A 57,267-nucleotide genomic window follows, 5' to 3' on the forward strand; every position below is an offset into this window, starting at 1 on the left:
CGTCGCCCCCGGCCCAAGCAACGACCCCAACCCAAGCCACGGCCCCCGCCCCCTACGACCCGGCGCACGACTGGCACGCGCTCAACGCGATGCTCAACCTCTACGACGCCGACGGCCGCATCCAGTTCGACAAGGACAAGGCCGCCGAACGCGAATACGTGACCGGCCACGTGGCCGAGCACACGCTCACCTTCCCGAGCACCCGGGCCCGGCTCGACTATCTCATCGGGCACCAGTACTACGACCCGGCCGTGTTCGCGCGCTACACCCCCGAGTTCCTCGACCGCTTCTACGCGCATGTGGAGGCGAGCGGCTTCGAGTTCGGGACCTTCCTCGGCGCGTTCAAGTTCTTCCAGTCGTACGCGCTCAAAACCTTCGACGGCACCCAGTACCTCGAGGACTTCCCGCAGCGCGCGGCGGCCGTGGCGCTCGACCTGGCCGCCGGCGACGAGGCGATGGCGCTGCGGGTGGCGGACGAGATCATCGCCGGCCGCTTCCAGCCGGCCACCCCGACCTTCCTCAACTTGGGCAAGGCGCAGCGCGGCGAGCCGGTGAGCTGCTTCCTGGTGCGCATCGAGGACAACATGGAGTCGATCTCGCGCGGCATCAACGCTGCGCTGCAGCTGAGCAAACGCGGCGGCGGCGTGGCGCTGCTGCTGAGCAACCTGCGCGAGCTCGGCGCGCCGATTAAGCACATCGAGAACCAGTCCAGCGGCGTGATCCCGGTGATGAAGCTGCTCGAGGACTCGTTCTCCTACGCCAACCAGCTGGGCGCGCGCCAGGGCGCGGGCGCCGTGTATCTCAACGCGCACCACCCGGACATCCTGCGCTTCCTGGACACCAAACGCGAGAACGCAGACGAGAAGATCCGCATCAAGTCGCTCTCCCTGGGCGTGGTGGTGCCGGACGTGACCTTCGAGCTGGCCAAGCGCAAGGAGCGCATGGCGCTGTTCAGCCCCTACGACGTGGAGCGCGTATACGGGGTGCCGTTCGCGGACATCTCCGTGACCGAGCGGTACGACGAAATGGTGGCCGACGATCGCATCCGCAAGACGTGGATCGACGCCCGCCAGTTCTTCATGACCGTGGCCGAGCTGCAGTTCGAATCCGGCTACCCGTACCTCATGTTCGAGGACACGGTGAACCGCGCGAACCCGATCGAGGGCCGGGTCACCATGAGCAACCTGTGCTCGGAAATCCTGCAAGTGCAGGAGGCGAGCACCTACGCCGAGGACCTCTCCTACACGCATGTGGGCCGCGACGTCTCCTGCAATCTGGGATCCCTCAACATCGCGCGCGCGATGGACGCCGGGCTGGCCGGCAGCGTGGAGACCGCGGTGCGCGCGCTGACCGCCGTCAGCGAGCACACGAGCATGGACTGCGTGCCCTCAATCCGCCGCGTCAACGAGGAGGGCCATGCGATCGGCCTGGGGCAGATGAACCTGCACGGCTTCCTCGCCCGTGAGCGCATCCACTACGGCAGCGAGGAGGCGCTCGACTTCACCGACATCTACTTCATGACGATCGCCTACCACGCCTACCACGCCTCGCACGCGCTGGCCGTGGAGCGGGGGCGCGCGTTCGCCTCGTTCCGCACGTCCGCGTACGCCAAGCCGGCCGGGCAGGGCAACTACTTCGACAAATACACCGACGGCAGCCGCCCGCTGGAGCCGCGCACGGCGACGGTGCGCCGCCTGTTCGCCGACCGCGGCATCGCGGTGCCGACGGCGGCCGATTGGGCCGCGCTACGCGACGCGATCCTGCGCGACGGCATCTACAACCAGAACCTGCAGGCCGTGCCGCCCACCGGGTCGATCTCCTACATCAACCACGCCACGAGCTCGATCCATCCGATCGCCGCGAAGGTGGAGATCCGCAAGGAGGGGCGCACCGGCCGCGTCTACTACCCGGCCGCGTACATGACCAACGACAACCTCGACTACTACGAGGACGCCTACGAGATTGGTTGGAAGAAGATCATCGACACCTACGCCGCCGCCACGCCGCATGTGGACCAGGGGCTCAGCCTGACGCTGTTCTTCCCGGACACGGCCACCACGCGCGACCTCAACAAGGCGCAGATCTACGCGTGGCGCAAGGGCATCAAGACGCTGTACTACATCCGCATCCGCCAGCAGGCGCTCGAAGGCACCGAGGTGCGCGACTGCGTCAGCTGCGCGCTGTGACGTCCGTCCCCGCCGGCGGCCGCCGGAGCTCCCGCTGGCGGGAGCTGGCACGCAACAGCGTGACTGAGGGGGGCTCCCCGATCAGCGCACCTCACCATCGTCGTCCCCCTATCCACATCCCCCCACGAAAGGAATCCCATCATGGCACCGATCTCCGTGCCCCGCCGTCCGCTCAAGCTCATCGACCGCGTCACTGCCATCAACTGGAACCGTCTCGAGGACGAGAAGGACCTCGAGGTGTGGGACCGCCTCACCGGCAACTTCTGGCTGCCGGAGAAGGTCCCCGTCTCCAACGACATCCCCGTCTGGCAGTCGATGAGCGCGGAGGAGCACACGCTCACGATGCGCGTGTTCACCGGCCTGACGCTGCTCGACACGATCCAGGGCACCGTGGGCGCGGTCTCCCTGATCCCGGACGCGCTCACCCCGCACGAGGAGGCGGTGTACACGAACATCGCGTTCATGGAGTCGGTGCATGCCAAGTCGTACTCCTCGATCTTCTCCACGCTGTGCTCCACGCAGGAGATCGACGCGGCGTTCTCCTGGAGCGAGGAGAACGAGTACCTGCAGCGCAAGGCGCAGATCGTGCTCGACTACTACGAGGGCGACAGCCCGCTCAAGCGCCAGGTCGCCTCCACGCTGCTCGAATCCTTCCTGTTCTACTCGGGCTTCTACCTGCCGATGTACTATTCGGCGCACGCCAAGCTCACGAACACGGCCGATGTGATCCGCCTCATCATCCGCGACGAGGCCGTGCACGGCTACTACATCGGCTACAAGTACCAGAAGGGCCTGGAGCGCGTGGGCGAGGCGAAGCGCGAGGAGATGCGCGACTACACGTACAGTCTGCTGGGCGAGTTGTACGACAACGAGGTGGACTATACCGCCTCGCTGTACAGCGGCGTGGGCCTGGCGGACGACGTGGAGAAGTTCCTGCGCTACAACGGCAACAAGGCGCTGATGAACCTGGGCTATCCGGCGCTGTTCCCGGCCGACGCCTGCGACGTGAACCCCGCCATCCTGGCCGCCCTGTCCCCCAACGCCGACGAGAACCACGACTTCTTCTCCGGCTCGGGCAGCTCGTACGTCATGGGCAAGGCCGTGGAGACCGACGACGACGATTGGGACTTCTGAGCCGCCGGCCGGTCCCCAGCCGCAGGCCGCCGGCTCGGAGGCCCGCCGGAGCAGACAGAGGAAGCAGACGACGTGGTCAGTGGACGTATCCCTTCACCATGCCGACCACGTCGTCGTTGACCTCCATGATGCGCGGGGTCCTTTCCATGCCGGCTATGGTCTCCCAGCGGCAATCGGCCACTGCACGGCCGCCGGCCACGAAGCAGAGAACGCCGCCATCGGCCATCCGGCTCCGGCGATGATGTCCGCCACCCCGGCCGCCCACGAACCATGGCCGATATCCCAGGAATGTTCGGACAGCAACGCCGCCAGCTCATTCTCATCTATTCTGAGTGTCATCGCCCCCCATCATAACGCCAAGGCGAAGCCCGCCGCCGGAATGGTCCGGCGGCGGGCTTCGCCGTCACGAGCGCGACGATGCGGCGAGCATCGCCTCATGCCGTGATGATTACAGCGTGACGGACAGACGGTATTCGCCGCCGTCCAGCTTCCGTTCCTCGTCGCCAAGCAGACGCACGACGGCGGTGGTGCCGTGGGGCACCGTGATGTCCACGGTCATGACGCCGTCCTCAACCGTCCACGCGCAGGAGGCTTCGCCGTACGGGGTCTCATGCTTGGAGGAGGCGTGGGTCAGCCCACCACCCGGATGCGGCGCCACGAGAATCGTGCGCCACGCCGGTTCCAACGGCGCCAGGCCGCCGATCACTGCGTGCGCCCAGTCATTGACCGAGCCCAGCGCGTAATGGTTGAACGAGGTCATGGAACCGGGGTTCATTCTGCCGTCCGGAAGCATGGAATCCCAACGCTCCCACGTGGTCGTGGCGCCCATCGTCACCGCGTACAGCCAGCTCGGGCACTTGGTGGACATGAACAGGCCATAGGCCTCGTCATAGTGGCCGGTGGCGGTGAGAGCAGGCAGGATGTACGGCGTGCCGGCGAAACCGGTGCCGATTTTGCCGTCGGCCTGGCGCACCAGCTGCACCAGGCGCTCGCCGAAGCGGTCACGGGTCGAGGCATCGACCAAATCGAACATGATCGCCAGCATGTAGGCGCACTGGGTGTCGGAGCTCATCAGGCCGTCGGCGCCGATGAAGCGCGCGCGGAAGCCCTCGGCCACATGCTCGGCCCGATGCAGGTACTCGGTTTCGTCATCGGCATGTCCGAGGATGCCGGCCATCTTCGCCACGAGGCGCAGGCTATGCACATGGAACGCGGTGACGACGAGTTCCTTGGCGGTCATGGCCTGGTCCGGGGAATCCGGCGGCGCCATGGGGTCGAGCCAGTCACCGAGCTGCCCGATCGGGTAATCAGGCCGGCGGTCCCACACGCCGTCAGGGGACAGATAGCCGTTCACCTCGTCGACCCACCGGGTGGCGAGCTGGTAGTTCGCCTCCAGGACGCCACGGTCACCGGTGGCCATGTACACGGCCCACGGCACCAGCACGGCCGCGTCGCCCCACACGCCGATGGCGGCGGGATCGGCCCAGATGCCGAGCTTGACGTAAGGGATGTAGAACGGCACGGTGCCATTCTTCTCCTGTTCGAAGGAGACATCCTCCAGCCAGTTCGCCAGGAAAGTGGAAACGTCGTACAAGTACAGGGCGGTGGGCGAGAACACGGCGATGTCCGCGGTCCAGCCCACACGTTCGTCACGCTGCGGGCAATCGGTGGGAATCGACATGAAATTGGAACGCATGGACCACAGCGTGTTCTCATGCAACCGGTTCACCAACGCGTTCGAGGTCTCGAACCAGCCGGTGCGGCGCATCACCGAGTGATACACGGTGCAGACGATGTCGTCGGCGGTCAGGTCGGCGATGCCAGTGATCTTGGCATAGCGGAAGCCGTGCATCACGAAACGGGGCTCCCACCAGGCGTCCGTGCCGTCGGAAAGGTATTCGTCGACCTGGCGGCCGCGCTTGAGCGGGCGGGTGCCCAGGTCCTCATGGGAGTCGTCCAGCACCTCGGCGTGGCCGATGGTCACGCGGTCCGCGGCCTTGAGCCCACGCATCCAACACGCCATCGACGACCTAGGCTACACACGCCGCCGCGCCCCCTATGCGACGGGCCGTACCCGCCAAGCCGACACCGTGGCCTTGGTCATGACCGACATCGAGCATTCGCTGTTCACCTCCATCTTCGAAGGTGCGCAGGAAGTATGCGAGGACCATGGCCTGCAGCTCATCGCCATGAACGCCATGTCGACCCAAGAGCGGCAGAGCGAGCAGGTGCGGCATCTGTGCCGCATGCGCGTCTCCGGCATTCTACTCAGCTCGGTGTTCGACTCAGGCAAGGACATCGCGACGGCCACCAAGGCCGGCGTGCCGTTGGTCATGATCGACCATGAGAATCCCGTCGGCACCACAACCGCCTGCACGATTGTGGAGAACAACGTGGCCGCGGGCCAGATGGCCGCCGCAGAGCTGCTCGCCTGCGGCCGCCGCAAACTGATGTTTCTGGGGCACAGCGAGCATGACTTCCAGGCCATCAGGGATCGTTGGGAGGGCGCCTCGCGCTACATAGCGCAGCAATCCGTCGATCGCACGGGCGGCATACCGGAGATCACGAACGTCGATTCGCAAGGCATCATGATCGAGGATGGCTATGCGATGGGCCGCGTCATTGCCGCGATGCCAGCTAACGCACGCCCCGACGGCGTGATTGCCGCCACTGATTTCCTCGCCGTGGGACTGGTCAATGCGCTGATGGATGATGCCCGGGTGTCCGTGCCTGATGACATCGCCGTCATCGGCATGGAAGGCGACCGGCTTGACGCGGTGGGGTCGATGCCCCTGACCGTGGTGCAGGCTCCTGGCGACGACATGGGCAGGCAGGCCATGCACCGGCTTTTGGAAGAGATGGAGGCTCCGCGGTCGCACGCGCATGCCACCATCTCGATTATGCCTAAGCTGGTGCGGCGTGCCACCACCCCGAGCGGTGGTGGCACGGACGCGGGCCAACTCACCTGATGCCGCAGGCGGCGTTGAGCATGGCGAGCTCCTCGGGCGCGAGGACGAGGTCGCCGGCCTTGAGGGAGTCGCAGATGGTCTGCGGGCGGTGGGCGCCGGGGATCACGAACACATGGTCGCCCAGGGCCAGCTCCCAGGCCAGCACCACCTGCTGGTAGCTGACGCTGTGGGTCTCGGCGACCGAGCGGAACGGGTCAAACTTCGTCTCGTCCTTCGGCTTGCGGTAGCCGCCCAGCGGGCTCCAGCACACGAACGCCAGGCCAGTTTCGGCGCAATGGCGCAGCGTATCGATCGTCTCCGTGTAGATCGGCGAGAACTGGTTCTGCACGGCCACCAGGCTGTCCCCCAGCACGCTGCGGGCGATGTCGATCTGCGCGATCGACGCGTTGGAGACGCCGGCCGTGCGGGCCACGCCCTCGTCCACGAGCTGCTTGATCGCCTCGACGGACTCGGCGTACGGCACCTTCGGGTCCGGGCGGTGGAAGTACAGCAGGTCGATGGTGTCCACGCCCAGCGCCTGCGCGCTTTCCTTGCCGCGGCGGATCAGGTTCTCCGGCCGGCCGTCCACATCCCAGGTGGGCTTGCCGTCGGTGAAGTTGCGGAAGTGGCCGACCTTGGTGGCCACCAGCACCTCCTCGCGCGGACCCTTCCAGCTGTCCATCGCCTCGCGCACCAGTTTCTCGCCGGTCTGCTCCTCGCCGCCGGAGCAGTAGTACGCCCACGCGGTGTCGATGTGGCGGCAGCCGGCGTCGAGCGCGGCGTGGATAGTCTCGATGCCTGTGTCCCAGCCGAGGTTGTTCTCGATGGTCAGAGGCATCTCCCCCTGACCGATGGCGGTCGTGTCGAACGGCCCCATGTTCCTGTGCATCACCATGGCAGTCCTCCTTGGTTCATGATGACTGGTTCCACCTCCACAGCCTAGCGCCCGGCCGGCCAATCCCCGTCCAGCCACGCGGCGGTCCCGGCCGGCCGCTCCGCCGGCCGTACACCACCACCATGTCGAACCGGTCGCGACGACACAGCTGTTCCAGCGTCTCCAGCTCATGCCTACTGAATGATGGAACGGTTTCCAATGGGATTGCGTGTGGTAAGAAGAAGGGAGGCGTTGACTGCGACGGCAGCACAGGCGGTTGGTGCGTTGGGGAGTGTTCCCTCGTAGAGGGTGATGAGCACTGTGGAGGAATCTTCGTCGACAGTAGCTCGCACACCATAGCACCTGGGAAGTCCCATGGAGAAGAAAATACGCACAGCAGTGTCCGAGACCACTTCGTATCGGTTCCATGAGGATTGATGCTCGTTAACGAGGTCGGTTCGCTGCTGTACGTCGTTGGCGGATTGCTCTGGTGCCCTTGCCGAGGAATCGTATCCTGCATCCGCACCCGATGAGCTGGCACTGGGTTCGCTCCCGTCGGTCGCACATCCCGTTAGCGCGATAACGGTCAGAGTACACACCATAAGCGCGGCGAAGAAACGGCCGCAGGCGCGAATCCAAACAGTCATGATGCCCCCAGAAGTGCTCCACTATAGGTGGCAGCAACGGCAACGCCTGAATTGAATCCTTGGCCGAATTCGCCATAGTTGATCCAGTCATTGAGCGTGCGCATTGAGCGTGCGGAGCATGGCAGCCCGGCAAGTGCCATATGTGGCACCGTTGCTGTAACCCGGCGCCAATATCCGATTGGTGCGCCAATCTTCTCCTGGGCCACCATGGACACAGTGGCCGAGATCAAGAAAACAGTGACTGACACGAAGGTTGTAGGGGCTGCGTCTGTATCGCGGAATCGAGTCATGTCGATCTCTCCGAAGGTCGATCCGTATAGCAACTGGATAAATATGTCCGTTGGCGCTCAGTGTCTATGGACATACGCGAGTACAACATTCACAACTCGTGACCAGGCCCACATCACATACCCGAATCACAAGAGAATTATAACCGCATGACGGGTCATGCTCGTCGCTCCCACCCGGAACCGGACCTGCAGATTAGGATAGGGGCATGAGCACCGCACCAAGGGTGGAGGAGGCCAAGCGCCGCGACTGGGGTCATGACGAATCCGGCTGCACCACCCTGCACATCGACATGGACGCGTTCTACGCGTCGCTGGAGGTGGCACGGCACCCCGAGCTCAAGGGCCGTCCGGTCATCATCGGCACCGGTCCGCGCTCGGTGGTCTCCGCCGCCAGCTATGAGGCGCGCCGCTACGGCATCAACTCGGCGATGCCGGCCGCCCGCGCCCGCCAGCTGTGCCCGGACGGCGTGTTCCTGCCGGTAGACATGGCCTACTACCGTGCGGTCTCCCACGCGATCATGACCGAGGTGTTCCACGCCGTCACCGACCGGGTGGAGCAGGTCTCGGTGGACGAGGGCTATATGGATGTCTCCGGCGCGCTGCTGCGCTGGGGCAGCCCCACCGCGATCGGCGCGTGGATCCGCGCCGAGGTGGAGCGCCGCTTCCATGTGACCTGTTCGGTGGGCGTGGCGGCGAACAAGTTGGTCGCCAAGATGGCCTCGACCAACGCGAAGCCCAACGGCATGCTGCTCATCCCCAAGGCCCGGTCGGCCGAATTCGTGCAGATGATGCCCCTGCGCGGCATCCCCGGCATCGGCCCGAGCATGGAGCGCCGCCTCAACGACTGGGGCGTGGGCTCGGTGGCCGACCTGGCGCAGCTGGACGAGACGACGCTGGCCCGGGCCACCGGCTCGAAGGCCGCCGCCCACGGCCTGTGGCTCGCCTCGCGCGGGCTGGACCCGCGCGAGGTGACGCCGGTCACGCCGGAGAAGTCGGTCGGTTCCGAGGAGACGCTGCTCGAGGACACCACCGACCAGCGCACGGTGCTGCGCCTGCTGCGCGAGGCCAGCGACGAGGTGGCCGCCTCGCTGCGCCGCCGCGGGCTGGTGGCGCGCACGGTGACGGTGAAGCTGCGCTTCGCCGACCTGAGCTACCGCACCCGCGCGCACACCATGGAACGCCCGACCGATTCCGCCGGCACGCTGTACCCCGAATGCGCGCGCCTGCTGCACGCGATGCTGGGCATGCCGGCCGGCTCCCCCGCGGACGCGCCGCTGCCCCGGCTGGTCCGCCTGGCCGGGATGAGCGCCAGCGGCCTGACGGAGGCGAGGACGACGGCCGTGCAGCCGACGCTGGGCGATGTGATCGAGGAGGAGTCGACGCCGACGGGCACGACCCGGTCGGACCGCCTGCGCGACGCCGAGGCCGCGTTGGACGCGGTGCGCCGCCGCTTCGGCAAGTCCTCCGCCCAGTTCGGGGCGTGAGCGGCCGGCCGGCGGCGGTGTCGAGGTCGGCCGGCGGCGGGGCGGCCGGCGCCCGCGCCCCGGCCGCTCAGCCCTTGAGCCGGGCGACGGCCTGGTCGATGGCCTCGTCGGTGGCGGTGGCGGAGAAGCGCAGGAATTCCGGGGCGCCGTAGAACTCGCCGGGGCTGGGGACGATGCCGATGCGGGCGAGGTCGGCCATATCGGTCCAGCAGTCGCCGGAGCGGGCCGGCACCCACACGTACAGCGCGCCGGCGGGCATCTGCGCATCGTAGCCGTGGGCGCGCAGGCCTCCGACCAGCGCCTCGAGGCGGCGGCGGTAACGGTCGCGCTGCTCGGCCACGGAATCGTGGTTGCGCAGCGCGGCGGCCATCGCGGCCTGCACTGGCCCGGGGATGATCTGCCCGATCTGCTTGCGGTATTCGGTCATGCGTGTGACCAGGCTGCGGTCGCCGGCGATGAAGGCGGTGCGGTAGCCGGCCATGTTGCTCTGCTTGCTCAGCGAGTACAGCGTGAGCACGCCCTGGGCCGAGCCCTCGCACACGTCGGATTCGAGCGCGCACGCGGCGGGCGCGCCGCCCCACGTCATCAGCGCATAGCATTCGTCGGACAGCGTGACCGCGCCGATCTGGCGGGCGGCGGCCACGATGTCGGCCAGCCAGTGATCGGCGAGCACCTGGCCGGTGGGATTGCACGGCGAGTTCACCCACACGGCCTTGACGCCGGGCACCGAGCGCCACGAATCGACATCGGCCACGTCGTCCACCTTGAGCACGGTGGCGCCGGCGAGCTGGGTGCCGATCTCATACGTCGGGTAGGAGACCCGCGGCTGGACGACCACGTCGCCGGGGCCTAGGTGCAGCAGGGAGGCCATGAGCGCGACGGCCTCCTTGGAGCCGACGGTGGGCACGACGGCCGCGTTCACCGCCTTGGGGTCCACGCCGCGGCAGTCGCGGAACCAGTCGTCGATGGCCGCGCGCAGGTCGGCGGTGCCGGCCGTGGCGGGGTAGCCGTAGGCGTTCGGCGCGTCGGAGGCGGCGGCGAGCGCCCGCCGCGCCGCCTCGGGCACCGGGTCGACGGGCGAGCCGACCGACAGGTCGACCATGCCGCCGTCCGCGGCCTTGGCCGTCGCCTTGTAGCCGGCGATGCGCGACCAGTCGTAGGGCGATTCGTACGCGTGGAATCCCATCGTTGCCTCCCTTGTGCGGGGCCGGCCCAGCCGCGGCCGGCCTCCGGTGCATGTTTCCCTCAGCATACGACGATGGCCGCCGCGCGTGAGCCGGCCGCCCGGGGGCCGGGAGCCACTGCCCGGGGACCGGCGTCCGGGGGCCGGCCGCAGGCGCGCGAGCCTGTGGTGCGGCAAACCGTACGCTTACGGACACTCAGCGTACGGTTCGCCGCAGTCATACGGAATCAGTGCGACAAAACGTACGCTCACGCCCGCTCAGCGTACGGTTCGCCGGTATGGATCAGTCGTCTTGACCGCTGCGGTTGTGGGCGGCATGGCGGTAGATGTCGGAGGGGCGGTGGCGGTTTCCGAATGCCAGCACCTGGATGCCGTCGGAGGACCTTCTGTAGATGATGCGCATATCAGCCCGTTGCCCACGCACACGCCGGTATTGGTAATGGTAGGAACACCATCCGCCCATGTCCCCGACGAGGGGCGCGCCCTCGACCGCTCCCGCGACGAGCTGCCGCAGGGCGCGCACCGTGCTGTCCACGGCCTGAAGCATCCCGGCTTCCCCGTCGTCCTGCCCCTCCCAGGCCTGTACCAGTCTGATGACGTCCTCGGCGAGGTCCGCGGAATCCATCGCCATGCCCTCGACCTGGCTCAGGGCCTCGACGGCCTGTGCCAGCAACCGTCTGGAGGTCATCGCCCCATCCGTTCGTCGATAAGCCTCATGGCGCTGTCGGCGAGCTCGCCGCCCGACAGCCAGACCTTGCCCTTATGGTCGCGCTCGCGGACCATGCGCGCGGTCTCGTAGCGCTCGATCTCATCCTCCAGCTCCTCCAGCCGGCCCACGAGTTCGGCCATGCCTTCGGCGCTGACGATGTAGGCATAGGGATCGGAGCGGTCGGTCACCTCGACCACCCCATGTTCCTTGAGCCGTTCCTTCCACAGGGAGGTTCGCGCCACATCCGTCAGCGAGATGCGGTTGCGCAGCCGCGCCGCGTCCACGGTCGCCGTGATGCGATCCAGCGCCACGCCCTTCTCCACCATGACAGCCTCCATCCACACACTCCATACACCGCAAAGGAATACAGTGATTCTACCGCATTGTTTTCTGCATGAGAGAACAAACCGTACGCTTACGGCCGCTCAGCGTACGGTTCGCCGCATACGACGATGGCCGCCGCGCGGGGCCGGCCGCGGCCTCAGGGTGGGCCGGACAGCCGCTGAGGAAAGTCAGGTCATCGTTTCCCGAACAGCTCGTCATGGCTGCCGGTGCGCATGAACACGGCGACTCCGTCTTCGCGCACCCAAATCGCGAGCCAGTCGCCGGCGTTACCGACGTGGCATTCCATCACGCCTGCCAAGTCGCCGGTCAGCATATGCGCCCGATGCCGACGCCACAACGTCTCCCTGGCCTCGCCCGTATCTTCGAGCACCAGGCGTATGACCTCTTTGAGATCCGTAAAATCCGCATGACGACGTTTGAGCCGCTTCACATCCCGCTCAAACGCCTTCGTGTATTCCGCCCTGAGCATGTCAGATTCCCAAGGCTGCGAACATGTCGTCGGCCGTGTCGAACCGGGCGGCGCCCGACGCCGCGATGCTCCGGGCCTCGGCCAGGGCATCCGCGGTCTCCGCCGGCAACGGCGAGCACGACAGATCGAGCGGAATGCGCCGCTCGCGCACGATCTGCCGATAGAAGGCTCTGGTCACGCTCGACAGGTCAAGCCCCAGATCCTCGGCGATCGCGGACGCCTGGCGCTTCGTGTCCTCGTCCACACGGACCGTCACCGATGCCATAACCATCGTCCACCTCCATCACCAGATGCAATACGATATATCACTATCGTAATACGCCGGTATATCAACGTATTACAATTTAAAGCTGATGCACACTGACGCGAATCAGTCATTATAGCCGCCACGGTTGCGGGCGGCATAACGGTAGATGTCAGAGGGCTATGACGGCAAACCGTACGCTTACGCCCGCTCAGCGTACGGTTCGCCGCATGCGCGCGATGTCTGTGCGACAAACCGTACTCTCACGGACACTCAGCGTACGGTTCGCCGCAGTCATACGGAATCAGTGCGACAAAACGTACGCTCACGGACACTCAGCGTACGGTTCGCCGCATATGCGCCGCATGCGCGCGGCCCGGCATACGACGATGGCCGCCGCCCGGAGGCGACGGCCATCGGCACCGCAACATGCGACAGTCACTGGTTCTGCGGCGGCAGCGCGGCCACCTGCTCGGGATCCTTGCCGATCGGCCCGGCGGCGGAGGCGCCGCCCAGGTCGCCGACCTCGGCGAAGAAGCTCACGGCCGCGTCCTTGTACCAGGCCCACTCCTCCGGCAGGTCGTCCTCGTAGAAGATCGCCTCGGTGGGGCACACGGGCTCGCAGGCGCCACAGTCGACGCACTCGTTCGGGTTGATGTACAGCGAGCGCTTGCCCTCGTAGATGCAGTCGACGGGGCACTCGTCCACGCAGGCCTTGTCCTTGACGTCCACGCAGGGCTGGGCGATGACGTATGGCATGGTTAACCTCCCAACGGTCGCTCGGCGGCTCTCCGCCGATGGATGCCAGCTTACGCCTCAGGCCGGAAGTCCCCGCGCCCGAGCAGGGCGTGGCGGTAGCCGTACCCGAAGTAGATGGCGAAGCCGATGACCAACCAGACCACGAAGCGCAGCCAGGTGACCACCGACAGGTTCACCATGAGCCACAGGTTGGCCACGGCGATGAGGATCGGCACCCACGGGTTGCCCGGCACGCGGAAGGTGCGCGGCAGGTCGGGGCGGCGCCGGCGCATGATCGGCACGGAGATGGCCACCAGGGTGAACGCGGAGAGCGTGCCGATGTTGACCATGTCGGACAGCATCGAGACGTCGAAGCAGGCGGCGACGATGGCCATGAGCACGCCCATGAGGATCTGCAGGCGCGCCGGGGTGCCGTGCCTGCCGGTGTGGCTCAGGCCGCGCGGCAGCAGGCCGTCGCGGCTCATCGCGAAGATGACGCGCGTGACGCCGAGCAGCAGCACCATGATCACGGTGGCCAGGCCCAGCACGATGCCGAAGCTGATGATCTTGGCGGCCCAGGTGGCGCCGACCAGCTCGAAGGCGGTGGACAGCGACGGGTCCTGCTGGGCGGCCAGATCCTTGTAGGAGACCATGCCGGTGGTCACGATGGCGACGAGCATGTACAGCACGATGACCAGCCCCAGGCCCACGCCAATGCCCAGCGGCACGTTGCGCCGCGGGTTCTTCGCCTCCTCCGAGGCGGTGGCGACCACGTCGAAGCCCAGGAACGCGAAGAACACGAGCGCCGCGCCGGACAGGATGCCGGGCACGCCGTAGATCGACGGCGTCATGCCGGTGGCCCACTGCCACAGCGGCTGGTTCAGCGTCGCGTCGGACGAGGTGGCCGGCTCGCTCGGCGGGATGAACGGCGTGAAGTTCTCCGCCTTGACGTAGAAGAAGCCGACCACCACGACGAACAGCACGATCGCGATCTTGAGCACCGTCATCGCCCCGTCGACGCGGGCGCCGATCTTGGTGCCGAACACGAGCAGCACGGTGAAGAAGGCGACCACCACGACGGGCGCCAGGTCGATGGCGACCGGCCCCAGGTGGACGTTCGTGCCGATATGCCAGCCCATGAGCCCGAAGAAGTCGTTGAGGTACACGCCCCAGTACTTGGAGATCACCGAGCCGGCCATGAGCATCTCCAGGATCAGGTCCCAGCCGATGATCCAGGCGACGATCTCGCCGACCGTGGTGTACGTGAAGGTGTAGGCGGAGCCGGCCACCGGGATCATCGAGGCGAACTCGGCGTAGCACATCACGGCCGCGCCGCAGACCAAGCCGGCGATGACGAAGCTCACGATCACGGCGGGGCCGGCGTGGAAGGCGGCGGCCTGGGCCCCCACCGAGAAAATGCCGGCGCCCACGGCGACGGCCACGCCCATGATGGCCAGATCCCACCAGGTCAGGTCGCGTTTGAGCGCGTGCCCCTCCTCGCCGGTCTCGGCGATGGTCTGTTCGACCGATTTCGTACGGAACAGCTGCATGGGAACCCTCCCTTGGCCCTGGAATCCTCTCCGGGGCCAGTATAGGAGGCTCAGCGCAGGTCCATGCCGATGACCACCGGTTCGGGCACCAGGCGCACGCCGTACGCGTCCTCGACGCCGTCCTGGATGACCCGGGCGAGCGCGGCCACGTCCGCGGCGGTGGCGCCGCCGCGGTTGGTCAGGGCCAGCGTGTGCCGGCTGGACAGGCCGGCCTTCGCGCCGTCGCCGGTGCTGAAGCCCTTGTGGAAGCCGGCGTGGTCGATGAGCCAGGCGGCGGAGGTCTTCACACCGGGCGTGCCGTCGGGCAGGACGGCGGCGAAGCGCGGGGCGTCCGCGGGCAGGCCCGCGGCCCGCTCGGCGGGCAGGATCGGGTTCATGAAGAAGCTGCCGCAGCTGTGGCGGTCGGGGTCGGCGGCGGGGGCGGCGCCGGGAGCGCCCTGCTGGAGCGCGGCCAAGGAGGCGAGGTCGGCCCGCACGTTCTCCTCGCGCTTGGCGCCGGCCATCGCGGCCGTGGCGTAGCGCGTCGGATCCTCGAGCATGCCTTTGGCGGCGCGCACGCGCAGCACCGCCTCGCGGATCGCGCCGATGGCCATATGGTCGCCGACCTCGACGCCGAGCGCCTTGGCGAGCTGGCCGTAGCCGACCGCGCCGGTCGCGCTGTGCCGCAGCGCCAGGGTGACGGACAGCACCACGTAGCGCGGCGTCGGGAAGAAGCGGTCGGCCGGCTGCGCGGGGGCCACGTACATGCTGGCCTTGAGCACGGAGGACCGGTAGCCGAAGGCCAGGTCGGCGGGCGCGAGCGTGCGCACGCGCTTGTCCAAGCGGTCCCACACCTCCACGGATTCGACCGACGAGGCGACCTCCTGGCCGTAGGCGCCGATGTTCTGCACGACGGAGGCGCCGACGGTGCCGGGGATGCCGGAGAGGCCCTCGATGCCCGCCAGCCCCAGGCCGACGGTGAAGGCCACGAGGTCGTCCCAGTTGACGCCGGCCTCGGCCGAGACGCGCACGGTACGGTCCGCCCCTTCGACCGGGGCGGCCTCGTCGGGCACGGCGATGCCGCGGCGGGCGTCGCGCACGACGACGCCGTCGAACGGCGCGTCGGCGGCGAGCAGGTTGGAGCCGCCGCCGATGACGCACAGCGGCAGCCCGCGCGAGTCGGCGTCCTCGACGGCTTCGATGAGGCCGACGCGGGTGGTCGGTTCGACGAAGCGGGCGATCGCGCCGCCCACGCCGATGGTCGTCAGGTCTGCAAAGGACGTCATCATGCCTCCCTGGGATTGGTGGTGGGTCCGGCCGGTGGGTTCCGTCCCGTGGGTTCCGGCCGCCATTCTACCGGGGCCGGGGTCGCGCGCCGGGGACGGCCGAGCGGGCCGGGGACCGCCGGAACGGGCCGGAAACGGGCCGGATATGAAAAAACCCGGCCGTCGGGGGCCGGGTGGAAGTCTGTGACGCTCAGCGGGTCTCGCGGTGCACGGTCTGCTTGCGGCAGCGCGGGCAGAACTTCTTGAGCTCGAGACGATCGGGCGTGTTACGACGGTTCTTCGTCGTGATGTAGTTACGCTCCTTGCACTCGGTGCAGGCCAGCGTGATGCCCGGACGGATGTCGGCGCTCTTAGCCATGTTCATTCACCTCTGTGTTCTCAAATCTTAAAGTGTGCGCCCGCCGGGTGGCGGGCGCGTTTGTAGCGAGGAAGAGGCTCGAACTCTTGACCTTACGATTATGAGTCGTACGCTCTAGCCAGCTGAGCTACCCCGCCAGAGAGCCCCGAGTGAGAATTGGACTCACGACCTCTTCCTTACCAAGGAAGTGCTCTACCACTGAGCTATCGGGGCGTGGCGGATAGTGGATTCGAACCACTGAAGCACGAAGCGCCTGATTTACAGTCAGGTCCCTTTGACCGCTTGGGAAATCCGCCGGTGTTTCCTCTGAGGTTTTGGGAACCTCGCTTGGCAACTTGGCTATCATGACACGAATCGACGATGAGCGCAAATCGGCGTGTCGCAGCACTCGGCCGCGGTGGACAATCCCGCCGAATCCCCATCATACCAACGGTTCGCGCCCTCCCCTGGGTCTGCGGCGGCGCGCGGCGCGCAGGGTCCGGGCCGCCTCGGCAAGGCGCGGGCCGAGGTCGGCCGGCACCGGTTCCGGCGCGCCGCCGAAGGTCGCGGCGGCCGCGTTGCGGGCGACCATGCGGATGGTCGAGGTCGGGTCGGCGGCCTGGCCACGGTCAGCCAAGTCGGTGGATCGCCTTGTCCCGGCGGCCCGGTCCACCCCGGCGGCTCGTTCCACCCCGGCGGCTCGTTCCACCCCCGCGGCCCGGCGCTCCAGCTCCCGGGCGAGCGCGAGGTCGGTTGTGCCGGGGTGGCCGCGGGCGCGGCGGGCGGGCGGCCCGGCGAGCATCGTCCAGGCAAGGCCCCAGGCCCGCGCCCGGGCGTCGGCGTCGTCCCGGGCTGGCCGCGGCCCGGGCGAGCGCGGCGAGGCGGCGGCGCCGGCGCCACCGCAGGCACAGCGGCGGCACCGCGGCCAGCACGGCCACGGCGAGCGCGGCCGCGACGCCGATCCACACGCCGCGCGCCCACCCGGGCAGTCCGGCCCACCGGTCGGGCAGCGCCGCCCACCATGCGGCGGCATCACGCCGTCCGGTGGCGCCATCGGTCTCCGACGACTTGCCGTCTTGGACGGTGGCGGTGGCGTCGTCGGCCCCGTCCTGCGGACTGACGGCCGTCGGCGCATCGCCGGCGTCCGTGGCCGTGCCGGCGTCCGTGGCGGCCGCACCGGCCCCGTCGGAGGCGGCCGGAGTGACGTCGAGAGGCACCCAGCCCACGCCATCGACCCAGGCCTCGGTCCAGGAGTGCAATTGCGAGGCGCGCACCTCGTGGCGCCCCTGTCGGTCCGTCCCGTCCCCGCCCTTCGCATAGCCGAGCACGATGCGCGTGGGCAGGCCGAGGGCGCGGCCGAGCACGGCGAGCGCGCTGGCGTAATGCTGGCAGTAGCCGGCGTGGCCGGTGGCGGGGTCGAGGAAGTCGTCGAGCACCTGCAGGTTGTCGCGGCCGTCGCCGTCGGGGGCGTCGAGCGAGTAGACGAAGCCGTTGGCGGGGTCGGCGAAGTAGTCGAGCATCCAGCGCAGCGCGGCCTTCTGCTCGGCGTAGCCGCCGCCGGTGGCGTCGGCGCCCGCCGCCTTGGCTTGCTCGACGACGGCGCGCACGTGGACGGGCAGACGGTCGGGCAGCGCGGTGTTCTCCGCGGCGTGGGCGGCGCGTGCGCACCGGTCGAGCTGGCTGCGGGCCCAGGTGGCCAGATTGCGACGGCCGGTCTCCCACGAGACCTGGGCGACGGCGCCGGACCAGTCGCTGCCGGCCGCGTCCTGCAGGCTGTCCATGAGGCGGTCCGTGTTCACATCGCCGCCCAACGGCACCGTGACGCCGCCCACGGCGATTCCCGTGGCGCGGTCCGTCGCCGCGGGTTCCGCGGTCGCCTGGTCCAGCGGCAGGCCCAGCGTCAGCTCGAGACCGCCGGCGGGGGCTTTGCGGCAGACGTAGGCGAGGGTTTCCTGGAGGTCGTGGCGGGTGACGTCGGCGAAATCCTGGCTCAGGCGGATGCCTCGGAGGCGGCCGGCGCCGAAGACGCCGCCGCGCGAGACCAGGGGGAACAGGTCGGCATCCAACGTGCCGAGCCGGGTGCCGTCCTCGGCGAGCACGGCCGTGCCACCCGGGGCCACCGTGGCGCTGACGAGCAGCCATCCGTCGGCGATGCGCGCGCCGGGCAGCGTGGCGGCGACGGCTTCGCGCGCCTGTTTGCGGCCGGACCAATCCGGTTCGGCGCGCAGCTCGTCGATGCGCCCGTCGAGGGCGTGGATGGCGTCGAGCCCGCCGAGCCCGCCGCTGGAGGCGATGGGGTCGAGGCCCAGGCCGCTGGCCGTGTACTGTGTCACGCCGGCGGTGCCGGAACGGCGGTTGTAGATGGTGCCGTCGGCGGAGGAGGTCCAGTCGGAGGATACGCCCATCACGGCGGCGCCGGCGGTGGGCACGGGCAGGAAGCGGGAGGACAGCGTGCCCATCGTCACAGTGACGCCCATGTCCAGGCCGTTCAGCGTGGCGGCGTCGGCGGAGTCGAGCATGCCGATGGAGAGCACGATGTCGTACAGGTCCAGCGGCGTCAGGCTGCCGCGGTGGAAGCGCCGATGCTCGGTGCCCGCGTCGATGCCGAGCTGGATGCCGGCGCCATACAGCCCGGCCTCGTGGGCGAGCTGCGGGTCGTAGCCCCAGGTGTCGCCGTTGAAGTCGGAGAGGACGGCCAGGCGCATCACCAGCGGCTGGCCCGACTCGTAGGAGAAGACGATGCTGGACGAGTTCGTGGTCAGGTTGCGCTTCAGGTCGATAAGCGGGTTGACGGTGACCGAGGAGAACAGGCCGCCGCCGTCGCCGAGGCTGAGCGGCACGCGGTAGGCGAGGTCGGCGGCGGCCGGCGTGGCGGCGAGCGTCAGTGCGGCGGCCAGCAGCGCGGCCGGCAGGGCCTGGGTTAGGGCGCGCGGTCCGGGGCCGGGGCCGGGTCTGGGGCTGTTCAGTCGGAGGCCGGGCAGGTTCAGTCGGGGGCCGGCCGGGTTCAGTCGGGGACCGCCCTGATGGTTGGCGGCTGACGGGCGGATGGCCTGGCTGACGGCTGGCCGAATGCCGGCCGGCAGGCGGACCGTGGCCCACAGGCTCAGCGGGAAGGCGAGGGCGAGCAGCGCGACCGCCCACCAGGGCGCGGTGTGGCCGAGGAACGCGGAGTCGGCGGCGAGCGCGGCGACGGGCAGCACCGCCATCCATGGGGCGGCGGCGCGGGCGGCGAGCAGGCAGCGGATGAGGATGGCCGCCACGGCGACGACGGCGACCAGGAACAGGTCGCTGTCGTCGGCCACGGCGAGCGGCGGCAGCTGCCGGTTGAGGCGGAGGAAGCCGCTCTCGAGCTGTTCGCCGAGGGCGGTCCAGGCGTTGAACGGCATGCAGTCGGCGGATTCGGTGCCGGCGCAGCCCGACGGCCAGTCGAAGGGCCAGCGGCCGGTCAGCTCATGCAGGCGCAGGACGGCGATGACGGCCGCGGCGAGCAGCGTGGCCGCCGCGAAGCCGGCGGGTCGGGCGGCGGCGCGCATGATGGCCCGTCCGGCGCGGCCCCGTCCGGCATCACCCCGTCCAGCGGTTCGGCGGAGGGGCCGGGCGGGGATGGAGGATCCGATGGCGGCGAGCGCCAGGTCCACGGCGAGGGCGGTGCAGACGGCGCAGACGGCGGCCATCAGCGCGCGGTCGTCGAGGAGCAGTCCGGCATAGCAACCGAGGTCGCCGAGGGCGAGCATCGGCAGCAGGCGGAACGCCGGGCGCAGCATGCCATGGGCGTGGGCGCGGTCCGGGCGCAGCAGGCCGCGGACGCGGGCGGGTCTGGACCGGCCTGGCTTCAGCCATGGCACACGGCGCGGCCTGGCGATGGCGCCACGCCCCGGAACCGTGCCTTCGTCCGCGGCGGTCATGCCCGAGGCACCCGCACGGTGGAACGAAGGCCGGCGATGATGCGGCGGGCGTCGTCGAGGCCGGCGGCACCGTCGTCGAGCACGAGGCGATGGGCGAGCACCGGCGCGGCGACGGCCTGCACGTCGTCGGGAAGCACATGGCCGCGGCCGTCGAGCAGCGCATGGGCGCGGGCCATCGCGGCCAGGTGGAGGCTGGCGCGCGGGGAGGCGCCGTAGCGCACGCCGTCGTGGGAGCGGGTGGCGCCCGTCAGCGCGACGATGTAGTCGGCGACCGACGGGGCGAGTGTCACGCCGGCGGCGGCGTGGCGCAGCGCGGCCGCGTCCTCGGGCGAGCACACCGGCTTCAGGTCGGCGAGGGGGTCGTGGTCGGAGGGGGCGAGCAGCATCGCGGCCTCGGCGGCCGAGTCGGGGTAGCCGAAGCTCGCGCAGGCCATGAAGCGGTCGAGCTGCGCCTCGGGCAGCGGATAGGTGCCCTCCAGCTCAATCGGGTTCTGCGTGGCGACGACGAAGTATGGGTCGGGCAGCGGATGGGTGGCGCCGTCGATGCTGACGCTGCGCTCCCCCATCGCCTCGAGCATCGCGGACTGGGTTTTGGGGTTGGCGCGGTTGATTTCGTCGGCGATGACGACGTTGGCGAACAGCGGGCCGGGGTGGAAGGAGAAACGGCCGGCGTGGGCGTCCCAGATATCGACGCCAGTCAGATCGCCGGGCAGTAGGTCGGGGGTGAACTGGATGCGGCGGGCCTCGCCGCCGATCGCGAGGGCGAGGGCGCGGGCGAGCGTGGTCTTGCCCACGCCGGGCACATCCTCGAGCAGTAGATGGCCGCCGGCGGCGAAGGTGGCGACGGCGAGGTCGACCACGGAGCGCGGGCAGGAGAGCACGTCGGCGAGCGCGTCGGCGATGCGGACTGCGGTGGCGGAGGCGGCGACGATAGCTGCGGGGACGGCGGTGGCTGTAGCGCCAGATGTGGCAGCGGAGGCGGTGGTGACGGACATGGCGGACCTCGTTTCGTCGTCGAACCCGGTCTTGTTCTTCCTCCGTCGCCAGTATATGCGGCACGGGCGGCGGCGCCAAAGCTGCGTATCTCCGTTCGTTGGGACTTCCGGAGAGTGTATCTCCGTTCGTTGGGGCGGATTCGGGCCGTTGCGGAGGTCTATCTGCGTTCGTTGGGTCCTCTCTGGCGCGATACTCCGCCTAGGGAAGTCCCCGAAATGGCGGAATTCCAAGGCTTGGGTGTTGGGGTGTCTGTGGGCGGAGGACCCAACGAACGCAGATAGATGTCTGCAGAACGGAAAATCCGCCCCAACGAACCGAGATACCCCGCTCGCGACGACCCAACGAGCTGAGATAGCTTAGACGCCGCGCTTCGGCACGACCCAACGAACGCAGATACACCGCCCGCAGCGCGCCAACGAGCCGAAACACCACGCCCGCCGCCGCACCCTGACGACCCAACGAACCGAGATACACCACGCGGCACGACCCAGCGGACGGAGCGATGGGCCAGCGCACCGCCATGCCGCGAATACGAAGAACCCCGTGCGATGCGCGGAGGCATCGCACGGGGTTCCGCACGGAATCGTGACGGCGCTCAGCCGAGGATGGCCAGCACGTCGCGGGCGCCGATGATGAGGTAGTCCTCACCCTCGTAGTGCACCTCGGTGCCGCCGTACTTGGAGTAGAGGACCTTGTCGCCGACCTTGACGTCCATCGGGATGCGCTCGCCCTTGTCGTCGCGGCGGCCCGGGCCCACAGCCAGGACCTCGCCCTGCTGCGGCTTCTCCTTGGCGTTGTCCGGAATGTACAGACCGGACGCGGTCTGGGTCTCGGCCTCGGCCTGCTTGACGATGATCTTGTCCTCCAGCGGAGTGAGCTTAATCGACATAAGAGGGTCACCTCGTTATCTAGTCGTGTTCGATGTTTTCCGCGCTAGGAAGGACCCAAGAGGCTGACGATCTGCTTGGCTTCTCCTTCGCACTGCGACTTATCCTAGCGCGATTGTTAGCACTCTGCCAACTTGAGTGCTAACGCTGTGAGCAAAACAGCGCGGCGGCGGAGCCGATGCCGGGCGTAGGGGCGCGGCGGCCGGCAGCGCGGGCGCGCCACCCGTGGATATGACGAAGGGCACCCCGTGCGGGATGCCCTTCGGAACGATGATGCGCGTCCGGCTCACTCGGCGGCGGCGCCGCGGCGGGCGAGGATGGATTCGAGCCCGGTGCCTAGGGAGTCGGAGGAGGCGGCCGGCGCCTCCACGTCGGCGTGCGCCTCGGCGTCGTGGAAGGCGGCGGTGTCACGGTCGGCGTCGTTCCGTACGTCCTCGGCCTGCGCGGCGGAGGCGGGCTCGGTCTCGACCTTGGCCTCGGCGGCCAGCCGAGCGTGCTCCTCGGTGTCCACCGGCTCGGCCTTGGCGACCTGGCGGGCGCTTTTGATCTCCAGGCTTTCGGGCGCGGCGGCCGGCGTCTCGACGCCGTTGCGCGGGGCGCCCAGCGAGAAGGAGATGAGGTCCTGGGAGGCCATCACCATGTCGAAGGCCTCGATGGCGCGGGCCGGCGTGATTTCGCTCAGCTCGGTGGTCGCGTCGGCGGGCGCGGCATCGGCGGACGCGGAGACGACGGGGGCCTCGGCGGCACCGGAGGCATCGGCGGGCTCGACTGCGGCAGCGTCGATCACTGCGGCGGAAGCTGTGGGCTGCGGTGCCGTGGCGGAGGACGGGGTGTCATGGCTCGCGGCGGGCGCGGCTGCGGGCTGGGTGGCGGCGGTCGGCGCGGAGGGCGAGGCCTGCGCGGCGTCGGCCTCGGCCTTGAGCTGCTCACGACGGACGCGCTCGAGCTCGGCCTCGTGCAGCACGCGGCGGATCTCGCGTTTCTCCAGCGCCTCGGTCGGCGCGGCGTCGACAGTGGGTTTGGCGGCTGCCGCGGGCACGGGCTTGGCGGCGCGCTCCGCCGGCTTGGCGGCACGCTCCGCCGGCTTGGCGGCACGCGCGGCGGACTTGGCGGCACGGCGGGCTTCGGCGACCTTATGCTCCCACGCGCGCGCCTGGCTGGCGGCGTGCGCGCCCAGTGCGAGCACCAGCACGAGCAGCGCGGCGGGGATCAGCGCGAACAGGGGGCTGAACTTCAGGCCGAAGGCCAGGCCCAGCACCAGCAGGGTGATGGCCAGCAGGGACAGGACGATGATCCTACGGCGGCGGACCGCCGCATGGCGCAATGCGCGCACATGGGCGATGCGTTCGGCGCTGTATGCCGTTCCGCGCCGTTCCTGAGGCTCCATAAGTATCCCTTTCACCTGCGGTGTGCGCCCGTCCGAGAACCGCGTGCCGCTCGACTCGTCGACCAGGTGCATCGACGGCGAGAAGCGGTCGGCGCGGTGTTCCTCCACGTGGCGCATGCTGCTGGCCGTCCTGGCAGGCAGCCAGACAACGATTCCCAGGGCTATGATCACCAGCACGACGACCGCGCTCAGTGATGCATAACTCATATCACTCAACAATAGGGGACTCCATGCCCTGGGCGGGTCCACCCGTCCAGGTGTGTCGGCTGACAAAACGCTGGGAGAATCCTTGGCCCATGTCCTCGGCGAGCAGACAGAAGGTCTCGTGGTCGCGCCACTGGCCGTTCACATACATGTATTTGGGGCGCAGGCCCTCGTGATGGGCGCCCACCTTGCGCACGACGGCCAGCGAGCGCTGGTTCTCGGGCACGATGGCGATCTCGAGGCGGTGCAGGCGAGGCCCGTCCGGGGCGGAGAAGGCCCAGTCGGCGAGCATCGCGAGGGCCTGCGGGGCGTAGCCGTGGCCGGCTTGATCGCGGTCGACCCAATAGCCGACCACGCCGGTGCGCATCGCACCGTAGACGATTGCGCCGATGGAGATCTGCCCGACGATGGTGCCCTGGCGTTCGATGAGGAAGGTGACGCCGGTGCCGCGCTGCTCGTTGCGCCGCTGATTGGCGATCCACTGATGGAAGCTGATGCCGTGGCCGCCCATCGGGTCACCGGACTCCCAGGGGGCGAGCCAGGCGTCGTTAGCCCAGCGCAGCGCGTTCCACTCCTCCGCATCGTCCATTGTCATCGGCCGTAGGCGGAGGGGCGCGGCGCCGGCCGGAGCGTCGATGCACGGGGGCCTGATGGCCTCCTTGGCGGGGGCGAATGCGGTGCGCAGATGCTGCAGGACGGACATGGCTCCCATCGTAGGCCGGGCAGGGCGAGGACTGGCCGGGCGAGGCGGGGACTGGCCGGGCAAGGCGGGGACTGGCCGGGCAATGCGGGAACTGTGGCCAGGCGGAGACTGGCCGGCGATGGTAGAACGGCGGTATGGACGTGGATTGGGATGACGGCTTGGCCGGGCGCGGGGCCGCGATGACGGCGGACGGGACCGGCGCGATGGCGGATGGAACCGACGCGATGACGGACCCGTTCGCCGGATTGTCCGCGGCGTCCCCGAAGGAGACCTGGCGGCATGCGGCGCTGGCCCGGCGGCGGGGCACGTCGGCGGACCAGCGGCGTGCCGCCGGCGAGGCCATGGCGCGGGCGCTGGCCGAGGCGCTGGACAGTGGCACCATCGCGTTGGGCAGCGGCGCCGCGGGGCTGCCGGGCGCGCGAGCCCTGGCCGGCGGCAGGCCCACGGCGGCGGCGTATGTGTCGATGGGCACGGAAGTGGAGACGAGGCCGATGCTGCGGATGCTGCTGTCGCGGGGCTGGCGGGTGCTGGTACCGGCGCTGGGGCGCGGGCGCGACGTCGGCTGGGCTGAGCTGACGCGGATGGCGGCGCTGGCGGATGTGACGATGCCGGCGGGTGCGGGGGTTCCGGCAAGCGCCGGGATACCGGCGGATGCGGGGATACCTGCGGGTGCGGGAACGCCGGTTTCGCGCCGCCGTCCCCAGGAGCCGGACGGCCCCACGCTGCCGGCGGAGGCGCTGGCGGCGGCGGGGCTGGCGGTGGTGCCGGCGTTGGCCGTGGACCGCGAGGGGAACCGTCTGGGCCGCGGCGGCGGCTGGTATGACCGCGCGCTGACGCATCTGGATGCCGCTGCGCCGACGGTGGCGGTGTGCTGGCCGTGGGAGCTGGTGCCGGGGCCGCTGCCCCGCGAGCCGCACGACCGGCCGGCGGACGCGGCGCTGACGATGGCCGGGGTGCGATGGTTCCGTCGGCGGGACTGAGGCCGGGATGTGGCACAGGGCGCGTTTTGCCCGGTGGGATAATGCCCCGGGCCGTGTCGCGGCGGCGATTAGGATATGAACGGTTGAAATCCGTGTCAGAGAACCGTTTTCGTGGGAGGATTCGCGTTGCCTACCTATCATTACCGTTGCAAGGGCTGCGGCTACGACTTCACCGAGCAGCAGTCGTTCGAGGACGACCCGATCACCGTGTGCCCTCAATGCCATGAGGAACAGGTGCGCAAGGTGTTCTCCGCCGTGCCGATCGAGTTCAAGGGCAGCGGCTTCTACCGCACGGACGGCGCCAAGAAGTCCGACTGACGCCTGTGGCCGGCGCCGCCTGCGATGGGCGGCCGACTGACATGGCCGGGCATCCGGTGGACCGTCGTTTACGACGACCAGGCCCGCCGACCGTCCGCATATCGCCAAAGGAACCCGTGCCCCCTTCCCGGGGCGCGGGTTCCTTGCATTGTGGGTCCTGATGGAGTGGCCGGAACGGGACGGGATGACGGGCCTGTAGCCGGCTGATTGTGGACAAGTGCGCATGGCAAACGTTGCCAGTGTGTGGATGGATGCGGCGTCATGCGGAGGTTTGTGGACGGACCGCGGTTGTGAACGCTGCCAGACTGTGGACGGATCGGCGTCATACCCCCGAACACGGTGGACGACACGCCCGGAGCGGAGGATCCGACCACAACGGCTCCTCGCTGTGGCCCCGCCTGACCGTCTTGGGGAGGATGGAGGCATGGCATGGTTCTCGATGTCCTCCGGCCGAAGAAGGCCGGCCGGCTCTCCTGACGGCGGCAGGCAGGTGCCGGACGGGCTACGCCGGCGCCGGATGCGCGCGGGGCTGACCCGTGCCGCGGCCGCGGCATGCGCGGGGCTGGCGGTGTTCCTGACGTTGCAATGCGTGCTGGGCACCGTGGAGACCATGCCGGTGGTGGTGGCCACGCGCGCGTTGGAGCGCGGCGCGACCATCGCGGCCGGGGATGTGGCGGTGGCACGGACGCCGCGGTCGCCGGCCGTGGAGGGTGCGGCGCATGACGACGCCGCGGTCGTGGGCATGGTGGCGCAGACCGCGGTGGAGCGGGGCCAGCCGCTGTATCCGACGGCGATACGCGCCTCCCCGGTGCCGCCGGACGGCCACACCGTGCTCGAGGTGCGGGTGGCCAGCGACATTGCGGCGTTGACGCCAGGCGACCATGTGTCCCTGGCCTCGGCGATGGGCTGCGCGGATGCGGCCTCCGCATCAGAGGCGCACGCCCAGGGAGACGCGCAGGGCGCGGCGGAGCCATGCGTGCTGACGGATCGGGCGCTGGTGATGGCCCGGCCGTCGAAGGACGAGGACGGCGGCGTCGGCGGCATGGTGTCGCTGGCGATGCCGCCCGGGGCGGCGCTTGCGGTCATGGCCACGCAGGAGGCCGGAGCCATCGTCGCGGTCACCCGCTCAGACGGATGACCCGCTGACCACGAACGTTTGGCAACTGAAGAGTGGATGCGCCCGGCGGGCTTTCCGTAGGCGAAGTGAGCGAGCACGCCACCGTGCTCGCGAAGGCCGCCTCACAAGCGGTGTTCGGAGAACACCGCGAAGTGAGGCGGCAGCTCCGACAGGATCCGACGGTCATCGTCGTCGGCACGCTGGCGTTCGGTGAGGATATCGGCGGGTTCGAGCTTGACGCCGTCGGCGTCGAAAAGCTCGGTGCCCTGCCGCACGACGCGCTTGTGCTTGCGCGGCGTGCGGCGGTTCGGATCGTACTCGCTCATTGCACGTCCCGGTAGAGTTCGCCGAGGCGGGAGACGATGCGGTCGACCTCCTTGTCGGGGTTGACGAAGGCGCCGACGCTCCACACTGTCATCACGGACCAACCGAGCGTCATGAGCTGCTGCATGAGCAGGCGGTGGCGCACACGCGTGGACTGGATGGACATGAAGTTCTGGTCGTCGGTGAGCACGGCCACGCGGTACGGCTTGCCTTTGACGCCCACGGCCAGCGGGATGCGCATGCCCCGCTCGTAGCCGTAGTCCACGGCCACCTCGAGGCCGCGGGCGCGGATGCGGGCGGCAAGGTCGTCCATGAGCACGTTGCCGCTGGTCTCGGAGGCGGCGGGTTCCTCCGGCCGGTCGCCGAGCTGCTCGGCCCACATGAGCATCGTCTTGAGCAGACGGGGGCCGGGCTGGTGCAGGCGGCTGTCGTCGAGGTCCTCGGAGCCGAAGGCGGAGACGATGTCGAGGTGGCGGTCGGGCAGGGCCATCGCGTCGAGGAGCACGCCGCGGCCGCCGCCGTCCTCCAGCGGGCCGAACTGCTGGATGAGCCGGCCGTGCGAGGTCTTCGCATAGCACAGCGTGAGAATCACGTCGGTGACCTTGATGCCGGGGACCTCGCGCACGCCGACGAGTCGGACGTGGCGCAGGAAGGCGTCCATCGTCGCGTCCTTCGCGGCGAGCGCCTTGAGTTCGGCGCCGAGGCGTGCGCGGAAGGCGTCGGTGAGGGTGACGACGGCGAGCAGGTATTGCGCGGGCACGATGGTGAACCGGGAGGCGCGCTCGGTGATGAGGCGCACCACCTCCTCGATCTCCTGCTGGCTCGATTCGACGAGGCCGGAGCCGATGGTCGGCACGCCGCTGGCTTCGATGCGGTGGAAGCGCACCTCGCCGCGCGTGGTCTCGTTGGCGACGTCGTGGCGCACGGGCCCGTAGCCGTTGGCCTCGAGGAAATCGGCGACCTGCGGGGCGCGGCACACCGGGTCGACGGCGGCCTCGACGCGCGGCAGCATGCCGATCAGCATCTGCAGGCTCTCGCAGGTGACGGTGGCGCCGTGGGCGATGACGACGGCCTTGCGGGCGCGCGCCACGATGCCGAGCAGCTGGATGGCGGGGATATGCGCGCAGGCGTCGATGATGACGACGTCGGCGAGCGTCTCCGGCGCGGTGAGCGCGCACAGCGTGGCGGGCGTGGCCATCATCACCGGCTTGGCGGCGGTGATGATGTCGGGATGGTCGCGGCGCAGGCGGTCGAGCGGCATGTGGCCGCGGCCGGCCAACGCGGTGTGCAGCTGGTTGGCCTCCTGGGTGCGGGAGAACAGCATGTCGCACAGGCGGCGGGTGGCATCCTGCGCCACCATCGGGCCGATGGAGCGCACATGCTCCACGTCCACCTGCTCGAAGCGGTCGGAGGCGGCTTCCAGCGCGGAGCCGTCCTGGTTGGAGATGATCGGCGAGGAGCGCACGATGTCCTCGAACACCGTGGTCCACCAGGCGAGCTGGAGCTCGGCACCCACCGCGTCGGTGTCCACGCGGCGGTTGCCCAGGTCGCCGATGAGCTCGTCGAGGCCGGCCGTGGTGAACTCGTTCTCCAGGCGGCAGCGTTCGGGCAGGGTGTCCAGGGCGATACGGTCGTCGTACAGGGCGTGCAGACGGCTTTCCAGCTTAGTGAAGTCCAGGGATTCCAGGTCGGCGCCCTGGGGCGTGGTGGCGAGCACCGCGTCGAGGGCGGTCAGGTCGCTGGAGAGGGCCTCCTGCGTCTCGACCATGCGGTCGAGCTTGGAGGGCAGCACCGGCCAGCCGCCGTGGGGCACCAGGGACCCCCACTGCTCGGCCTGCTTGCGTACGACGATGAGCGCGTCGTGCAGGTCCTCGACCTGCGCGCCCACGCGCAGCAGCCCCTTGGCCTCGCGCACCAGGCGGCGGCGCTCCCAGAAGCCCAGCGTGGTGCCCTCGGCCTTGCGGTCGGCCTTGGATTTGCTGGCCTCGATCATCGACTCGATGTCCCGCTCGAAGATCTCCGGCTGGAACACGTCGAGCACGCGGCGCAGGTTCTTGAGCACGGTGATCTGGCGTCCCCATTCGCGGGCGGTGGCGGGCACCGGGAAGCCGCAGGTCTCGGCCACGGAGGCGACGTGCTCGCGCACGGCGGGCAGCAGCTTCTCCAGCAGGTCGACGACGCGCTGGTACACGGCCACGGCATCGTCCTCGGAGGTGATGGAGGCCTTGTACCAGGCCGTGTCGTTCGGGCCGATCACGTATTCGCCGAGTTCTCCGGCGCGCACGAGCTTGGCCGTCCACTCGTCTATATGGCCACCGATGCGGCGCGCGGCGGCCACGTCGAGGCGCACGCGCGTGGCGGGGTGCGTCGGGCTGGCGGAGATCGAGGCGAGGTTCTGGATGGTCTGGTAGGCGGAGACGCCCCACTGCTCGTTGACGCCGTGCAGGTCGCCCAGGTAGCGGGTGAGGCGCGAGCGCACGCCCACGAGTTCGTCGGCGAGCTGGTCGAAGCGTTGGACGGCCACGCCGGGCTGGAATCCGACGGCGGCGATGAGCTGGCGGTCGATGTCCTCGTCCACGTTCGATTCGGCGATGTCGAGCAGCTGGCCGCCCATCTCGTTGGCGCGCATGGTCTGGGCGAAGCGGCGCTTCTGCTCGGCCACGCCCGGGACCACGAGCACGGAGCGGCCGGCCATCACGCAGCGGGCAGCGATGGCGGCGGCCTGGGCGGCCGTGTCCGAGCCGACCGCGGTGTCGAGGAACACGTTGTGTCCGGCGGCGGCGAGCTGCGCCGCGTAACGCACGGTGTTGTCCACGTCGCACACCTCGACCTCGGTGTGCGGGTCGGCGTCGAAGGGGCTGTACCCGAGGATCGGGTCGTCGCGCAGGGCGGCGCAGGCCTGCTCGTCGCCGGAGAGGGCGTCGAGCAGCGTGTTGCCGGTGGGGCCGGAGGCGAGCCGGTCGATGATGCGCTGGCTTTCGGTCAGCACCAGCGCGGAGGGTTCCATGAAGCAGCCGAGCGCGATATGCCGCTCGATCGAGAATCCGGCGATGCGTTTGCCGGCGATGGCCGTGATGGCCGCGAACACGGCGGAGGTGTCCGGCACACCGCTTTCGTAGTTCTTGCCGTCGAACAGCTCCTGCTCATCCAGTTCCACGCCGGCCATCGCCATCGTGTCGAGGAAGGTGGCGTTCATCGAGACGCGTCCGGTGAAGCGCACGACGCTGGCGGCGGGTTCCTTGGCGTCCGTCGTCACCTCGACCGGGTACAGCAGGACGGGCATCGCGTTGCCGGTCCAGGTGGCCACGCCCACGGCCAGGGAGAGGCCGGCGACGCCGCTGACGCGGCGTTTGGCGTCGCGGTCGTCGACCACGCGGCCGAGGCGGCGTTCGGCGGCGCGCAGCATGCCGGCGTCGCGGAACAGCACGTCGAGCGTGGCCTGCCCGCTGGCGAAGAGCTTGGCGATGCCGGAGGGGTGGGCGTGCGTCAGGTCGAGCTGGGCGGTCAGCTGGTTAATGTCCTCCAGCGGCGTGGGCGCCAGCACGGCCCGGTAATCGTCGCGCCAGGCTTTGATGCGGTCCAACGATGGTTCGTTGCTCATCGGCTGACTCACTTTCCTACCGCAGCGCGGTATTCGCGGTAGCCCTCGTTGTGGGAGAGCGCCTCGTCGATATCCCGGTTGCCTTGGGCGGCCAGCCAGGCATACAGGTCGTCGTACAGCGCCGGGTTCATGGCCAGGAAGGGCTGGAGCTCCTCATGGCGGGCCATCTCGTACTGGAGTCTGAAGTCGGTGGAATGCTTGGCGTCCTCGGAGGTCATGCCATCCACCTCGATGGCGGGGGCGGCGGCCTTGAGCTCGCCGCGAGACACGCGGTCGAACACCGAGCCGGGTTCGAAGGCCGGGGTGAAGACGGCGGTCTCCTCGGCGGAGGGTCCCGCGGCGGCGGGCTGCACCTGGGACTGCGCGGCGTTGTCGGCACCGACCTCGCCCTCTCCCGCCTCCAGCGGGGTGAACACGATGTCGGCCGGCGTCATGGCCTGTGCGGGGGCGGTCTGCACCGGGGCGGCCTGCGCGGGTTCCGCGGCCGGTTCCGCGGTCTGCGCCGTGGGAGCAGTCTGCGCGGTTTCCGCAGGCTGTACGGTTGCCGTGGACTGCGTTGCGCCTGCGGTCTGCGTCGACTCGACTTGCTGCGCCGCGGCGACGCCGGCGGCCTCGGCAGGCTGTGCGGTCTGGACAGGCTGGGTCGCTTCGGCGGCCTGGGCGATTGCATCGGTCTGAGCCGGCTCGGCGGCTTGGCCAGACTCCGTGTACTGCCCGGGTTCCATGGTCTGCTCGGGTTCGGCGACCTGGGATGGTTCGGGGGTCTGGGACGGTTCGGCGGCGGACTGGCCTGCGTCCTCGGTCTCGGTCACGCCAGTCGCCATCGCGTCGACGAACAGGTCGCGGGCGGGTTCCTGGACCGGTTCCTCCGGGGCGGCGCCGCCGACGGCCAGCGGCATCGAATCCAACGAGTCGGCGGGCCGCTCCTCCTCGTCGCCTTGAGCGAAGAAGTCCGGCTGGGGGTTTGCCTCGGGTTGACCGGCCTCGGTCTCGACCTCGTTCCGCTCGGTTCCCTGGAGCACGGGCTGCGCCGCGCCGGAAGCCGCCGCGGCTGCGGCGCGCGACTGGAACATCGTCGTGGGCTCCCCCGCGCGCAGATCGAGGATGTCGTCGACCGACATGTCCGCGGCATCGGGCTCCTGGCGGCTGTGGGAGGGCGCGTAGTTGAACAGGTCGGGCACGGTGAAGGTCTGCGCGGGCTCGATGGTCTCGACGCGCACGAAGTCCACCGTCACATCGCCGAACTGCGCACGCATCGGCGAGGTGGGCAGCGGGAAGTCGACGCCTTCGGGCAGCCGGACGAGACTACCGTCGCTACGCACCATGTAGGAGCCGTTCGTGGAGCCGAGGTCGCGCAGCGTCGCGGCGCCGCCTTCGGACACGGAGAACACGGCGTGGCGCTTCGACATCGAACGGGTGGCATCGGCCACCTCGAAACGGGGGATGTCGTCGTCAGGCAGAGGCCGGATGGGTTTGCGTCCGATTTCGACGCGCTCCCCCGGACGGACGTCGGTCTGGGCACCTCCGCCGACCAGCACACGCCACTGACGGGTCGTCTGATCTCCACTCACTGCGTCGGCCTTCCTTTCGATGACGGCATCGTACAGACACTATTTCCTATTGTGGCACACCGGGGCGCCGGTCTGGCCATTTCTCCGCCGCGCTGCCGCGATTCCCTTCCCCGAACGCGAGCATGCCACGGCACATGGTCCCGCCGGGAATGCGAGGAACCCCGCACCCGAGGCGGGTGCGGGGTTCCTCGAAGCGTTTCGCCGTGAGGCGATTCGGCAAGCGGGATTCACTCCCGCGCGAATCACTTCATCTCGACGGTGGCGCCAGCCTCCTCGAGCTGAGCCTTGGCCTTCTCGGCGTCCTCCTTCTTGGCCTTCTCGAGGACCGGCTTCGGAGCGCCGTCCACGAGGGCCTTGGCCTCGGCCAGGCCGAGGTTGGTGATGGCGCGCACGGCCTTGATGACCTGGATCTTCTTGTCGCCAACGGCGGAGAGGATGACGTCGAACTCGTCCTTCTCCTCCTCGGCGGCAGCGGCGGCGGCCGGAGCAGCGGCAACGACGGCGGCCGGGGCGGCGGCCTCGACGTCGAACTTCTCCTCGAAGGCCTTGACGAACTCGGAGAGCTCGACCAGGGTCATCTCGCCGAAGGCCTCGAGCAGCTCATCGTTGGTGTACTTAGCCATAATGGCTTCCTTTCTTATTGTGGCGCAGGGAAGAGGTGGTGGTCCCGGCACCCATAAACCTTGTGTTCTTTTTCAGTTATGAAGCGCATGGTTCACGCGGCGGGCACGAGGCCTCGCCACAGGTGAATCAGGCGGCCTTCTCCTGCTTCTCGCGCAGGGCGTCGATCGTACGCACGGCCTTGGTCGGCAGGGCGTTGAACAGACGGGCGGCCTTGGCCATGGTCTCCTTGATGTCGCCGGCGAATTCCGCGAGGAGCTCCGGACGGGACTTGAGATCGGCAAGCTTCTTGGCACCCTCGGCGTCGTACACGGTGCCGTCAGCGGCGGCACCCTTGATGACGAGGGCCTTGTTCTCCTTGGCGAAATCACGGATGATCTTCGCAGCCTCGATGTAATCACCCTTCACGAAGGTGATGGCGGTCGGGCCGGCCAGGATCTCATCCAGACCTTCCACGCCCGCTTCCTTGGCGGCGATGCGAGCCAGCGTGTTCTTCGCCACGGTGTAGGAAGTATCGCGGCCTAGCTTTTCGCGCAGATCGGAGATCTGCGGAACGGTAAGCCCGCGGTACTCGGTCAGGTAGACCGCGTCAGCGTCACGGAACTGAGCCGTGAGCTGGGCGACCACCGCTTCCTTTTCGGGCCTCTTCATGGCGTTCCTTCCTAAGTCGGCCGTTGACCTGAAGGTTGGCGCCGCCCCGATGCAGGGCAACAAAAAAAGCCCTGCGCACAGGCAGAGCTACGGTCATCCGCGAAGCGCTTGCGCGCTCGCCGCGTGAAAGCCCTCGCGGGCATCCATGTCTCAACCTGCGCTGGCTTGGCGAACCAAACTTCGGAAGCTCCGCTCGCGCGGAACCTCAACCAACGGTCTGTGGTTTACAGCGGGATACTGTACGGTCCGCCGCCGACATCACATGCCATCCGGGCGTGTCGTGGCGGCGGGGGCCACCGGAGGAGCCGCCGGATGGGTACGGCGGCTCCCGGCTCAGCGCACGACGCCGCGGATCCAGGCGGCGAGGAGGTCGGGCCACACCTGGACGCAGGATTCCACACGCTCAGGCGTGTCGGCGGTCTCCTCGGTGCCGAGGGACAGGCCGTGGCGGCCGGTCGGGAAGACATGCGCCTCCACGCCCACGCCGGCGGCGAGGAGGGCGTCGACGAACATCGTGGTGTTGGCGGCGGGCACCGCGTCGTCGGTGGCGGTGGTCCATATGAAGGTGGGCGGCACGGTGCCGGCCTTCACATGCCGTTCCAGGCAGACGAGGTCGAGGAGCTGCGGATCGTCCTTCCGCTCCCCGAGGAGGTTGTCGATGGAGCCGCGATGGGCGAACGGACCGCTGGTGATGACCGGGTAGCCGAGGGCGAGCCCGTTGGGGCGGATGGCCTCGGCCTCGTAGCCGTGGCCGGCGAGCAGGGCGCCGTCCCACTGTTCGGCGAACAGTGCCGCCGCGTGGCCGCCCGCGGAGAAGCCCATCACCACGATGCGGCCGGGGTCCACATGCCACTCGTCGGCATGCTCGCGGATGCGCCGCATCGCCTCGGCGGTCTCGACCAACGCGGTCGGGAACACGGAGGGCGCGCAGGAGTAGCGCAGCACGAAGGCTTGGAAGCCGTGGGCGAGCAGATTGACGGCGACTGGTTCGGCCTCGCGGTCGGAGGTCATCGCATACGCCCCGCCCGGCAGGATGAGCACGGCCGGCCGCCGGCGGCCCATATCCAGCTCCGGCGAGTTATCCAGCACATAGCCGTCGAACCGCGCCGCCGTACCATCGATGCCGGCAATGCTCTGTGAAAACGTCAGCATGCCGCCCAGCCTACCGTCGCTGACCAGGCCGGCCAAACCCACGCCGTCCAGCGCTCAGACAGGCCGGTCAGATCGTGGCGGCGTACTGCGAGACGGAGGCGGTGACCTCCTTGAGGAAGTCGAGGGAGCGGCGCCAGTGGCCGGGCACCTCGATGGAGTGGTTGGCGTCCGGATACTCGTGCACATGCGGGGTGAGGGCGTTGGCGCGGGCGCGGTCGTAGAACGGGTCGGCGGTGCCGGCGCAGACCAGCGGCGCCGGGCCGGGATACGCCGCGGCCCGCGCGTCGGCCCCGCCGGCCCCAGCGATTCCGACACCCTCACCAGCCCCGACAGCCCCGCCGGCCGCCGGCCGGGCCGCGGCCCCCAGCCCGGCGGCGACGCGGGCGGCGGCGAGCGCCGGGTCGTCCTCGGCCCTCAGCGCACCGTCGGCCATGGCGGGCACGGGGATCACGCGGCGCGAGGGATCGAAGTCGGCGTGGTGAAGCACCGGCGTGAGCAGCACGAACGGCAGCCCGAAGGCGCAGGCCACATGCGGGTAGGTCATGGTGGTCAGAGATTTGCCGATGAGCAGCAGCCGCGGGGCCGGACGCCCGGCCGCGGCCGCCTCGCCGCGCACCTCGCCCACCCAGCGGTCGACCGCGTCGCACAGCACGGGCAGCACGGCGGACAGGTCGTCGGAGGCGTTGCGCACGTTCATGCGGTCGATACGCCAGCCGTCCTGGGCGAGCGCCTGGCCCGACCAGTACAGCAGCGGCCGGTCGCAGGTGTATCCGGTGCCGGGCATGAGCAGCACACGCCCGCGCTCGGCCCCCGCCTTCACCAGGTTTTTCCGCCACGAGGTGACCGACACCTCCACCGCCTTCGCCATGCTTCCTCCTCATCCGGCTCCGGGCTCACACATTCTGATCAACCCTGCCTCACTCCCCTAAGTGTAGGACCGCCGTGCGCTCACGCGTCGGGCCAGCAACGGTCGTAGTCCACGCCGGTCAGATGCTCCACGGTGTCACGCACCTCGGGCCTCACGTCCGCCTTGCGCCCGCCGTTGCGCAGACGGTCGATCTCCTGCAGCACGGTCGAATCCGTGCGCTTGCTGATGTTGAGATGCTGCGAAACCACCCAGCACACGACCATCGCGAAGGCGAACCATCCCAGCAGCACCGCCGCGAGGCCCGCGCGCGCGGCCGGCGGCTGGGTGGCGCGCGTCGAGTCGAAGCCGACGGCGCCGAGCACCAGTCCCACGCAGATCGTCGCCACGCCGGAGCCCAGTTGGCGGAACCCGGCCTGCACGCCGGAGAACGTGGCGGAGCGGTACCGTTCGGTGACGATCTGGTCCACGTCCGCGATGAACGGGAACACCGCCCACGGCAGGTATCCGCACAGCGACTTGAACGCGAAGAACCACAGCGAGCCGGCCACCGCGAACACGGTCCAGGCCGCCCCCGGCAGCCGCCCGGCGAGCGCCCAGGCCGCGCCGAGCCACGCCAGGCCCACGAGCATGCCGGCGAAGTTCGCCGCGTACAGCCGGCGCGGCCCGATGCGCGTGAGCAGCCAGCCGAACAGGGGCATCAGCGGCAGCGAGACCACCGCGCATCCCAGCAGCAGCGACGCGAACGCGGCCGTGCGGTTCCAGTCGTAGATTACGAAGAACACGAAGGTCTGGCCGAACACGTCCATCGACACCTGCACGAGCAGGTAGATCGTCACATGCTTGCGGAACTCCTTGATGCGCAGCGTCGAGGCGTATTCGCCCAGCACGCGCCCCACGCGCCGCATCCACCCGCGCACGCCGAGCCGCGGCTCGCGGCGCCGCCCGCTGGCCCACGCTCCGAATCCGGCCTGCTCCGGCGTCATCTCCCAGGTGGTCCGCCACGTCACCCCCACGGCGCAGGCGAACACGGCGACCGCGCCGATCGCGAACACCATGTATCCGGTCGGACGGTCCTCGCCGAACACGCGCAGCGACAGGCTTCCCAGCAGCGGGATCAGCGTGCCCGCGGCCGTGGAGATGACCATACGCGTGGTGGAGAGCTTGGTGCGCTGGCCATAGTCGCGCGTCATCTCGCCGGGAAGCGGGTTGTAACTGGCTTGGAACGCCTGCGCCAGCATCACCCACAGCACGTAGACGAGCGCATACGCCCACACCGGCAGGCCCGGGACCCACAGCAGCACGCCGACGAGCAGCGCGGGCGCGATGAGCATGAGCATGAAGCCACGCCGGCCGAAGCGCCGGCCGATCGAATAGCGGTAGAGGTTGTCGTCGAGCACGCCGAACACCAACGCGCCGACGGCGCTCACCAGCGCGCTCACACCGATGATGCCCTGCGCGGTGACGATGCTCATGCCGCAGAACCAGCTCCAGAACAGGGCGAGGTAGGTGGAGATGAGGACGAGCTGCCCGCCGCCGTAGCAGTCGCCGATGCCGAAGCCGACCGCCTCGCGCATCGTGATCTTGCGCAGGCCGCCGATATTCCCCCGGTCATCCTTCCGGCCGTTGGTGCGTCCCATGCCGCGCTCCCTCCGTTGTCCGGCGGCCCCGCTGCTTGACGGCCCGCTGCCGTGCCGCTACTTGAATCGCAGATAGTCGAAGAACCGGACGGCCCAGTCCAGGTCGTCCTGGTCGGTGACGTTGCAGAACGCCATCACCGCGTGCTCGGACGCGCCCCCGAGGCCGTCCCAGACCTCGGAGCCGGACAGGTCGAGCATCCACGCCTCGGACGGGTCGGTCACCGGCTTGCCGTCCTTGCCGAGCAGCGAGCCTTGGACCGCGGCGAGCTGCGCGGTGGTGAGCACGTCCTTGGCGGGGACGAAGAGGTTGCGTTTGACGAGCATGCCCGCGTCGTCGCCGGGGGCGATGAGCACCTGGATCTGCTTGGCCGCGGTCATGGCCATGAGCTTGGACGAATCGTCCATCATGCCGCTGCCCGTCGAGCCGTCGGCGGTGATGAGCATCGTCGCGCCGGCGTCGACGAGCCGGTCGTCGTCCAGGTGCTCGGCCTTGACGAAGCCGGCTTTGAGCCGGTCGATGCGCGCGGCGTCGTCCTGCATGTTGATGGCCTGGATGCCGACCACGGGGTCGGGCCCGTGGAACAGCATCGTGCCGAGCAACGAGCCGGCGAGCGCCACGAGCACGGCGGCCACGACCACGCCGGCCAGGAAGTGTTGCCGGAAGTACGCCCACCGCTGGCCGGCGGGCAGTTCGCGGAAGGTACGCCACTTCGACTGCCTGGCGTAGACGTTGCTGCTGGCGAGCGTGGCCACCGCGTCAAGCTGGTCCTCGGACAGCTGGTATTCGCCGTCGCCGACGTGCCTGCCGGCGTCATTGCTCTCGTCGTGATGTCCGTCCATGGGTGCGCCTCCGTTTCCGTGCACACTCTACCAGCGGCGCCTTAGGCGAGTGCGCCGATGGCGTCCACCTGCCACAGCGCCTGGTTGGCCAGCCGCAGCGTGACCGTGTGGCGCCCGGGTTCCAGCCCGCCGATGTGCAGCTGGGTGCGGAGCGACCCCTCGTTGGCCTGTGTGCGCCGGCGCTGCCCGGCCAGCCTGCCGTCGACGAAGACGTCCAGCAGCACGTCGCCGTCGGATGGGCCGAACACGTCGAGTCCGGTGCCGTCGAAGGTGTGGGTCAGGCTGGCGCCGATCCGGCTGGTGCGGGAGATCGAACGCAGGTAGGTGAACATACCCTGGCCGTTGCGGTGCTCCCATTCGCCGTCGTAGCGCAGCACCGGCGTGCGCGAGTCGTCCCACGAGACGAGGTGCATGTCGTCGACCAGCGCCGCGTAGTGCGGGCTGAACCCGGGCACGCGTTCGACCCTGAGCCGGGAGAAGCGCACATGGTCGAAGCTCGTGCCGAGCATGACGCGCCCGGCCGTCTGCGGGCGATCGTCGGTCCAGCGCGTCACCTCGGCGCCGTTGAGCCGCACGGTCACGGTGGGGCCGGCGACCTCGAGCGACAGCGTGAACCAGTCCGCGGCGCCGGGGCGGAAGGCGGGCGCGCCGGCTTCGGCGGCGCGCCGGCGCAAGTCCTCGAGATGGCCGCGGTGTTTCTCGTCGCCGTACCGCCGCAGCAGCCACACGCCGTCGGCGCGCAGCTTGAAGTCGTAGCCGGCGAGGTCGGTGGTGAACTTGTCGCCGCCCATGTCGCGCGCGCCCAGCAGCACGTAGGGGGCGCGGCCGGGGTAGGGCTCGAAGCGCACGTCCACGGACACCCGGTAGTTGGTCCACCGCATGTCGCCGATGGTGGTGCGCGGCTCCCCCTCGATCCAGGCGTCGCCGGCGTGGGTCCAGTCGATCTGCTGGCGCAGCGCATGGCCGCACTCCGGATCGGGCACGACCTCGAACGCGCCGTTGGTGTCGGTGGCGTAGCGCGCGCCACGGGCCGGGTCGTCGAAGGCGTCGGCGTGCAGGACGCCGTGGGCCGGGTCCTCGTCGAGCACGGGGCGCGACGCCTCCGGGGTGGCCGGGATGGCATAGGGCGCGACGTCGGCGAGGGTGGTGACGGTGACCATCGACCATGGGCGCACGGTGAGCGCGTACTGCGTGGTGCCGTCCGGCCCGTCGACGGGCTCGATGACACCGACGCGGCGGCGCCAGGCGGCGTCGTAGCGTTCGCCGGGTTCGGCGGCGCGCGTCTGCCAGACCTCGGCGGGCCTGCCCGCGGCGGGCAGGGCCGGGTCCACGGCGATCCGGTACTCGCGTGGCAGGGCGGAATCGTTGACGATGACGGTGCTGAAGTCGGCGCCGTCGGGCGCGGCGAGGGTCAGGTAGCTCGGTTCGCCGTGGCGGGCGCCGTTGACGGGATTGTCGCCGCCGACCTCGCAGCCGCTGGCGGCGGGGATGGCCCGCCAGACGGCGGGGTCGTCGCCCGCCCAACCGAGCTTCGCGCATGCGCAGAAGTGCTCGAGCACCGCGCAGCCGGCGTCGAAGTACATCCAGCCGCTCCAGGGGTCGCGGGCGGAGACCAGCTCCTTGGAGGCGTATTCCATATGCTTGTGGCATGCGCCGATGGCCGGCTGGTAGATCGCATGCGTGCGGCGGGACCGGACGAAGCCTTTGATCAGCGTGTTGGCCATTTCGAGCGGACCGCCCGGCCCGCCGATGCCGGTGTTGGCGACAGGATCCGCCAGCCCGTCGCCGTTGGTGTTGTTCGGGCGGTCGGCGGAGTTGGAGAACACGGCCTGCGCCTCGGAGTTCCACACCTCCTTGTCGGCCTGCTCGGCGAGGCGGGTGAAGCCGCCTTCCTCGTCGTCGACGACGGAGTAATGGTAGGCGGCCACGTCCACGGCGTCCATGTACCGCGGATCGGCGAACAGCTGGCCGGCGAAGGTGCCGGTCACCTCCTCGTCGGAGGTGATGACCTTGATGCGGTGGAACAGCGCCCGTTCCTCGTCGCTGGACCAGCCGGCGTCGGCCGCGGTGGCCAGGCGGCCGCCCAGGGAGTCGGGCAGCGCCGCCGGGTCGTGGGCGGCGGGGTCGGACGGGTCGGCGGGCGCGTCGGGGTCCACCTCGAAGCCGGTCTCGTCCTGGCGCACGCGGCGGGCGAACTCGGCGACCCAGTCGAGGTCGGCCGTGCGTTCGTTGACGTCGGGGTTGACGGAGCCGACCATGAAGCCGTAGGCGCGGTAGCAGGCCAGGATCGTGTTCTTGTACCAGCGGTAGACGTCGTCGTTGCCATGCACCCAGGTCGGGGCCATCCAGCGCAGGATGCTCACGCGCACGCCGGGCTGGACCTCGGCCGCGTCGGCGGCGAGCTGGAAGCCCGGTTCGCGCCCGACGGCCGGGTATTCGCCGGGCTCGCGCATGGTGCAGGCCTCGGGGCCGGTGGAGTTATTGCGGTCGTTGCCCATCTCCACCTTGACGGTGTTCATGATCGGGCGCGGGCCGCCGAACAGCGTGCGGACCAGCCGCCGGTAGGCGTCCGGATGCTCGGCCCGGTAGTCCATGAGCATGCTCGAGGTGGCGTTGCCGCTGAGCACGCCGAACCCCTTGTACGTCAGTCCGTTGCGGTTGGCTGCGGCGGCCGCCACGTCGGCGGCCGTCAGCATGACGGTGACGGGGCGGTCCTGCGCCGTGGCGTTGCGTTGCGATGGCATCATAGTCGTTCCCTTCGTGTCGAGACCATGGGTTCCGGGCCGCGCGGCCGTGGCGCGAGCGCGGCGGCGAGCGGCTGGGCCTGCCAGCGGGCCCCCGCCCAGACCAGATAGGCGACGGGTCCGGTGGCCAGCGTGAGCACCAGGAACGGGCTGTGGGCGAGCCCGTACCCGTAGGCGAGGAGCGCCAGCATGCCGACGGCCGTCATCGGCAGCCGGCGGACGGCGAGCACCACGCCGTTGCGCACCAGCGCCACCCACGTCGCCTTGGGGTATGCGACCGTCAGGCACAGCGCGACGACCAGCGTGGCCACCGCCATCACCGCCAGGACCAATGCCACGGGGATGAGCAGCGCGCCCCACGCCACCTGGAGCAGCAGCTGCATGTCGTAGCAGAGGACCGCCACGAGGGCGAACGCGGGCACGCCCAGCCGCAGGGACCGCGCGAACAGGCGGACATACGCGCGCCAATACGGCCGGAACACCGCCACGTCCACGTCGGCCGGCACATACGGCGCGGCGATCCAGTCCGGACGGCGCTCGTCGTCCGGGCGCTCCGGCCGGCGGCCGGACCCGCGGCCGGCGAGGATGGGCCAGGCCTCCGGGCGCAGCGCGGGATGGTCGCGGAACACCGCGAACAACGCGGCCACGCCCGGCGCGCTCAGCGCGCCGGCCAGGCAGAACGGCAGATACCAGTCGAACCCCGGCACCAGCGCCCACGCGGCCAACAGCGGCAGGCACCCGGCCACCGCGCATACGGAGGAGGCCAGCAGCACGTAGATGGCGTTGACCGCGCAGCGGTACACCTGCATCGCACGCATGCCGGTCAGCCCTTCATGCCGCTGGTCGCGATGCCTTCGATGAACTGCTTCTGCCCCAGGAGGAACACCACCAGGATCGGCAGCACCGACAGCACGGAGCCGGTCATGATCATCGCGTAGTCGGCGTCGTATTGGCTGATGAAGGTTTTCAGGCCCAGCTGGATGGTGTACAGGTCCGGCGAGCGCAGGTAGAGCAGCGGACCCATGTAGTCGTTCCAGGTGTTGGTGAACGTGATGATCGCCAGCGCCGCGATCGACGGGCCGGACAGCGGCACGATGATGCGCGCCCAGATGCCGAACTCGCTCATGCCGTCCAGGCGGGCCGCCTCGGCCAGCTCGTCGGGGATCGTGTCGTAGAACTGCTTCATCATGAACACGCCGAACGCGCCGAAGGCCTGCAGCAGGATGATCGACCAGCGCGTGTCGTTGAGTCCGATCACCGAGAGCATCTTGAACTGCGGGATCATGTACGCCTGCCAGGGCACCGCCATGGTGGCCACGTAGACCAGGAACAGGGTGTTGCGCCCGGGGAAGGCGATCTTGGAGAAGCCGTATGCGGCGAAGGAGCCGGTGGCGACCTGCAGCAGCATCACCACCACGGCGAAGAACACGGTGTTGAGCAGCCAGGTGCCCATATCCGCCTTGGTCCAGATCTGCGCGTAATGCTCCCAGTGCCAGGTGGAGGGCAGCCAGCGCACCGGCACCATGAACACCTCGTTGTTGGGCTTGAGCGAGCTGAGCACCATCCATACGAAGGGCAGCAGGATGAACGCGCAGACCACGGCCATCGCCGCATAGCCGGCCACCCGGCCGACCGCGCGGCCGACCGCACGCCCAGACACACGCGTACCGTCCATCTCACGCACGCTCCCTTCGGTTGTTGATCCAGAACTGCAGCATCGTCACGGCCAGGCAGATGAAGAACAGCATGAGCGAGACGGTGGAGGCGTAGCCGAAGTCGGCGCGCTCGAACGCCACGCGGTACACGTACTGGGCGAGCACCAGCGTGGAGATGCCCGGGCCGCCGTTGGTCATCACCAGCGTCAGGTCCAGGATCTTGAGGCTGGTGATGGTCAGCGTCACCGTCACGAAGAACAACGTCGGCCACATGCAGGGCACGGTGACGTGCCAGAAGCGCTGCCAGCCGTTCGCGCCGTCCACCTGCGCCGCCTCGTACAGTTCAGCGGGGATGGTCTGCAGACCGGCGAGCAGCAGGATCATGAAGTAGCCGACCTCGCGCCAGGTGCCCACGATGATCACCGCGGGCATGGCCCAGGAGGTGCTGGACAGCCAGCCCGGCAGGTCGTCGACGAACAGTCCGAGGAACTGGTTGATCAGGCCGGACTTCGGGTCGAACATCATGCTCCACACCTGCGCCACCGCCACGATGGCGGTGATGTAGGGGAAGAACGCCACGGTGCGGAAGAACGCGCGCCCGCGGATCTTCGCGTTGAGCAGCACGGCCAGGCCGAAGGCCAGCGCCAGCGTGAGCGGGATGTGCACGGCGGCGTAGTACAGCGTGTTCAGCGTGGCGGTTTTGAAGTTCTCGTCCGCGAACAGGCGCCGCCAGTTGGCCAGGCCGTTGAACGACGGTTCGCCCAGCGCGCTCCATTTGGTGAACGACGTGTAGAACAGCGTGACCACCGGGATGAGGATGAGCACGAGGAAGCCGATGAAGTTCGGCGCGATGAACAGCAGTCCGTTGCGGATGTTGCGGTTGCGCAGCGTCCTGACGTGCGCCGAGTTGTCCCGCGCGCCGCCGCCACGCCCCGCCAAGTCTTGTGCGCCCATGTCACTCCTGCCGTCCGGGCAGCAGCCCGGAGCCGTTGATCGCCTTGGCGGCGGATGCGAGCGCCGCGTCCAGCGGTTTGGTTTCCGAAAGAATCGAGGTGTGCGCGATGTTGAGCTCGTCCTGGATCGTCTGCGTGGCCTCGCCGACCGGGTTCTCCGGGCTGATCGCGGAACCGGTGATCGCCCTGCGGCTCATCGCGTCCTGCGGCAGGCCGCTCCGGGAGAAGAACGCGTCCAGCACCGTGTCCGAGAAGTACGCGGGCAAGGTGCCGGTGCGCGCCAGCGCGAGCGCGCCGTCCTCGCTGGCCGCCCAGCGCACGAAGTCCTTGGCCACCGCGAGCCGTTCCCCGCCGATTGTGCCGGAGATCGCGAAGCCGGTCGGGTCGCCGAAGCTCTTGGGGTGGGCGGTGTCCGCGCGCGTGCGCTGCGGCAGCGGCGCAATCGCCCAGTCGAAGCGGTCGGCGTCGCCGGAACGCTGCTGGTCGGCCAGCGGCCCCAGGTACCAGGTGGCCATGGGCAGCAGCGCCGCCTTCTGCGTGCCGAACTGCGACTGGTAGGTGGTTTTGGACGACGACACCGTGTTGTAGGGCAGCGTCAGCCCCTGGTCCTGCATGTCGAGCAGCAGCCGGTACATGGGCTTGAGGTACGTGTAGTCGCCGGAGAGGAACACCTCGCGCGCCTCGCCGCGGTCCTGCTGCGCCAGCGCGATGCCCTGCGGCATGGACTGCCAGCTGGTGTGGTGGTACGTCGGGTACGCGTCCGCGTACCCCGCCTCGGGCAGGGCGCGCTTGAGCCGTGCGCACACGTTCCGGTAGTCCTGCCATGTCCAGGTGCCGTCGGGCGCGTCGACGCCGGCCTTGGCGAGCATGGTCCTGTTGTAGAACAGCACCCACACGTCCTGCCGGTAGGGCAGGGCGTACGTCTTGCCGTCGATCGTGTAGTCGTCCAGTCCGCGCAGGGCGTCGTCGCCGCGGTAGGCGGCGGCGACGTCGCTCAGGTCGGCCAGCGCCCCGGGCTCCGCGTACGTGTAGTACATGCGCAGGTTCTTCATCGGGAACACGTCGGGTGCCTTGCCGGCGGACAGGTCGGCGATGAGCTGCTTGTCGTAGTCGTCGGCGGAGTATTCCTTGAGCTCGACGGTCACGTCGGGATGCGCCTGGTGGTAGGCGTCGGCGAGCGCCTGGAATTCCGGGCGCGTGGCCAGCGTCCAGCCGGCCAGCGAGATGCTGATCGTGCCGTCCGGGTTGCGCCCGGCGTCCGCCTGCCCGCCGCCGCATGCGGCGAGCGAGCAGGCCATGGCCGCCGCGGCGACCGCCGCCAGGCAGCTGCGCAGTGCCTTCATGTCAGAACAGCGTCTCGTCGTGGTCGTCGGCCGGGTGGGGCGTGTAGGTGATCTCGAACTCGTCGTCGGCCGGGGCCTGGGTTTCGTTGATCGCGTGGTCCGCCTTGTGCAGGGTGACGGTGCCGTACGCGGGCACGGTCACCCGCTGCCAGCGGTCGCCTTCGCCGCTGATCGCGACGGCCGCGTCGATGTCGGTGCCGGTCGGGTTGTACAGGATCGCCGACAGGTCGCCGCGCTTGGAGACGAAGGCGACGGAGCCCAGGCCGCCCTTGCGCCCGTCGGGCGTGTGGTTGGTGGAGCCGATGCGGCGGGAGCCGACGGGCACGTCCTGGCCGAAGTTGCGCAGCATGAAGTATTCGAGGCTGCGCTTGACCTTGCCGGTGGACGAGTCGATCGTGATCACGCCGCGGCGGCCGGAGGTGCCGGCGTAGCTGGGGAAGCCCTGCTCGTCCAGCGCCATGTTCCACAGGTTGATCAGGCCCACGCCGTTGCGCACCAGCCAGGTGCCGATCTCGCCGAACATCACGTGGCTGGCCTCGTCCACGGTCTCGTCCAGCATGCAGCGGCGTTCGGTCATCGCGGCCTTCCAGCCGGGGAACTGGCGGGTGGCGTGGTGCACCCACTCGGGCAGGCCGGAGTAGGTGTGGATGGCGGCGCCGGCGAAGCTCATCGCCTGGGCGGGGGTCATGTAGTCGGAGGCGGGGCGCTGCCAGAAGCGCAGCGAATCGTCGCCGAAGTAGATCTCCACGTCCGGGAAGGTGCGGTCGAGCGCCGGGCGCAGGTATTCGGAGCCCCACTTCGCCAGCTCCTCGGGCGTCCACACGGTGATCGGCCACGGACAGCCGTTGGAGGGCTCGTTCTGCATGGTCACCGAGGAGATGCGGATGCCGAGCTTGGCGTAGGCGGCGATGAACTTGACGAAGTACTGAGCGTACACGTAGTCGATGGTGTCCTGGTAGCGGTAGCCGTTGCCCACGTACTCGCCCAGGCGCAGGCGGCCGGAGCCGTCGATGCGGCCCGAGGTCTTCATCCACGCCGGCGCGCTCCACGGCGAGGCCATGATCTTGACCGCCGGGTTGATCGCGACGATCTCCTGGAGCACCGGCACCACGTTCTTCATGTCGCGCGTGGCGTCGGGCGCGCCCGGCTCGCCCTCGCCGATCGAGAAGTGCTCGAGCGAGGCGTCGGCGGCCACGCCCTCGGGCAGGTCGTCGTAGGTGTAGTACTTCTGGCTGGAGAAGTCGCAGGCGCCGATCGACATGCGCACCGAGGAGAAGCCGCCCTGCGCCGGGTCGAACATCTCGGTGAGGATCGCGTGGCGCTGCTCGGCGCTCATCGAGTTCATGAGCAGGGATGCGGAGGAATCGGTGATGGCCGCGCCGCAGCCCTCCCACATCTGGTATTCCTCGCTGGGGTCGAGGATGATCGCCGTCGCGTCGCCCGGGTCCGCGGTGACCTCGGGCACGGGGATGGGGGTGCGGCGGTCCGCGAGGTCGCCGGTTGTGCGGGTCCAGTACTCGCGGTCATATCCGTGGATGAAAGCGGTCATGGACGCTCCTTCGTCGTTGTGGTCCTGGCTTGGCGGCGCACGGCGGAGGCCGCCGCTGCGCCAACATCGCCAATCAGTATACCTAACTTTTTCCATGTTTGATGTTTTCCAATCATTTTTTATCAGATTTGCTCATCAATGCATTTTGGTGATACATTGATCGATGTCAGGCCTCCGCATCGACCAACGACGCCCGAGTCACCAGTCGGCATCAGCGCCGCACGGAGCGCCTCGCACCGCCCACCATGGCATCAGAAAGGAACCTCATGTCGGCTGCAACCGCTGCGGCCTCGGACGTCGAAGACGTCAAGGTCGAGGAAAAACCGCCGTTCAAGAACACCGAGCCCATGGCCTATGCCATGGGCGACATCGGCAACGGCTTCTACTTCCAGCTCGTCACCAACTACGCGCTGATCTACATGACCGATGCGCTGGGCATCAACCCGGCCATCGCCGGCGTGATCATCTTCGTCGGCAAGCTCATCTCCGCCTTCACCGACTTCGGCGTCGGCGTCTGGTCCGACAACGCGCCGCTGCGCGAGGACGGCCGCTACCACTGGTTCGTGCGCACGCTGCGCTACCCGCTGATGGCCGTCATCATCCTGACGTTCCTGCCGTTCGTCTCCAGCTGGCCGATGTGGCTGCGCATCACGTACATCACCGTGATCTACATCCTCGGCGTGGCCTGCTACTCCGCCACCTCCGCCCCCTACGGCTCCTTCGCCTCCGTCTCCACCCCGGTGGTCAAGCACCGCGACGCCATGGCCTCCGGCCGTGGCTTCGGCTCCACCGCCGGCGGCATCATCGTGACCGCCGTGCTGCCGCTGGTCATGTACACCACCGTCAAGGACGCCTCCGGCAACGACAAGCAGGTGCTCAACGGGCCGGCGCTGATCTGGGTCGCCATCGTCTTCGCGATCCTGCTGTGGATCTGCTACCAGATCACCCTCAAGGGCACCGTCGAGCGCATCCGCGTGGAGAAGTCCAAGGACGAGCGCGTGCCGCCGCTCAAGTCGATCAAGTACATGTTCACCAACCGCGCCATGGTGGCGCTGATGCTCGCGGCCCTGCTGCTCATCTTCGCGCAGATGTTCGCCGGCGCGGTGAACACCTACCTGTACAAGGACTACTTCAACAACACCACCGCCCTGTCCATCCTGGCCTTCCAGAACGTGCCGGTGCTCATCGTGGCGCCGTTCGCCCCGGCCATCTGCGACAAGTTCGGCAAGAAGACGGTCTGCGGCTCGCTGCTGGTGCTCACCACCGTGGTGTACGTGGTCATGTTCTTCATGCACATCACCAACCCGTACGTGTTCGTGGGCATGTCCGTGCTCGCCATGTTCGGCAACGGCGTGTTCGGCCTCATGGTCTGGAGCTTCATCACCGACATCATCGACGACATCCAGGTCAAGACCCACACCCGCGAGGACGGCACCGTGTACACCGGCTACATGTTCGCCCGCAAGATCGGCCAGGCGCTCTCCGGCCTGCTGCCGGCCGTGGTGCTCGCCGCCACCGGCTACGTGACCGCCACCGCCGGCGAGACCGTGACCCAGTCCGCCGCGACGCTCGACAACATCTACGGCGTCGCCACGCTGGCCCCGGCCATCGGCAACGGCCTCATCGCCGTCATCCTGCTGGTCTTCTACCCGCTGTCCGGCAAGGTCTCCAAGGAGAACGCGAAGATCCTCGAGGCCCGCCGCGAGAAGGGCGAGATGTGACCGGCCCCCTGAGGTGACCCGCTCGGGCCGCCGATAACGAAAGCCCCCGTCCATACGGACGGGGGCTTTCTCGTCACCGGCGCCGCCGGCGGATATAGGTGATGATCGCATCGCCCAACGTCAGCAACGCCACCACCACGACGATCAGCACCACATGCTTCCAGGTCATTCCGGGCCTCCTTTGCCGCTCGCTCCCCCACACATCCATCATAAGGAATGAAAAGGCGGGCCGCGCGCATGGCGCGGCCCGCCGATATGCATCCGTCAGAGGGACGGACTCACTCGTCCTTGCCCCAGACGCGGGTCTTGCCGGGGGCCACGTCGCCAAGCAGATGCGTGGGCGCCGGGTTGAGCTCGAACTCGCCGTCGGCCGGCACCGTGGACTCGTTGATTGCGCCGTACCCCTTGTGCAGCGTGACCGTGCCCCAGGCCGGCACCGTGACCTTCTGCCAGGAGCCGCCCTCGCCGTTGATGGTCACCGCGGCCTCGATCGGCTCGCCGGTCGGGTTGTAGATGTGGGCCGCCACGTCGCCGTTCGGCGCGAGGAAGGCCACGGAGCCCAGGCCGCCGGACCAGCCGTCGGGCGTGTAGTTGGAGGAGCGCACCACCACGGAGCCGGGCTCCACGTCCTGGCCGAAGGCGCGCAGCATGAAGTACTCGAGGTTGCGGATCACCTCGCCGGTCTCGTGCTGGATTGTCACCACGCCGCGGCGGCCGGTGGCGCCCACCTGGTTGGGCAGGCCGCGCTCGTCGAGCGCGAGGTTCCACAGCGCGATGAAGCTTTCGCCGTTGCGCACCAGCCAGTTGCCGATGATGCCGGACATGATGTGCGCGGCATCCTCCGGCGTCTCCTCGATCATGCAGCGGCGCTCGGTCATGCCGAACATCCAGTGCGAGTAGGAGCGGGAGGCGTTGAAGAAGTTGGAGTACGGGCCCTCGTAGGTGTGCACGGTCAGGCCGTCCACGGCCGCGGCCTCGTCCGGGGTGACGATGTCGCGCACCGGCCACATGAGGTTGTGCGTGGAGTCGTCGTTGATGAAGATGCGCATCTCCGGGAACTTCTCGTTCATGGCCGGGCGCAGGAAGTCGTGCGCGAACTGGGCCTGCTGCTTGAGCGTCCACATCATGGCCGGCCACTTCGGGGCGTTGGACGGCTCGTTCTGCACCGTGACGCCCCAGATCGGGATGCCGAGCTTGCCCATCTCCTCGACGTACTTGACGAAGTAGCGGGCGTAGCAGCCCTCGAAGGAGTCGTGCATCGGGTCGAAGCCGTTGCCGGTCCACTCGCCGAAGCGCAGGTGGCCGCCCTGGCACAGGTGGCCGGTGTTCTTCATCCACGCCGGCGCGCTCCACGGGGAGGCGATGATCTTGACGGCCGGGTTGATCTTGAGGATCTCCAGCAGCACCGGGATGATGTGCTTGAAGTCCTTGGTGGCGTCCGGGGCGCCGGGCTCGCCCTCGCCCAGGGAGAACTTGGTCAGGAAGTTGTCGTGCTCGCCGAAGGGCAGGTCGTCGTACGTGTAGTACGGCTGGGCCGCCGGCTCGCAGGAGCCCAGCGGGATGCGGATCACGGAGAAGCCGCCCTTGGCCGGGTTGAAGCAGTCGTCGAGGAAGGCGTGGCGCTGGTCGGCGTCCATCGAGTTCCAGATCAGGGAGGCGGCCGCGTCGGTGATGGCCGCGCCGGCGCCGATCCACGGCTGCTTGCGGTCGGCGGTGTCGATGACGATCTTGGTCGCGTCGCCAGCGTCGGCGGTGACGGCCGGGACGGCGAGCGTCTCGCGGCGCTGCGACAGGTCGCCGGACGTGACCGTCCAGAATTCGTTCGTATAGTTCGGCATGGAGATCCTTCCATCGGTGGATCGGGATCCCGGTCGCGCAGGCGCACACGGAACCCCAGTGAACGATCACCACTATATCACTATCAATCATTTTCAATCAATTGTTTTCACTCCCATTCAACCCCGTTCCTCCTCCGGCGGAGGGCGAGGCATGGCATCCGCCGGCCGCAACAAACGGCAACTCATCCACACCGTCCAGAGCCCGCTGGTATGGTCAGGAACGATCAAAACTGATGACGGACGAAAGCGATGTGACCCGATGACCGATACCCCCGTTCCCGGCGCGGCCAAGCGTGACTATCTGCCAGCCGAACGGCGTGACATGATCCTGAGCCTGCTCACGCAGCAAAGCGTGGTCACCGTCCCCGAGCTCGCCAAGCTGCTCAACACCACCGCGATCACCGTGCGCCGCGACCTGACCGCCCTGGCCAACGCCGGCCTGGTCAAGCGCGTGCGCGGCGGCGCCATGTCCGTCGGCGAGGCGCCCGAACGCGCCGCCGGACAGCCGGCGATGGGCCTCGGCGGCGTCGTCACCGGCCATACGGCCGCCGGAGTGCCCACCGTGCGCCCGGTCACGCACCAACCCGAACTGTCCCCCGACCAGCCGGCCATCGGCGTCATGCTGCCCGAGCCCAGCTTCTTCTGGCCCGGCGTCACCGGCCATATGCGCGATTACGCGGCGCGCCTCGGCATGCGTCTGGTCACCCGGGAATGCGCCTACGAGGGCGCGACGCGCGAGGACCTCATCCTCCAGTCCTTCGCCGACGACCCCACCGTCTGCGGCATCATCGCCGCCCCGACCGCGTCCGCGTCGGCGGACCACAACGCCTGGGATTGGATCGAACGCACAGCCCTGCCCACCGTCGTCATCGAACGCGACCAGCCGACGCTGGGCACCTGCTATGTGGATTCGGTGCGCACCAACCACCAGTACGGCGTGCGCAAAGCCGCCGTCCATTTCCTCGCCCACGGCCACCACCGCATCGGCGCCGCGTTCAACCTCTCCCCCACGGCGGCGCAGATCCAGGACGGCTGGCGTCAGGTGGTGGACGCCAGCGACGCCATCGACTGCCCGTTCGTCTTCGACGGCATCCAGCCGTACGACACCAAAGGCGTGGGCGGCATCGTGGACAAAATCCTGCTCTCCGGGGTCACGGCCATGCTCGTTCACTCCGACTACCTGGCGATCGCCATCGCGCAGGAGCTGGAGCGGCGCGGGCGGCGCGTCCCCCAGGACCTCTCGATGATCTCGGTGGACGGGTTCGCCACCCCCAGCTCGCGGCCGCTGACGGTGCTGCGCTCGCCGGAGCAGGACCTGGCGCAGGCGGCGGTGTCCATGCTCGTCACGCGCCTGCAGGATCCCGCGGCCGCCACGCGCCACCTGTTCGTCGACCCGGCGCTGATCGACCGCGGCTCGGTGGTAGACGTCACCCCGGCCTGACCGGACGGCACAGCCCGCCGGCCGGCGCCACGGATACGACGAATGCCGCTCCCCGAAGCGGGAAGCGGCATTCGTCGTCAAGGGGTCCGTCGCGCGGACGCGACGGGCGCCGCGCTACCGGACCACCGTCACAGGATGGCCATGCACACGAAGTCCAGGATGAACAGCGCGGAGACGATCCACACGATCGGGTGGACCTCCTTGGCCTTGCCCTTGCAGGTCTTCACGATGCAGTACGTGATGAAGCCGCCGGCGATGCCGTAGGAGATCGAGTACGCGAACGCCATGAACACGGCCGCGAAGAACGCCGGGATCGCCTCGGCGATGTCGTCCCACTTGACCTCCTTGAGGGAGGCGGCCATCATGCAGCCGACGATGACGAGCACACCGGCGGTGGCGGCGCTCGGCACGGCGGAGATGACCGGGGCCAGGAAGGCGGACAGGGCGAAGCAGATCGCCACGACCACGGAGGTCAGGCCGGTGCGGCCGCCCGCCGCGATGCCCGCGGAGGACTCGACGTAGGTGGTGGTGTTCGAGGTGCCGCAGATGGCGCCGATCGAGGTGGCGATGGAGTCGGCGAACAGGGCCTTGTCCATCTTGGAGGAGAAGCCGTGGCCGTTCTCCAGCGCCTTCTCGTCCTCGGCGGAGAAGATGCCGGTGCGCCGGCCGGTGCCGATGAAGGTGCCCAGCGTGTCGAAGGTGTCGGACATGGAGAACGCGAAGATCGTCACGATGATGAGCGGCAGCTTGGAGACGTCGCTGAACAGCGCCGGGAAGCCCTCGGGGCTGAAGATCGCGCCAAAGGTCTGCGGCAGCTGGGAGAAGGTCTCGCCCAGGCCCTGCATCTCGCCGACCTTGGTCACGCCGAAGGGGATGCCCACCAGCGTGGCCACGACGATGGCGATGACCATGCCGCCCTTGACCTTGAGCACGGTGAACACGATCGCGCACAGCAGGCCGATGAGGAACACCCACAGCACCGGGTTGTTGAACGTGGCCAGGCCCGGGGTGGCGCCCACGGCCTGCGTGGTCTTCTTGTCCGGCGTGAAGGTGATGAGGTCCACGTTGAGCATGCCCACGTAGGCGACGAACAGGCCGATGCCGCCGCCGATCGCGTGCTGCAGCGGCTCGGGGATCGCCATGATGATCATCTTGCGGATCTTGGTGACGGTGATGATGATGTTGATGATGCCGCACAGGAACACCATGCACAGCGTCTGCTGCCAGGTGAAGCCGAGGCCGAAGCACACGGTGTAGGTGAAGAAGGCGTTGAGGCCCATGCCGGCGGCCTGCGCGTAGGGCACGTTGGCGAACAGGCCCATGACGAGCGTGCCGATGATAGCCGCGATGATCGTGGCCAGGAAGACGCCGCCCCACGGCATGCCGGTGGACGACAGGATCTGCGGATTGACGACGATGATATAAGCCATCGCGAAGAACGTGGTGATGCCGGCCAGGATTTCGGTCGACACCGTGGTCCCGTTCTCCTTGAGATGGAAGAACTTCTCCATGCTGCTCTCTGTTCCTTGGGTTGTGCGGGGCGCGGACGGGCGGTGGCCGTCCGCCCGGCTCCGGCGAGATTTGCGACTCGCCCCGGCCCGCCGCCCGCCGCACGCGCGTTGCGGGCGCGCGGGGCGGGCTGTCGGCCAGAACAGATGCGATTGTACGCGCGGTGTGTATCACCGACGAACCGCCGGCGGCCGCGGCCGTTCCGCCGCGCCGGGCGCCGCGGTCACGCGGCGTGCATCGCGCCGTCGATGGGCCGGCTGGGATGCCTCCGCCGCCACAGGGCCACGGCCGCGCAGCCCGGCCCGGCCACGACGGCGGCCGTGACCAGGCCGACGGTGCGGGCGTCGATCACGTCGGAGGGGTAGGGCGCGACCTGCGGCACCGGCACGCGGTGCCCGGAGACGAGCAGCCGGTGCGTGTTCACGCCGAAGGGCGTGCAGGTCATAAGCGTGACGCGGTCCTCGCCGGGCACGATGCGCAGCGAGGAGGTGTCGTCCGGTTCGATCACGGTGATGCGGTCCACCCGGTAGCCGAGCGTTTGGCCCAGCACCTCGATGTAGAAGTCGTCGCCGACGCGCATCTCGTCCAGACGGGTGAACATCAGCGCGGCGGTCAGGCCACGGTGCCCGGTGATGACGCTGTGCGTGGAGGCGCCGCCCACCGGCAGCGACGTGCCGTAGAGATGGCCGGCGCCCTCGAGCAGCGTCCGTTCGCTGGTGCCGTGCCGGATGGGCAGCTCCACGGAGATCGAGGGAATGACGATGCTGCCCATGACGCCGTCGCCCGTGTCCAGCAGGGATTGGTAGCGGGTGTCCTTCTCGGCCAGGGAGTCGGCGCCGTGCGCCTGCGAGCCTCCCTGGCTGGCAGTGAACGGGTCGGGTGCCTCGCCCAGCACGGTCTGCCCGCTGCGGGCGAGGTCCTGGTTGTAGTCGCGTGCGGCGGCCAGGGCCTGTTCGGGCTTGGGATAGGTCCATTGCGCCACGGTATGGGCGCTGCCCTGTGCCTGGTAGGCCAGGCGACGCGCCGACCGCGCCTGCAGCACGGCGGGGTAGATGGCCGCGGCCAGCGCGACGGCGAGCATGGCGAAGGCGGCGATGCGCAGCGCGAGGGCGCGCCGGCGCAGCCTGCGGTCCTCGGCCATGTCTTCGGTCACGTCGATGACCTGATCGAACGGCAGATCCAGTCCGTTTCCGTGCACCGGCATCGGATTCCCTTCTCCTTGTGCCTACAGCAAACGGGGCCGGGACCGCATGACGCGATCCCGGCCCGGTCGCCATGCCCTGGGGCATGGCTGGTCATCCGTCAGCGGCGGGCGCTGCGGACCTTGCGGGACTGCACGAACAGCAGAGCCGCGGCGCAGCCTGCGAACAGCGTGATCGCGGAGAACATGATGGCCCCCGCGGCGCCGGTCTTCGGCAGCTCGATGATGGACGGCACATTCTCCACGTTGTACTGGAAGGTGACCTTGTCATCCTTCTTCACAAGATCCCAGGTGTCGCCGGAGGGATCGGAGAAGTCCACGTTCGTCATCACATAGTCGCCCCACACCGCCGAGCCAGGACGCTCGGTAGCGGGATCCTGATTGTACTTCGGCGTGATGGTGAAGCTGAACGTGGGCAGCACGAGGTCCTGGAAGCCTTCCGGAGCCTCGGTCTCCTTGACCGTGTAGGTGCCGGCGTCCAGGCCGTCCAGGCCCGTGATCATGCCATGATCGTCGGAGGTGAAGACCTTCGCGAACTTCTCGTCATCCGTGGTGGTCCAGCCTTCCTCGCCAGTCGGAGCCGTCTTCAGCCAGCCCTTATCGGACTTCACCGTGAATTTGGCACCGGCCAGCGGCTTACCGTTCTGGTCATGCTTGAGCAGCTGGAACTTGAAGGTGTACACATTGACCTCGCCGCCGGGGATCATATGAATCTCATTGGTGGAGCTGTTGCCGAACTTGAGGTCGACCTTGTTGGGGTTGCCCTGCGGGTCGCCCGGCGTGGACACCAGAGCCTCCTCGTTAAGCGTCGCATGCAGGATGACGGTGATGGCGCCGCCCTCCAGCAGCTTTTGGGCGTCTCCTTCCTGGTTGACGCACTTGCCGAAGTCAATGGTGATTTGCGTGGCGCGGCCCTCCAGGGAGCCGGACACATGGGTCGGCTGCGACGGCTCGTACGTGCCCAGTTGGGAGATCTCCACCGTGTAGTCGATGTCTTTCTTCAGGGTCAGGGTCTGCCCGTCCTTGGTCACGGTGACACGGTCCAGCCCCTGGTAGGTCAGTCCCTTGCTCATCGTGTCGATGATCTTCAGCACGCGCGAGTCGAGCTCGTAGCCGGTGAAGACCGGCACCTCGCTGGTCAGCTCGTAGTACACATCGTCACCGACCGCGTAATCGGGCTGCTCCTGGGAGACATAGTCCTTGCCCTCGGGCTTGACGACCTGCTTGTAGATCGGCAGGGACTGGTTCTTGAGCTGCACCGTGCCGTCGGACAGCTCCTCATCGCCTTTGTCGCCCTTCACGGTCAGCGCGGTGCTGGCGATCATGCTCAGCGAACGGGTCCACTTGGAGCTCGTCAGCTGCGCCGCGGCGGTGGAGTCGACGATGTAGTACAGGCCAGGAGCCACATTGAGCTGGACGCTTGTCGCATCCGCTCCTGCGGTGACTTTAGCCGCATAATCGCCAAGGGACTCCGGCTTGAGCTGCTCGGCGAGCTTGCGCGTGGTGCCATCCCACGGTTGCGTGTCCTTCGAATCGAGGATGCCGTGCTTCTGCAGCGCCCACACCAGCGGGTCGCCCTTCTTGGCCGTGTACTTGTCAGCCTCGGCGTTGCCCTTTGTGATGTCCGTCATCGCCGCAGAGACGTTCTCGTAAGCGGCGTCCGTGGTCTTCACGGTCACCGTGCCCAAGGACTCAACCGCCGTATACGAGGCCAGCTGATACGCCGTGAATTCGTGTCCGGCGATCTGGTCGGCCGAACCGGCCGTGATGGTCAACGTCTTTCCCAGCGTCGGCAGCGTGCCGTCTTCCTCGGCCATGGCGGTCCCCGCGCCGAACGCAAGACCGCTGATCGAGATGGCTAAGGCCGCGATGCCGGCTGCCATTCTTCTGAACTTCATGATGGTTCCTTTCTTATGCCATCTGCGACGGCGCGGGCCAATCGCAGACGAAATCCTTGGTTATCAGGGCCAGCGCCGTCAGCGCCGTCCGATGCTCGGCGTCCTCCGGAGCAGGGCCATGCCGGAACGGCGGTACAGCGCTAGTCCGCCTGCCGCCATCGCTGCGATGAAAATAGCCGGTGCGATGGAGGACTGGCCGCCGGTTTTCGGCAGGTAGGTGAGCTGCGGGGCGTTGCGCACCTGCGCCACGCAGGTCGGCAGCGTGTTGGACGGGGTAACATCGTCGCAGCCAGCCTTGATGATGTCCGACTTGATGATGTCCGGATCGATACCGCTGAAACGCGCCTGTCCCTGGGCATCGACGGTCAGGTCGAACCACACGCCGTCGCCGGGTTTCATATACCCTTGGGGAGCCGCTGTCTCCTTCACGCGGTACCTGCCCGCCGGCAGATTCGCCACAGTCACGATGCCATCGCTGCCGGAGACCAGCTCGTTGGTGTCACTGTTCTCGGAATAGCTGTAGATTCCCGACTTCTCGATGAAGCGAACAGTCTGACCGTGCGGTCCGAAGATCTGGAAGGTGGCACCGGCCAGCGGCTTGCCGTCCCAATCCGTCTTAAGGAAGCGGAACGCCGCATTGGTCACAGTTACCGGGCATCCTTCGTTGGCGTGCTCTCCAGTCAGCTTGGTCCCGCAGGACGTGGCGTCGTCCGCGCCGATCGCCACCCAGCGCTGCGACTTGTCACGGCTGTAGGTCACGGTGCCGTCCACGCCGAAGGTCACGGTGAAGGAAGGCGCCGGGTCAGCCAGCGCATAACCGGGTGCTGGTTCAATCTCCGTGACGGTGAAGGCTGCGGAGCCGGTATAACCACCGTTGCCGTCTTTCGGCAGGAAATCAGTCAGATTGATACCGGTGACGGTCGCGGAGCCTTCCGAGCCGGTGACGATGTAGTCATAGGCCGGTTGCTGCGATGCGCCCTCACCTGATGGTGCCGTCTCGCAGTAATGAGAGCCCGAGTCACCCTGCTTCACCTCATCCGTAGGGCAGTACCGGAAGGCGCCGTCAACAGTCTTCGTGAACCACAGAGGCTGGTTCTCATCGTTTGTCGGAGTGACTGTGAACTTGGCTTCGGCGAGCTTCTGCCCGTTCGCCCCCTGCTTGGTGAAGGAGAAGGTTCCGGGAGCCTTGTTAGAGAAGGTCGGCTTGAAACCGTCGAGCGGATACTGTTTGGACACCTTCAAGCCATCTG

48 protein-coding genes and 3 tRNA genes (1 of these 51 only partly in view) are annotated in these 57,267 nt (G+C 68.7%); 9 read left to right on the forward strand and 42 right to left on the reverse strand.

Annotation, left to right across the window (positions count from 1 at the left end; all coding sequences use genetic code 11):
- Nucleotides 1-2,186 (forward strand): class 1b ribonucleoside-diphosphate reductase subunit alpha (gene nrdE, locus H7U32_RS06660; protein ID WP_306452358.1); only part of this gene is annotated, 2,186 nt, incomplete at its 5' end.
- Nucleotides 2,187-2,327: 141 nt separating this feature from the next.
- Nucleotides 2,328-3,320 carry a class 1b ribonucleoside-diphosphate reductase subunit beta gene (gene nrdF / locus H7U32_RS06665; protein WP_204469188.1) on the forward strand — a complete coding sequence of 331 codons (993 nt, stop codon included), beginning with the start codon at nt 2,328-2,330 and terminating at the stop codon, nt 3,318-3,320.
- Between the two features lie 76 nt (nt 3,321-3,396).
- On the opposite strand, the gene H7U32_RS06670 is transcribed toward nrdF, so the two are convergent.
- Both H7U32_RS06670 and H7U32_RS06675 read right to left on the reverse strand, forming a co-directional pair.
- Complete coding sequence (locus H7U32_RS06670) at nt 3,397-3,546, reverse strand: hypothetical protein (RefSeq protein WP_204469190.1); 150 nt, start codon at nt 3,544-3,546, stop codon at nt 3,397-3,399.
- A 222-nt stretch (nt 3,547-3,768) separates the two neighbouring features.
- On the reverse strand, nt 3,769-5,331 hold the full coding sequence (locus H7U32_RS06675) for a family 78 glycoside hydrolase catalytic domain (RefSeq protein ID WP_239457585.1): 1,563 nt from the start codon (nt 5,329-5,331) through the stop codon (nt 3,769-3,771).
- On the opposite strand from H7U32_RS06675, the gene H7U32_RS06680 reads away from it, so the two are divergent.
- Entirely contained in the window at nt 5,297-6,289 is a 993-nt protein-coding gene (locus tag H7U32_RS06680; RefSeq protein WP_275051232.1) for a LacI family DNA-binding transcriptional regulator, read from the forward strand. The two genes, H7U32_RS06675 and H7U32_RS06680, sit on opposite strands and share 35 nt — an antisense overlap.
- Here the strand turns inward: H7U32_RS06680 and H7U32_RS06685 are convergent.
- Together H7U32_RS06685 and H7U32_RS06690 are read right to left on the reverse strand one after the other, a co-directional pair.
- Nucleotides 6,282-7,163 (reverse strand): aldo/keto reductase, encoded by an 882-nt coding sequence (locus H7U32_RS06685; RefSeq protein WP_204469195.1) that lies wholly within the window; start codon nt 7,161-7,163, stop codon nt 6,282-6,284. The two genes, H7U32_RS06680 and H7U32_RS06685, sit on opposite strands and share 8 nt — an antisense overlap.
- Before the next feature lie 622 nt (nt 7,164-7,785).
- Nucleotides 7,786-7,998, reverse strand: a complete 213-nt coding sequence (locus H7U32_RS06690; protein WP_239457586.1) for a hypothetical protein — start codon at nt 7,996-7,998, stop codon at nt 7,786-7,788.
- A gap of 287 nt (nt 7,999-8,285) precedes the next feature.
- Here H7U32_RS06690 and dinB point away from each other — a divergent pair, with 287 nt between their 5' ends.
- On the forward strand, nt 8,286-9,563 hold the full coding sequence (gene dinB, locus H7U32_RS06695) for a DNA polymerase IV (RefSeq protein WP_204469197.1): 1,278 nt from the start codon (nt 8,286-8,288) through the stop codon (nt 9,561-9,563).
- A 67-nt stretch (nt 9,564-9,630) separates the two neighbouring features.
- Here the strand turns inward: dinB and dapC are convergent, their stop codons facing one another.
- The 18 genes from dapC to H7U32_RS06785 form a co-directional block, all read right to left on the reverse strand.
- Nucleotides 9,631-10,749 carry a succinyldiaminopimelate transaminase gene (dapC, locus tag H7U32_RS06700; protein WP_204469199.1) on the reverse strand — a complete coding sequence of 373 codons (1,119 nt, stop codon included), beginning with the start codon at nt 10,747-10,749 and terminating at the stop codon, nt 9,631-9,633.
- A 280-nt stretch (nt 10,750-11,029) separates the two neighbouring features.
- Nucleotides 11,030-11,434: a hypothetical protein gene (locus H7U32_RS06705; protein WP_204469201.1), complete on the reverse strand. Its 405-nt coding sequence runs from the start codon at nt 11,432-11,434 to the stop codon at nt 11,030-11,032.
- Entirely contained in the window at nt 11,431-11,793 is a 363-nt protein-coding gene (locus tag H7U32_RS06710) for a hypothetical protein (RefSeq protein WP_204469202.1), read from the reverse strand. The genes H7U32_RS06705 and H7U32_RS06710 overlap by 4 nt, the downstream gene beginning before the upstream one ends.
- 179 nt (nt 11,794-11,972) lie before the next feature.
- Complete coding sequence (locus H7U32_RS06715; RefSeq protein WP_204469204.1) at nt 11,973-12,269, reverse strand: type II toxin-antitoxin system RelE/ParE family toxin; 297 nt, start codon at nt 12,267-12,269, stop codon at nt 11,973-11,975.
- A gap of 1 nt (nt 12,270) precedes the next feature.
- Nucleotides 12,271-12,540, reverse strand: coding sequence for a type II toxin-antitoxin system RelB/DinJ family antitoxin (locus H7U32_RS06720; protein WP_204469206.1), 270 nt, complete (start codon nt 12,538-12,540; stop codon nt 12,271-12,273).
- A 411-nt stretch (nt 12,541-12,951) separates the two neighbouring features.
- Nucleotides 12,952-13,272, reverse strand: coding sequence for a ferredoxin (gene fdxA / locus H7U32_RS06725; RefSeq protein ID WP_204469208.1), 321 nt, complete (start codon nt 13,270-13,272; stop codon nt 12,952-12,954).
- A 50-nt stretch (nt 13,273-13,322) separates the two neighbouring features.
- Complete coding sequence (locus H7U32_RS06730) at nt 13,323-14,801, reverse strand: amino acid permease (protein ID WP_204469210.1); 1,479 nt, start codon at nt 14,799-14,801, stop codon at nt 13,323-13,325.
- Between the two features lie 50 nt (nt 14,802-14,851).
- Nucleotides 14,852-16,066, reverse strand: a complete 1,215-nt coding sequence (locus H7U32_RS06735; protein WP_204469276.1) for a UDP-N-acetylmuramate dehydrogenase — start codon at nt 16,064-16,066, stop codon at nt 14,852-14,854.
- Between the two features lie 190 nt (nt 16,067-16,256).
- Nucleotides 16,257-16,424, reverse strand: a complete 168-nt coding sequence (gene rpmG, locus H7U32_RS06740; protein WP_204469212.1) for a 50S ribosomal protein L33 — start codon at nt 16,422-16,424, stop codon at nt 16,257-16,259.
- A gap of 63 nt (nt 16,425-16,487) precedes the next feature.
- Nucleotides 16,488-16,561 (reverse strand) — tRNA-Met (locus H7U32_RS06745).
- Nucleotides 16,562-16,565: 4 nt separating this feature from the next.
- Nucleotides 16,566-16,637: transfer RNA gene (locus H7U32_RS06750), tRNA-Thr, on the reverse strand.
- Nucleotide 16,638: 1 nt separating this feature from the next.
- A tRNA-Tyr gene (locus H7U32_RS06755) sits at nt 16,639-16,720 on the reverse strand.
- Between the two features lie 125 nt (nt 16,721-16,845).
- A complete protein-coding gene (locus tag H7U32_RS06760) occupies nt 16,846-17,040 on the reverse strand; it encodes a hypothetical protein (RefSeq protein ID WP_204469214.1) in 195 nt (64 codons plus the stop codon).
- The gene (locus H7U32_RS06765) at nt 17,033-20,308 is read right to left on the reverse strand and encodes a transglutaminase family protein (protein WP_204469215.1); all 3,276 of its coding nucleotides are present in this window, start codon (nt 20,306-20,308) and stop codon (nt 17,033-17,035) included. Before H7U32_RS06765 ends, H7U32_RS06760 begins: the two co-directional genes overlap by 8 nt.
- On the reverse strand, nt 20,305-21,303 hold the full coding sequence (locus H7U32_RS06770; RefSeq protein ID WP_204469217.1) for an AAA family ATPase: 999 nt from the start codon (nt 21,301-21,303) through the stop codon (nt 20,305-20,307). Before H7U32_RS06770 ends, H7U32_RS06765 begins: the two co-directional genes overlap by 4 nt.
- A 596-nt stretch (nt 21,304-21,899) precedes the next feature.
- Nucleotides 21,900-22,193, reverse strand: coding sequence for a co-chaperone GroES (gene groES, locus H7U32_RS06775; protein WP_094666829.1), 294 nt, complete (start codon nt 22,191-22,193; stop codon nt 21,900-21,902).
- 284 nt (nt 22,194-22,477) lie between these two features.
- Nucleotides 22,478-23,785: a hypothetical protein gene (locus H7U32_RS10960; protein WP_204469219.1), complete on the reverse strand. Its 1,308-nt coding sequence runs from the start codon at nt 23,783-23,785 to the stop codon at nt 22,478-22,480.
- A gap of 1 nt (nt 23,786) precedes the next feature.
- On the reverse strand, nt 23,787-24,485 hold the full coding sequence (locus H7U32_RS06785) for a GNAT family N-acetyltransferase (RefSeq protein WP_204469221.1): 699 nt from the start codon (nt 24,483-24,485) through the stop codon (nt 23,787-23,789).
- A 134-nt stretch (nt 24,486-24,619) separates the two neighbouring features.
- Between H7U32_RS06785 and H7U32_RS06790 the strand changes: the two genes are divergently transcribed.
- The 3 genes from H7U32_RS06790 (at nt 24,620) to H7U32_RS06800 (ending at nt 26,921) form a co-directional block, all read left to right on the forward strand.
- Complete coding sequence (locus tag H7U32_RS06790; RefSeq protein ID WP_239457587.1) at nt 24,620-25,465, forward strand: 5-formyltetrahydrofolate cyclo-ligase; 846 nt, start codon at nt 24,620-24,622, stop codon at nt 25,463-25,465.
- Nucleotides 25,466-25,591: 126 nt separating this feature from the next.
- On the forward strand, nt 25,592-25,783 hold the full coding sequence (locus H7U32_RS06795) for an FmdB family zinc ribbon protein (RefSeq protein WP_204469280.1): 192 nt from the start codon (nt 25,592-25,594) through the stop codon (nt 25,781-25,783).
- Between the two features lie 424 nt (nt 25,784-26,207).
- The gene (locus tag H7U32_RS06800) at nt 26,208-26,921 is read left to right on the forward strand and encodes an SAF domain-containing protein (RefSeq protein ID WP_204469222.1); all 714 of its coding nucleotides are present in this window, start codon (nt 26,208-26,210) and stop codon (nt 26,919-26,921) included.
- 101 nt (nt 26,922-27,022) lie between these two features.
- Here H7U32_RS06800 and H7U32_RS06805 read toward each other — a convergent pair whose 3' ends face one another.
- The 15 genes from H7U32_RS06805 to H7U32_RS06875 form a co-directional block, all read right to left on the reverse strand.
- Entirely contained in the window at nt 27,023-27,226 is a 204-nt protein-coding gene (locus H7U32_RS06805; RefSeq protein ID WP_204469224.1) for a hypothetical protein, read from the reverse strand.
- A complete protein-coding gene (locus tag H7U32_RS06810) occupies nt 27,223-30,825 on the reverse strand; it encodes a helicase (protein ID WP_204469225.1) in 3,603 nt (1,200 codons plus the stop codon). Before H7U32_RS06810 ends, H7U32_RS06805 begins: the two co-directional genes overlap by 4 nt.
- An 8-nt stretch (nt 30,826-30,833) precedes the next feature.
- Nucleotides 30,834-32,396 carry an FHA domain-containing protein gene (locus tag H7U32_RS06815; protein ID WP_323804604.1) on the reverse strand — a complete coding sequence of 521 codons (1,563 nt, stop codon included), beginning with the start codon at nt 32,394-32,396 and terminating at the stop codon, nt 30,834-30,836.
- A gap of 242 nt (nt 32,397-32,638) precedes the next feature.
- On the reverse strand, nt 32,639-33,019 hold the full coding sequence (gene rplL / locus H7U32_RS06820; protein WP_204469227.1) for a 50S ribosomal protein L7/L12: 381 nt from the start codon (nt 33,017-33,019) through the stop codon (nt 32,639-32,641).
- 127 nt (nt 33,020-33,146) lie between these two features.
- Nucleotides 33,147-33,668 (reverse strand): 50S ribosomal protein L10, encoded by a 522-nt coding sequence (rplJ, locus tag H7U32_RS06825; RefSeq protein WP_204469229.1) that lies wholly within the window; start codon nt 33,666-33,668, stop codon nt 33,147-33,149.
- Between the two features lie 333 nt (nt 33,669-34,001).
- Complete coding sequence (locus tag H7U32_RS06830; protein WP_204469231.1) at nt 34,002-34,820, reverse strand: alpha/beta hydrolase; 819 nt, start codon at nt 34,818-34,820, stop codon at nt 34,002-34,004.
- Nucleotides 34,821-34,887: 67 nt separating this feature from the next.
- Entirely contained in the window at nt 34,888-35,688 is an 801-nt protein-coding gene (locus H7U32_RS06835) for a hypothetical protein (protein ID WP_204469233.1), read from the reverse strand.
- Between the two features lie 80 nt (nt 35,689-35,768).
- Nucleotides 35,769-37,325: an MFS transporter gene (locus tag H7U32_RS06840; RefSeq protein WP_204469235.1), complete on the reverse strand. Its 1,557-nt coding sequence runs from the start codon at nt 37,323-37,325 to the stop codon at nt 35,769-35,771.
- 57 nt (nt 37,326-37,382) lie between these two features.
- Nucleotides 37,383-38,165 carry a hypothetical protein gene (locus H7U32_RS06845; RefSeq protein ID WP_204469237.1) on the reverse strand — a complete coding sequence of 261 codons (783 nt, stop codon included), beginning with the start codon at nt 38,163-38,165 and terminating at the stop codon, nt 37,383-37,385.
- A 41-nt stretch (nt 38,166-38,206) separates the two neighbouring features.
- Nucleotides 38,207-40,912, reverse strand: a complete 2,706-nt coding sequence (locus H7U32_RS06850) for a hypothetical protein (protein ID WP_204469239.1) — start codon at nt 40,910-40,912, stop codon at nt 38,207-38,209.
- Nucleotides 40,909-41,727 carry a hypothetical protein gene (locus tag H7U32_RS06855; RefSeq protein ID WP_204469241.1) on the reverse strand — a complete coding sequence of 273 codons (819 nt, stop codon included), beginning with the start codon at nt 41,725-41,727 and terminating at the stop codon, nt 40,909-40,911. Before H7U32_RS06855 ends, H7U32_RS06850 begins: the two co-directional genes overlap by 4 nt.
- A 5-nt stretch (nt 41,728-41,732) precedes the next feature.
- Nucleotides 41,733-42,584: a carbohydrate ABC transporter permease gene (locus H7U32_RS06860; protein WP_204469242.1), complete on the reverse strand. Its 852-nt coding sequence runs from the start codon at nt 42,582-42,584 to the stop codon at nt 41,733-41,735.
- Between the two features lies 1 nt (nt 42,585).
- Nucleotides 42,586-43,518, reverse strand: coding sequence for a carbohydrate ABC transporter permease (locus H7U32_RS06865; protein ID WP_204469244.1), 933 nt, complete (start codon nt 43,516-43,518; stop codon nt 42,586-42,588).
- A gap of 1 nt (nt 43,519) precedes the next feature.
- Nucleotides 43,520-44,860 carry an ABC transporter substrate-binding protein gene (locus tag H7U32_RS06870; RefSeq protein WP_204469246.1) on the reverse strand — a complete coding sequence of 447 codons (1,341 nt, stop codon included), beginning with the start codon at nt 44,858-44,860 and terminating at the stop codon, nt 43,520-43,522.
- A 1-nt stretch (nt 44,861) separates the two neighbouring features.
- A complete protein-coding gene (locus tag H7U32_RS06875) occupies nt 44,862-46,409 on the reverse strand; it encodes a glycoside hydrolase family 30 protein (protein ID WP_204469248.1) in 1,548 nt (515 codons plus the stop codon).
- A gap of 266 nt (nt 46,410-46,675) precedes the next feature.
- On the opposite strand from H7U32_RS06875, the gene H7U32_RS06880 reads away from it, so the two are divergent.
- Complete coding sequence (locus tag H7U32_RS06880) at nt 46,676-48,130, forward strand: MFS transporter (protein ID WP_204469250.1); 1,455 nt, start codon at nt 46,676-46,678, stop codon at nt 48,128-48,130.
- A gap of 278 nt (nt 48,131-48,408) precedes the next feature.
- Here H7U32_RS06880 and H7U32_RS06885 read toward each other — a convergent pair whose 3' ends face one another.
- A complete protein-coding gene (locus H7U32_RS06885; RefSeq protein ID WP_204469252.1) occupies nt 48,409-49,968 on the reverse strand; it encodes a glycoside hydrolase family 30 protein in 1,560 nt (519 codons plus the stop codon).
- A gap of 259 nt (nt 49,969-50,227) precedes the next feature.
- On the opposite strand from H7U32_RS06885, the gene H7U32_RS06890 reads away from it, so the two are divergent.
- Nucleotides 50,228-51,409 carry a substrate-binding domain-containing protein gene (locus tag H7U32_RS06890; protein ID WP_204469254.1) on the forward strand — a complete coding sequence of 394 codons (1,182 nt, stop codon included), beginning with the start codon at nt 50,228-50,230 and terminating at the stop codon, nt 51,407-51,409.
- Nucleotides 51,410-51,537: 128 nt separating this feature from the next.
- Here the strand turns inward: H7U32_RS06890 and H7U32_RS06895 are convergent, their stop codons facing one another.
- The 4 genes from H7U32_RS06895 to H7U32_RS06910 all read right to left on the reverse strand — a co-directional run.
- On the reverse strand, nt 51,538-52,920 hold the full coding sequence (locus H7U32_RS06895; protein ID WP_204469256.1) for an NCS2 family permease: 1,383 nt from the start codon (nt 52,918-52,920) through the stop codon (nt 51,538-51,540).
- A 221-nt stretch (nt 52,921-53,141) separates the two neighbouring features.
- Complete coding sequence (locus H7U32_RS06900; RefSeq protein WP_204469258.1) at nt 53,142-54,122, reverse strand: class C sortase; 981 nt, start codon at nt 54,120-54,122, stop codon at nt 53,142-53,144.
- A gap of 98 nt (nt 54,123-54,220) precedes the next feature.
- Nucleotides 54,221-56,017 (reverse strand): isopeptide-forming domain-containing fimbrial protein, encoded by a 1,797-nt coding sequence (locus tag H7U32_RS06905; RefSeq protein WP_204469260.1) that lies wholly within the window; start codon nt 56,015-56,017, stop codon nt 54,221-54,223.
- 78 nt (nt 56,018-56,095) lie between these two features.
- A protein-coding gene (locus H7U32_RS06910) for a prealbumin-like fold domain-containing protein (RefSeq protein ID WP_204469262.1) crosses the window boundary here: on the reverse strand, nt 56,096-57,267 show its 3' portion. 802 nt of this gene lie beyond the right edge of the window; 1,172 of the gene's 1,974 nt are visible here — the last part of the coding sequence; its start codon lies beyond the right edge, outside the window; the stop codon is at nt 56,096-56,098.

Origin of the sequence: Bifidobacterium pullorum subsp. saeculare (assembly GCF_016899725.1) — a bacterium.
Taxonomy (GTDB): domain Bacteria; phylum Actinomycetota; class Actinomycetes; order Actinomycetales; family Bifidobacteriaceae; genus Bifidobacterium; species Bifidobacterium pullorum_C.

Bases quoted from the DNA above. Each gene is read 5' to 3' on its own strand.
- H7U32_RS06870 (WP_204469246.1), bottom strand. From the start codon at position 44,860: ATGAAGGCACTGCGCAGCTGCCTGGCGGCGGTCGCCGCGGCGGCCATG.
- rplL (WP_204469227.1), bottom strand. From the start codon at position 33,019: ATGGCTAAGTACACCAACGATGAGCTGCTCGAGGCCTTCGGCGAGATG.
- fdxA (WP_204469208.1), bottom strand. From the start codon at position 13,272: ATGCCATACGTCATCGCCCAGCCCTGCGTGGACGTCAAGGACAAGGCC.
- H7U32_RS06715 (WP_204469204.1), bottom strand. From the start codon at position 12,269: ATGCTCAGGGCGGAATACACGAAGGCGTTTGAGCGGGATGTGAAGCGG.
- rplJ (WP_204469229.1), bottom strand. From the start codon at position 33,668: ATGAAGAGGCCCGAAAAGGAAGCGGTGGTCGCCCAGCTCACGGCTCAG.
- H7U32_RS06765 (WP_204469215.1), bottom strand. From the start codon at position 20,308: ATGACCGCCGCGGACGAAGGCACGGTTCCGGGGCGTGGCGCCATCGCC.
- H7U32_RS06705 (WP_204469201.1), bottom strand. From the start codon at position 11,434: ATGACCTCCAGACGGTTGCTGGCACAGGCCGTCGAGGCCCTGAGCCAG.
- H7U32_RS06840 (WP_204469235.1), bottom strand. From the start codon at position 37,325: ATGGGACGCACCAACGGCCGGAAGGATGACCGGGGGAATATCGGCGGC.
- H7U32_RS06890 (WP_204469254.1), top strand. From the start codon at position 50,228: ATGACCGATACCCCCGTTCCCGGCGCGGCCAAGCGTGACTATCTGCCA.
- H7U32_RS06875 (WP_204469248.1), bottom strand. From the start codon at position 46,409: ATGACCGCTTTCATCCACGGATATGACCGCGAGTACTGGACCCGCACA.
- H7U32_RS06855 (WP_204469241.1), bottom strand. From the start codon at position 41,727: ATGCGTGCGATGCAGGTGTACCGCTGCGCGGTCAACGCCATCTACGTG.
- H7U32_RS06790 (WP_239457587.1), top strand. From the start codon at position 24,620: ATGGACGTGGATTGGGATGACGGCTTGGCCGGGCGCGGGGCCGCGATG.
- groES (WP_094666829.1), bottom strand. From the start codon at position 22,193: ATGTCGATTAAGCTCACTCCGCTGGAGGACAAGATCATCGTCAAGCAG.
- H7U32_RS06895 (WP_204469256.1), bottom strand. From the start codon at position 52,920: ATGGAGAAGTTCTTCCATCTCAAGGAGAACGGGACCACGGTGTCGACC.
- H7U32_RS06730 (WP_204469210.1), bottom strand. From the start codon at position 14,801: ATGCAGCTGTTCCGTACGAAATCGGTCGAACAGACCATCGCCGAGACC.
- H7U32_RS10960 (WP_204469219.1), bottom strand. From the start codon at position 23,785: ATGAGTTATGCATCACTGAGCGCGGTCGTCGTGCTGGTGATCATAGCC.
- H7U32_RS06710 (WP_204469202.1), bottom strand. From the start codon at position 11,793: ATGGAGGCTGTCATGGTGGAGAAGGGCGTGGCGCTGGATCGCATCACG.
- H7U32_RS06900 (WP_204469258.1), bottom strand. From the start codon at position 54,122: ATGCCGGTGCACGGAAACGGACTGGATCTGCCGTTCGATCAGGTCATC.
- H7U32_RS06835 (WP_204469233.1), bottom strand. From the start codon at position 35,688: ATGGCGAAGGCGGTGGAGGTGTCGGTCACCTCGTGGCGGAAAAACCTG.
- H7U32_RS06865 (WP_204469244.1), bottom strand. From the start codon at position 43,518: ATGGGCGCACAAGACTTGGCGGGGCGTGGCGGCGGCGCGCGGGACAAC.
- H7U32_RS06680 (WP_275051232.1), top strand. From the start codon at position 5,297: ATGGTCACGCGGTCCGCGGCCTTGAGCCCACGCATCCAACACGCCATC.
- H7U32_RS06805 (WP_204469224.1), bottom strand. From the start codon at position 27,226: ATGAGCGAGTACGATCCGAACCGCCGCACGCCGCGCAAGCACAAGCGC.
- H7U32_RS06845 (WP_204469237.1), bottom strand. From the start codon at position 38,165: ATGGACGGACATCACGACGAGAGCAATGACGCCGGCAGGCACGTCGGC.
- H7U32_RS06800 (WP_204469222.1), top strand. From the start codon at position 26,208: ATGGCATGGTTCTCGATGTCCTCCGGCCGAAGAAGGCCGGCCGGCTCT.
- H7U32_RS06850 (WP_204469239.1), bottom strand. From the start codon at position 40,912: ATGATGCCATCGCAACGCAACGCCACGGCGCAGGACCGCCCCGTCACC.
- H7U32_RS06810 (WP_204469225.1), bottom strand. From the start codon at position 30,825: ATGAGCAACGAACCATCGTTGGACCGCATCAAAGCCTGGCGCGACGAT.
- H7U32_RS06685 (WP_204469195.1), bottom strand. From the start codon at position 7,163: ATGGTGATGCACAGGAACATGGGGCCGTTCGACACGACCGCCATCGGT.
- H7U32_RS06720 (WP_204469206.1), bottom strand. From the start codon at position 12,540: ATGGTTATGGCATCGGTGACGGTCCGTGTGGACGAGGACACGAAGCGC.
- H7U32_RS06690 (WP_239457586.1), bottom strand. From the start codon at position 7,998: ATGGTGGCCCAGGAGAAGATTGGCGCACCAATCGGATATTGGCGCCGG.
- H7U32_RS06770 (WP_204469217.1), bottom strand. From the start codon at position 21,303: ATGTCCGTCACCACCGCCTCCGCTGCCACATCTGGCGCTACAGCCACC.
- rpmG (WP_204469212.1), bottom strand. From the start codon at position 16,424: ATGGCTAAGAGCGCCGACATCCGTCCGGGCATCACGCTGGCCTGCACC.
- H7U32_RS06905 (WP_204469260.1), bottom strand. From the start codon at position 56,017: ATGAAGTTCAGAAGAATGGCAGCCGGCATCGCGGCCTTAGCCATCTCG.
- H7U32_RS06885 (WP_204469252.1), bottom strand. From the start codon at position 49,968: ATGCCGAACTATACGAACGAATTCTGGACGGTCACGTCCGGCGACCTG.
- dapC (WP_204469199.1), bottom strand. From the start codon at position 10,749: ATGGGATTCCACGCGTACGAATCGCCCTACGACTGGTCGCGCATCGCC.
- H7U32_RS06735 (WP_204469276.1), bottom strand. From the start codon at position 16,066: ATGACGTCCTTTGCAGACCTGACGACCATCGGCGTGGGCGGCGCGATC.
- H7U32_RS06880 (WP_204469250.1), top strand. From the start codon at position 46,676: ATGTCGGCTGCAACCGCTGCGGCCTCGGACGTCGAAGACGTCAAGGTC.
- H7U32_RS06675 (WP_239457585.1), bottom strand. From the start codon at position 5,331: ATGCGTGGGCTCAAGGCCGCGGACCGCGTGACCATCGGCCACGCCGAG.
- H7U32_RS06860 (WP_204469242.1), bottom strand. From the start codon at position 42,584: ATGGACGGTACGCGTGTGTCTGGGCGTGCGGTCGGCCGCGCGGTCGGC.
- H7U32_RS06830 (WP_204469231.1), bottom strand. From the start codon at position 34,820: ATGCTGACGTTTTCACAGAGCATTGCCGGCATCGATGGTACGGCGGCG.
- dinB (WP_204469197.1), top strand. From the start codon at position 8,286: ATGAGCACCGCACCAAGGGTGGAGGAGGCCAAGCGCCGCGACTGGGGT.
- H7U32_RS06785 (WP_204469221.1), bottom strand. From the start codon at position 24,485: ATGTCCGTCCTGCAGCATCTGCGCACCGCATTCGCCCCCGCCAAGGAG.
- nrdF (WP_204469188.1), top strand. From the start codon at position 2,328: ATGGCACCGATCTCCGTGCCCCGCCGTCCGCTCAAGCTCATCGACCGC.
- H7U32_RS06670 (WP_204469190.1), bottom strand. From the start codon at position 3,546: ATGGCCGATGGCGGCGTTCTCTGCTTCGTGGCCGGCGGCCGTGCAGTG.